Raw genomic sequence first — 57,671 nt, forward strand, 5'->3', positions numbered from 1 at the left:
AAAATAGAAAAAGAAAACTTAAAAGGTATAGTTTTAGCTGGTAGACCTTATCACCTTGACCCAGAAATTAACCATGGTATGCCAGAATTAATAAATTCACTTGATATGGCAGTACTTACAGAAGATAGTGTTTGTCATCTTGCACAAGTACAAAGACCTCTAAGAGTTGTTGACCAATGGGTATATCACTCTAGACTTTACAAAGCTGCTGAATTTACTAAAAAATACGATAACATAGAATTAGTTCAGCTAAACTCATTTGGATGCGGTCTTGATGCTGTAACAACAGAACAAGTTCAAGAAATACTAGCAGAAAAATCAAAAATATATACAGTAATAAAAATAGATGAAGGTAATAACTTAGGTGCAGCAAAAATAAGACTTCGTTCACTAAAAGCTGCTATGGCAGAAAGAGAAGCAAATAACATAAGTGTTAAAAATATAAAAGAAAATAAAATACATTACACTAAAAACGATAAATTTGATCCAAAACGTAAATTGCTAGTTCCTCAAATGTCTCCAATTCACTTCCAATTCATCCAAAAGGCTGTGAATTTAAGTGGTTGGAATGTAGAAATCCTTCAAGATACAAGTAGAGAGATTATCGAGGAAGGATTAAGATATGTAAATAATGATGCATGCTACCCTGCCATCATAGTTATAGGACAGTTAATAGGCGCTCTTAAATCAGGCAAATACGACTTAAACAACGTAGCTGTAGGTATAACTCAAACTGGTGGTGGTTGTAGAGCGACTAACTACATAGGTTTCTTACGTAAAGCTATGTATGAGGCAGGATTTAAAGATGTACCAGTTGTATCATTAAGTGCACAAGGCATAGAAGATAATGGTCTTAAAGAAAATATTTCACTACCACTACTAAATCGTGGCTTTATGGCTGTAGTTTATGGTGATTTATTTATGAAAGTATTATATAGAACTAGACCTTATGAAAAAGTCAAAGGAAGCGCAAATGCTTTATATGAAAAATGGGTTAAAATTTGTATGGATTCACTTGAAAGTGCTAAATTCTCTACTTTCAGTAAAAACATCAAAGCAATAATAAAAGATTTTGATAATCTAGAACTTCTAGATATCAAAAAACCTCGTGTTGGTCTTGTTGGAGAAATATTAGTAAAATTCCATCCAACTGCAAATAACAATATTGTCGACGTCCTTGAAAGAGAAGGGGCTGAGGCTGTAATGCCAGAGCTTGCTGGATTCTTCTTGTATTGTTCTCTAAACAATATATACAAAAAAGACCACAAACTAGAAGGTAGCGCTAAAGGTAAATTCTTTGCAAAATTCTTTATTGGTTTAGTTAGTTTCTACCAAAAAACTTACGTAAAAGAACTTAAAAAGAGCAAGAGATTTACTCCACCTGAAAGTATTTATGAATTAGCAGAAAAGACTAAAACATTAGTCTCTATCGGAAATCAAACTGGTGAAGGCTGGTTCTTACCAGGTGAAATGATAGAATTAATAGAAAGTGGTGTTGATAATATAGTTTGTATGCAACCATTTGGTTGTCTTCCTAACCACATAATTGGTAAGGGGCCTATAAAAGAATTAAAAGCTAGATATCCAAAAGCAAACATAATTCCAATAGACTACGACCCTTCTGCAAGTGAAGTTAACCAAATAAACAGAATAAAACTTATGCTATCAAGAGCATTTAAAAACTTAAAAGAAGAAGATAATACATCTAAAATATCTTCTAAAGCAAAAACTTTTACTGTTAATGATATTAAATCAAATAAAGAAAGTGAATCAAAAACACCAGAAAATAAAAAAGCTGTTAATATGTAAATAAAAGGCTGATTTCTACTTTAAATAGAAATCAGCCTTTTTTAATTCTAAGAAAATTATATATTATCTGGTTTTTGGATAATATATAATTTCCAACCTATTAACTAAAGCAACGGACGAAGTCGTTGGCGCCATGAGCAAAGCGAATTTTTTTTAATTAATCTATCTCTTTTAGATTCATATCTGTTGATTGTTTTAAAATCAAATGTTTTAAATATTGAATTGCACCTATTAACACTCCACCTAGAATAAAAAATAGTACATTAAAATTATAAATATTAACAGGAACATAGTTGTAAGTTCCTGTAATAGTTGTGGGTTCCATAATGATTGAATATATTGAACCTATCATCAATCCTAAAATTATATATATCATCTCAGAAGTATATTTTTGTAATAAATATTTAACTAGCTTTGTAAATGAGAATATTCCAATTATCAAACCGACTATAAATACTAATATAATAGGCATTTGGCTGAAATTCCCATTCAAGATATTGTGAATACTCTTCATAATAGGTAGATATAAACCAAATATCAAAAGCAAAGTCGATCCAGATATACCTGGAAGTACCATTGCAGATACAGCTATAATTGCTACTAACATAATATAAATCATTAAACCTATATCAAAATATTTAAAACTTATATTATAAGAATTTGATGATATAGGATTGAAATAAGTAATTAAAACTACTACTAATATTCCAATAACAGTAAATATAATATTGTGATACTTATCTACTATATTTTCTTTTTGACCTTTTATAATTACAGGAATGGAAAATACTATAAAACCTATAAATAATGAACTTATCTAGTATATATTATATTCAAAATTAGGTATTACCATATATATTCCTATACAAAATCCTATAATCCATCCCATACCTAATTTTACGAGAAATTTAAATCCATTTCTTCAATTTATCTTATCCCTTGAGACTAGGCTATTTAACGAACTTATAAATTTATCATATATTCCAAGAATAAATAATATTGTACCACCTGAAACACCTGGTACAGAATCCGCCAAAGCCATACACAAACCACCAAACATTAAATTCAACATTTTCATCTCTCCTTAAAACTGTATTTAGACTAAAAATCTATTAAAAAGACTTCACCTTCTCTACAATCTCGTGATACACACATATTTTATATGCTTGTACAACTAATATTTTCTTATTTTTATTTCTTTATCTTTATAATACAAAATAAAAATAACTATAAAAAAAATAAAATATTAATTATTTATTAACTGTTAATATTATGTTTGTTAATTATATGCAGAATCTATAACCTGCGCCCCATACTGTATCTATAAATTTTATATTTTTTGATTCATCTTCTATTTTTTCTCTAATTCTATTAACATGTACTGTCACTTAGCTTTTGATGTTCCTGTTTTGTCAAATTATCATATAAATTTTTATTATTTACTTCTATGGATAAGTTATATCCTAATTTACTTAATTCTTGATTTAAATTTGATAATTGATTGGATTCTAGTTCTTTTTGTGTTGTATTTTTATAGCTTGATTTAGGTATAGACAATATATCATCTTCGTATTGATATATTAAACTTTGTACTGAATATAAAGAGTTTTTATCCTTAACTAAAGTTTCTATAATTTCTTCTATAGTTTCGTGGTAATTATTACTTTTTATAGATATCCCCATTATAATTAATAGCGTTAATATTGGTATTACTACTATGACTATATTAGAAACTATTACTTTATTTTTTATCTTCATAAGTTATCCCTCGTTTTATCAAAATTTTTTCTTTACTCTATCAAAGTAACAAAACTTTATAAAATTTTTATTAAATATTTATTAAAAATAAATATTGCCTTTAGCTCTTTATTTTATCTTATAAATTAAATAATACTGCATATAAACTAATCGTAATAATTATAGTTAATATGCAGTATTATTATTTTAATGTAAGTTCTTTTATTCACTTTGTAGATCAGCATATAGTATGCTGTCTTCTCTATTTAAATATACATATACAGTATTTGTTTTTTCGTCATCATCAGATTTTAATAATACTTTTATAACATAATCATCTGTAGCTATATCTACTAATTCACCTTCATATTCAGAATATCTTCTATTTATTAAATTTCTAGCCTCAATTACATCTTCATCAAATAGCTCAACACTATGTAGTGTTACATATTGTGATTTAAAACTACCTTCAAAAGATAAGCTGATAAAATATATTTTTTTACACTCTGTGCACATAACTACTAATTTTTCCATTTTGTATATAGATGCTTTTGTAACTGCCTCTACTTCACTTACCTTTAATTCTATTTCGTTTACTTCTCTAAATAAAACTTTATATTTTTGTGCATCTGAGCATGGACATATTTTTTGTCCAAAATCATCTTGATATAGGTATTTGTTTACAGTAACCATAAGATTATCCCCCGTATTTATTTTATTAGTCAAAAAATAAAGGCTTTAAAGCCTTTATTTTTTGTATTATGTTTTATTCTAAATCTACATATACAAAATCAAATTTATTTTTCCATATAGACGTATTCTGTATATTTTCCGTTTTCTACTTCTCTTTCTTCTACTATTTTCGTAATAAAATCTTCGGATCTTATAGTAAATAATGCTTCATAAGAACCATAATTACGTTTAATATGTTCTCTTACCTGGCTATTCGTTTCAGATATTTCTCTTATATTTGAAACTGTACGCTTTTGGTCGCTTCCATTTTTTATGTATCTCATATCAAATCTATACATTCTACTACATTTTGAACAAACTGCTATTATATCGCTTGTAGAATCACAAATGTCTTCATTTTTACTTTCAGTCATCTGACTATGATTATATAGTACTCTGAATTTTTTACATTCAGAGCATTCACAAACCTTTTTATCTAACTCTGCTACTAAAATGTACTTTGGTGTGTATAACATATATCTTACCCCTTTCTCTATACCTATTATTATTTATTATATATTCCCTAAAATATATAAATTTATGTATATGCAGGTTATTTGAGTACACAAAAATTGTTCTTTTTTTAATGATTAGTCACCTTACACAAAATCCCCTATAACAACTTTGCGTCTAGTTAACCTCTTTATAATATTGTATCACCATATTATCTAAATTACAGATTTAATTTGAAAAATTTTCTAGCTAGAAAAAATAATACATTATACATTAAACGGATTAATTTGTTTTACTTCTGTTTATAAAATATATTTAAAATTATTTAATTATATTCTTTAATTCGTTTAATTCATCTATCCAGATACTTTGACATGCATCAGATGCCATTCTCCAGTCACCTCTTGGTGATAATGACACACTACCAACTTTTACTCCATCTGGCATACATGAACGTTTAAATTGTTGTGTCCAAAATCTATTGTAGAATATCTCCATATTTTTAAGCACATCAGCCTTATCTATAACTGGATTTTCAACACCCATTTTCTTTTCATGCATAGTTTTTGCATTTATATATAAATCAAATATTTTTCTTGGTCCAAATCCATGTCTTTGCATGTAGTAAAGTATAAAGTCATGTATTACATATGAACCAATTTTATCTTCTGTTTTTTGTTTTATTGTTCCATCTTCATTTGGAGGAAGTAACTCTGGACTAACAGGAGTATCACAAATATCTAATAAAGTTTCTCTTAGTTCATTGTGATGTTGTGCATATGATTCTAGGATTCCTCTTACTAAAGTTTTTGGTATAGACGCATTTACTCCATACATACTCATTTGGTCTCCATTATATGTGCACCAACCTAATGCTAATTCAGATAAATCGCCAGTTCCAACTACTAATCCGCCTATTTTATTTGATATATCCATAAGTATTTGAGTTCTCTCTCTCGCTTGAACATTTTCAAATGTTACATCTAAGTTAGATTTGTCATGGCCTATATCTTTGTAATGTTGTTCACATGCATCTTTTATATTTATCTCATATGATGTTACATTTAATAATTCCATTAATTTTTTTGCATTGTTTAATGTTCTATCAGTAGTTCCATAACAAGGCATTGTAATAGCGTGTATTCCTTTTGTATCAAGCCCATTTATGTTGAATGCTTCTGCTGCTACAATTAATGCTAACGTGCTGTCTAATCCACCAGAGATTCCTATAACAACATTTTTACAATTTATTTTTTTAAGTCTTCCAGCAAGACCAGCTGCTTGTAATTTTAATATTTCAGTAGCACGCTCATCTATATTGTGTGGAACAAATGGTAGTATTGATATTTCTCTATTTGAAACAAATTCATCTGTTACTGGTGCAAAAGTCTCTATACAAACACGTTCATATTTTTGTTTATTTACATTAGTCATATATGATGTCGTTTTTGTTCTATCATTTTCACAGTTTTCTATATCTATTTCACCATAAGTTATTTCTATATCTTCTAAAAACTTGCTCTCACCTACTATAACTCCACAATCTGCAATTAGACTATGACCTGAAAATACAGTATCTGTCGTACTTTCTCCTCTTGATGCAGATGCGTATACATATCCACAGTTTGATGTAGCTGATTGCATTTTTATTAAATCTTCTCTATACTTAGCTTTTCCTATAGTTTCATTACTTGCTGATAAATTTACAATTATATTTGCCCCATGTAAACAATGGTATTTTGAAGGTGGTATCGGTACCCAAACATCCTCACAAATTTCAGCAGAAACTATAGCCCCTGTGCGAGTATCTTCTACTAATAAATTTGGTGTAAACGGAACTGTTTTTCCACCTATCACAATTTGGTCATCTATTCTATTTACTGAGCTCGCAAAATATCTTCCTTCGTAAAACTCAGAATAATTAGGTATAAATGTTTTTGGTACTACACCTATTATTTCACCATTATGTATTGCGACTGCGCAGTTAAATAATTGGTTGTCTTTTCTAATCGGCATCCCTACAAATATAAGTGGACTATATTCTTTATTTGATAGTTTTGCAAATCTTATAAGTTCATCATAAGATCTTTTTATTAAAGTATATTGATTAAATAAATCATGGCATGTATATCCTGTAACGCTCAGTTCTGGGTATACTACTACTCTAGTTTGTCTTTTACCTGATTTATTTTGTTCTATAACATCATCAAGAAGTCTTAACATTTCATCTACATTAAATTTTGGATTTGCAATCTTTACTTCATTTGGAATAAGCGTTGCAACCTCAACAATCCCATGATTTAATAAATTATTCATAAACATGTCTCCAATCTATTCCATTTTTTATCTTTTAAATACCTATTTAGACATTTTCATATACATTATCAAGATATTTTATTTTATCACAAATCAATAATTTTTATAAAAAAATCTTTATTCGATGTAATTTATTTATAAGGGAATATAATTTCCTATGCGTTATAAAAAATCTTTTTAAAGAATTTATTTATATCTTCAAATAAAATGAGGAACAAATAATAGTACTCTATTATTGTTCCTCATTTTTAGGTGTATATTTAAAAATTTCTATATGGAATTTTTAATGCAAATTAATAAATTAAGGCATCTTCTTCGCCTTTTAATACTCGAAGTCCACCTTCTGCCAATGCTGACATTTCGTCTTCTCCAGGATAAGATAATACTTCTCCCAAAAATCCCACTCTTTCTTTTATCATATCTCTTACCTTAGCAGAATGAGCAATTCCTCCAGTTAATATTATCGCATCTATATCGCCTTTTAAAACTGTTGCATATGCTCCTATTTCCTTGCATATTTGGTAAATCATAGCTTCATATACAAGTTTTGCTTTTTCATCCCCATCATTTATTCTAGCTTCAACTTCTCTAATATCATTAGTCCCAAGATATGCAACTACTCCGCCTTGTCCTTTTATTCTTTTTGAAACTTGGTCTTTTGTCATTTCATCTCCATAACATGCTCTAAACAATGCTCCAACTGGAAGTCCACCACTTCTCTCTGGTGAAAAAGGTCCTTCACCATCTAGTCCATTCGTATTATCTATTACTTTACCTTTTTTATGGGCTCCTACAGTAATTCCACCACCCATATGTACAATTAAAAAATTACAGTCTTCGTATTTTTTACCTATATTTTCTGCCGCCCTTCTTCCTATTGCCTTTTGATTTAATGCGTGGAATATACTAATTCTAGGCATTTCTGGAACTCCTGATAATCTAGCAACTTCCTCCATTTCATCTACAACAACTGGGTCTACGATATATGAAGGCACATTAATTTCATCGCCAATTTGTCTAGCAATTATACCTCCAAGGTTTGATGCATGTTGTCCCGATACGCCTATTTTCAAGTCTTCAACCATTGCATCATTTACTATATAAGTTCCTCCTTTAATTGGTTTTAATAAACCACCTCTACCAACTACTGCATCTAAATCGCCTAAGTTTATGCCACCTTCTTTTAATACATTTTCGATTATATCTTTTCTAAAATCTAATTGATCTGCTATCTTTTCAAATTTATCAATTTCCTCAGATGAATGTCTAAGTGTTTTTTCAAATATTTCTTCTTTATCTTGATAAACAGCTATCTTAGTAGATGTTGAACCTGGATTTATCGCTAAAATTTTAAATAACTTTTCCATATTAATTCCCCCTAATTTTAAATACTAAACTTTCTCTAATTAGAGCTTTTGACAAAAAGTAATCTATACTTATCTATTTTTAACTAAATACAATTAATCTTTTTTAGAGGCTGCTAATACGCCTAATGCAATGGAATTTAATTTTGTTATATCGCTATCTGCTCTCGATGTTAAAACTATAGGTGCTTTAGCTCCAAGAACCAATCCCGCACTTTGGGCTTTTGCAAAGAAAGTCATAGATTTATAAAATATATTTCCTGCCTCAATATCCGGTACAAGCAGTATGTCCGCTTTTCCTGCTACAGGATGGTCTATTCCTTTATGTTTTGCCGCTTCTTCACTAATAGCGTTGTCGAGCGCAAACGGTCCACCTACTATACAATCTTTAATTTCTCCTTTTTTATTCATTTCTTCTAATTCTTTTGCATCAACTGTATCCGGCATCTTTGGATTAACTTTTTCTTTTGCACAAAGTACTGCAACCTTAGGTTCGTCTATATCTAATGCTCTTGCAAGTTTGACAGCATTTTGAATTATTTGTTTTTTTGTATTTAAATCTGGGTCAATATTCATAGCAGCATCTGTTATAAAGAATAATTTGTCATATCCTTCAACATGAAATACTCCTGTATGACTTAATACATTTCCTGTTCTAAGACCTATTTCTTTATTTAAAACAGCTTTTAATATAATGGATGTGTCTACTAGGCCTTTCATTACAATATCTGCGCTACCTTCAGAAACAAGTTGTACAGCTTTTAGACAAGCCTCACTTAAGTCACTTATGTCTATTAATTTATAATTTTCTAGGCTTATATTTAGGCTTTCTGCAATTTGCTTTGTTTTATCTATATCTCCTACCAAAATTGCATTTATTATACCTTCTTTTCTAGCATTTTCAACAGCTAACAAAACTTCTTTATCTTGGCAACACGCAACTGCTACTGTCTTTGCTCCTCTTTTTTTAGCCAAATTTATAACATCTTCTATTTTCATAAATCCACCCCTTTTACCTTGTGAGATTTTTTATATTCAGATTGTGATTTATTTTGACACGTAATTTAAGATTGTTCTTGGTTTAAAAATTTAATAGATTTATAGTTATTTTTGAAAATATATATTGAATTGATCTAGTTTTGAATTAAAAATCGTTTTCTTAATTTAATTATATAATTATTTTTATATGAATAGATAATATGTATTTTTTATCTTTAGATATAAGAAATTTTTATAACATATTCTTTTTATTTAATAATGTTATTTTACTTGAATAAGTAATGACTTTAACTTATATTGCTATTATTTTTTAATTAATTTGACAAAAAAATAAAGCCAGAAATCTATTCTGACCAAAAAATTTATAATTTAATCCCTCACATCATTATTTTCTGCAAACTCTTTATATATGTTTACAAATTCTTCTGCTATAGGAGATAAAGCTTCATCTTTTCTTTTAATGTAACCACAGTCTAAAGTAATTTTTTTAGATAATGGAATTAACACAGTGCCATCATCTAGCTCTATTTTTTTCTTTATAGGCGTTCCTCTTAAAGAGAAATACACACCATCTGTTTTATGCAAAAAATAAGAAAGCATCTCGTGGTCCTGTACAGTTATAAAATGATTGAAATTATCATAATCTAACTCATTACCAATCCACATGGATATGTAACTTCTGTCTACATACTCATTAGTTAACAATAAATATTTTTTTAAATTATCAATATCTACTTTTTCTTTTGTTTTGCATAATGGATGACCAGCTCTTACTTGTACACAGACATGTCCATCTGTAACTCTTATAAATTCCAAGTTTTTAGACATAAAAGTTCTATTATTAGTAAAACTTACAGGTCTAGTTATTTTTATTACTGCAATATCAGAAAGACCTGTTTCTACATCTCTAATAACATTTGAAAAACTATCTTGATTGATTATCAAGTTTAACATTTCATTTTTATGTCTATTATTTAACTCCAAGATAATATGTTTTATAAAAAATATATAATATGAAGAAATCCTAAAATTGACTTTTTCGTCCTTTGCTATGGTGTTCATATTTCTTATTAAGTCCATATTTCGCTCAATTTCTTCACCATATTGAAGCAACTCCATACCTTTAGCTGTCAACTCTACACCGGAATTACTTCTATCAAAAATTTTAAATCCCAATTCTTCTTCTAGCATCCTTATAGACATACTTAGATTTGGTTGACTCATGTATAGCTTTTTAGCAGCTTTTCCTATAGATCCTTGTTTAGCGATTTCTAAAATATAGCTTATTTGTTCTAATTTCAATATAATCACCTTTTCATTTAATTATATATTTATAAGAGAAAATCCTCTATAAAGGCCCATTTATAAATGTATTTGTATGTATGTATTTGTATATATGTTTAATATATTTTTTATAATTATATTTTAAGTATAACACATTTCTAACTAATTTTTATTGTTTTACATACAAAAAAGAATTGTCCAACAGCAATAAAGCTGTCAGACAATCCTTTTTGGGCCATATTATTTTTTATATTAAATTTTTTTAACTAACTGCATCCATGCCTTTTTGTAAGGCTTCTCTATTTATAGGTATAAATTTAGATTTTCTTTCTCCAAATACTTTCAAGAAAGCATGTAATACTGATTCTATATCAACTGCATTAGTTACCTTTAGACATGCACCTAACATTATCATATTTGCAACCTTAGGCATTCCCATTTCACCTGCTATATCATTAGCTGGTATATAAGTAACTTTTACATCATCTCTATCAACTTTTGTATCTATTAGAGAGCTATTAACTAATATATGTCCACCTGGTACAACATCTTTGACAAATTTCATAGAAGGTAGGTTCATTATTACTGCGCAAGTTGCATCATTTGCTATAACTGGGGAACCAACAGGTTCATCAGATACTGTTACTGCACAGTTTGCAGTACCACCACGCATTTCTGGTCCATAAGAAGGCAACCATGCAACTTCTTTTCCTTCTAGCATTCCTGCATATGTCAATAATTGTCCCATAGACATTACACCTTGACCACCAAATCCTGCACAAATTACTCTAGATGTTGCCATATTATTTCGCCTCCTTCGCTGCTTTTGCGGCTTCTATATCAATATCTTTTTTATTACCTGGGATATAGTATTTCATCATATTATCTCTTAACCATTGTAGTGCATCGTTTGGAGCTAGACCCCAGTTAGTTGGACAAGTAGATAAAACTTCAACTATACCAAATCCTAATCCTGCTTGTTGAACTTCAAAAGCTTTTCTTATTGCTTTTTTAGCATTTCTAACATTTTTAGGAGTATCTACTGTTACTCTTTCTACAAATACTGCACCTGTTAAAGTTGCAAGCATTTCACTAACTCTTATAGGGAATCCATTTCTTTCTGGATCTCTACCATCTTGAGCTGTTGTAGCTCTTTGACCTATTAATGTAGTTGGTGCCATTTGACCGCCAGTCATACCATATATACCGTTGTTAACGAATATAGTACTTATTTTTTCTCCTCTAGCAGCAGCATGAACAATTTCACACATACCGATTGAAGATAAATCACCATCACCTTGATAAGTAAATACAAACTTATCTGGATGAGTTCTCTTTATACCAGTAGCTACAGCTGGAGCTCTACCATGAGCAGCTTCATGTGTATCTACATTAAAATAATTATATGCTAATACTGAACATCCTACAGGAACTACACCTATAGCATCTCCTAATAATCCCATTTCTTCTAATACCTCTGCTACTAATCTATGGATTATACCATGTGTACATCCTGGACAGTAGTGAGTTATCGCATCAGTTAAACCGTTAGTTTTCTTAAATACTACAGCCATTATTTAGCACCTCCTAAAGCGACTTCTCCCATTATTTCTTTAGCTTTTTCAGCTATATCACTTGGCACTGGTATCATACCACCACTTCTTCCATAGAAGTGAACCGGTAATTTACATTCACATGCTAATCTAACATCATCTATCATTTGACCTAAACTCATTTCTACTACTAATAAGTTTTTAGCATTTGGTATTTTCTTGAATGCTTCATTTGGATATGGCCATAAAGTTTTCGGTCTAATTAATCCTACTTTGTATCCATCTTTTCTCATTGATTTTATAGTAGATTTAACTATTCTAGAAACTGTTCCATATGCTACAAATACTAATTCAGCATCTTCAGTTTTATATAATTCATATTGAGCTTCATTTTCTTCTATAGCTTTATATTTTCTTTCTAGATGTTGGTTATGTCTTTCTAGTTCTTCTGATTGTAAATAAAGAGAATTTATTACATTTGGTTTTCTCTTGTTTTGATGTCCACAAGCAGCCCAATCTTTTGGAGCCAAATCTCTAACTTTACGTTCTTTATCAAAATCAACAGGTTCCATCATTTGACCTATCATACCATCTGCAACTACCATAACAGGAGTTCTATATTGATCCGCTACGTCAAATGCTTCTATAATCATATCGACTGCTTCTTGAACTGATGATGGAGCAAATACAGGAGTTCTATAGTCTCCATTTCCACCACCTTTAGTACTCATATAATAGTCAGATTGAGAAGGTTGTATTGTTCCAAGACCTGGACCACCTCTCATTATATTTAAAACTACACAAGGTACTTCAGCACCTGCACAGTAAGTAATTCCTTCTTGTTTTAATGCTACCCCTGGAGAAGATGAGGATGTCATCGCTCTAACACCTGAACCTCCTGCTCCATATACCATATTTATAGCTGCTAATTCTGATTCAGCTTGAACAAAAGCCCCTCCTACTTTTGGAAGTTCTCTTGATAAATATTCTGGTAACTCACTTTGTGGAGTTATTGGATATCCAAAGAAGTAACGGCATCCAGCTTCTATAGCTGCTTTACCAAATGCTTCATTACCTTTCATAAGTATTTTAGCCATTATTAATTCCCCCCTAATTCGAAATAATTAATATCTTTCCACAGTTATAACAACATCTGGACACATAAGTGCACAACTTGCACATCCAACACATTTTTCTTCATCAATCACTTTTGCTGGATTATATCCTTTTTGATTTATATAATCTGTATCTATTGCTAATATTTCCTTTGGACATGCTTCAACACATAATCCACAACTTTTACAACGTTCTACATCAAAAGTCACTTTACCTTTAGCCATTTTATAGCCCCCCTTAACATTGTGTTTTATAAAACTCACACTACATCCATTCTTCTCTCAGATATAAATCTATTGGTAATATATCCCCTTCTAAGTTATCTGGTAGTGAATCTACTAGACTTCTTAAACATGAAACATATTTTATTGGGATATTAGTTAAATCTGAAACCTCTCTAGCTAATTTTTGACCTCTTAAAACATCTTCTACAGTAGTTTGTCTTATTAAATGTGTATTGTTTATTAAACCAGTTACTTTTAATTTTGAAGTTTCCTCCATAGATTTTATAAACTTTATGACATCCTCTGCAGTTTGAGTTTGCTCTCTATTTGCATTTACTACACAGAACATATCGTATTCACCTTCTACAAAATGTTCTGCAAATCTTCCTACAACTCTTGTCCCAACATTATCTCCGCCAACGTCTATCACATAATCTACATCCTTTTCATGTAAAGGTGTCATTACTTGTGCTGATACTGCTGGTAAATCTAATGTATCTGTTTCTATAGAACTATCAATTGGATTTATGCCCATAGCTCTAAGCTGTTCTTTCTTTTCTCTAGTTCTAAAATATACGTTTACTATATCCAAATCTGCAAATGCTATTTTTCCATCTACTATCTTTCTTAATTTTGTAACATAATTTATTGATACTTCACTTTTTCCACTGCCATAATGTCCAATAAATAGTCTTACTCTTTTATCATCTTTTATCATTTTTATCACCTATCTTTTAGATACTAATATAGCCTTTTGTTCTATGGCATTCATCAAATTGTTATGTATTTAATACAATAATTCTTATTCTTAAATCTTTTGTTAAATTTCACTATATATTTTTTAATTCTACTAAATAAATTTAAATAAAAACTAGAACAATTCTTATACTTAAATTATATATATAGTTTTTGAAAAACAGCTAATATGTAAATTTTATCCATAGGTATAAATATTTTTTATTACGTTTATTTTAAAAAGCAATTTTAGTTTTTCAATTTTTTTTATTAATAAAGTTTGTTTCATGTTCAAAAATAATTAATAAATTTTAAGTTTGTCCTTTATATCGCAAAAATATCTTATCTAAGTTATATTTTTTATATTTTTTTAATTTTATAGATGTTTATTTTTTTGAAACTGTTGAAATTACTAAACTTTATCCTTTTATCATTGTAGAATCTCTTTAATCATAAATATTTTTTATTCCATTCTATAAATTTTCCTTATTGCCTGATTATTCCAATTATTATGTATAATTATTATAAGTAATATATTATTTTTATTTTATGTAATGAAATCTTTATTCTTAATTAATAAATCAGTCTTACTTATAAAGCTTTATTTAAAAACTAATAGGGGGTGCTTTTTATGGCTGTAAAATTTGCAAAAAGATTAGATAATCTAGAAGGTTCTGCAATTCGTGAACTTTTAAAAATTACTCAAAGACCAGAAGTTATATCATTTGCTGGAGGTATGCCTGCTCCAGAATTATTCCCGGTTGAAGAAATGAAAAAAGTTTCTTTAGCAGTATTAGAAGAACAAGGTAAGGTTGCTCTTCAGTATACAACTACTGAAGGATATGCTCCACTTCGAGAAAAAATTGCACAAAGAATGAATACTAAATTAAAAACTAATGTTACTGCTGACGATATATTAATAACTAGTGGGTCTCAACAAGGTCTAGACTTTGCTGGTAAAGCATTTTTAGACAAGGGTGATGTTGTACTATGTGAAAGCCCTTCATATATGGGTGCTTTAAATGCTATGAAAGCATATGAACCAGAATTTATTGAAATACCTACTGATAATGACGGTATGATTATGGAAGAATTAGAAAAAGTTCTTGCTACTAACGACAAAGTTAAATTTATTTATGTTATTCCTGATTTCCAAAATCCATCAGGTAGAACTTGGCCAATGGAAAGAAGAAAAAAATTTATGGAAATCATCAATAAATATGAAATACCGGTTATAGAAGATGATCCTTATGGAGAATTGAGATTCGATGGGGAATATCTACCTGCTTTAAAGGCTTTAGATACTAAGGGCTTGGTTGTTTTCTTGGGTACATTCTCTAAGATATTCTGCCCAGGATATAGACTTGGTTGGACTTGTGCATCTCCTGAAATATTAAACAAATTCAACATTTGTAAACAAGGTGCTGACCTTCAAGCCTCTACAATATCTCAAATGGAAGTTAACAAATTTATGGATATGTATGATTTGGATGCCCATGTTGAACAAATCAAAGCATGCTACAAAAAACGTAGAGATGTTATGATGAAAGCCATGGAAGAAGAATTCCCAGACTGTGTTGAATTTACTCACCCTCAAGGAGGATTATTTACATGGGTTATACTACCAGAAGGAATCAATGCAGGAGAAATGGCTAAAAAATGTCTTGAAAAAGATGTAGCTTACGTTCCTGGTGAATCTTTCTACCCTAATGGCGGTGTTTATAATACTTGTAGATTAAATTATTCTAATATGCCTGAAGACAAGATAGTTGAAGGTATTAAGAGAATGGCTGAAGTTATCAAAGAAGAATTAGCTGAACACGCTAAATAAATTTACTTACCCAATAAAAATAGTGTAAAAATATATTTTAAATTTATTTAATTTATATTTTGATATACTCACTTTTCATTTAATTTTCTTAAGGGTTGGTGTATTTTATGCATCAATCCTTTTTCCATATTTTTATTCAAAATAGATATTACATATATCTTTTATGATATATTATTATTTTATAGTTACTCCTCCTCTTCTTTAACTTTATAATATTTCTTTATTACAAATACTGATATTTGGAATGTAACTATTCCTATCCATCCTATTCCTGTAGCAAGAGCTACTCCACCAATACCCATAAATTTGACTAATAAATAAGAAAGTATTACTCTTATGCTTATTTGTAATGTAGTTCCTATAACAGGTATATTTACATGCCCTGTTCCCCTATAAAATCCAACAAATATACTTCCGACCAAACTAATTATATAGAAAAATGATATAATTTTAAAATATTGTACTCCATAATTTAATACAGTCTTTCCCTCATCAAATGAAAAGAAATTAAGCAAAATATCTGAACGGAAGAATATAAATAAAATCAATCCTATACAAACTAATTGTATTAATACTAATGCATCTTTAAATCCTTCTAATACTCTCTTTTGATTTTTTGCTCCTGTATTTTGTGCAATAAATATTGAAGTTGCCTCAGAGCCACTATTTCCAAATGCTAAGATTACATCCTCAATTCTACCTGTTGCTGTATATGCAGAAATTGCATCAACACCGAGTGAATTAACTGCACCTTGGACAAGAAGTTTTCCTATATAAAGTGATGATTGATGTAATGCCGATACAAACGAATATTGGCAAGTCAATCTTATCAAACCTGAATTATACTTCATATCAATTTTTTTAACTTTTAAAAATGGAATCTTGTAAATTATATAAAAATAACACAATAATGCTGAAACAGCTTGAGATATTACAGTTGCCAAAGCCGCTCCCATTATTCCCATTGAAAATTGTTTTATTAACAGTAAATCTAGTATTACATTTAGAAAAATTGAAATTACTAAAAATATTAGTGACATTCTTGTATTTCCGACTGATCTTAAAATTGAGGATAAAAAATTATAAAGAAAAGTTGTTATAAGTCCTCCTAATATTACATTCATATACTGAGTTACATATCCTGTTAATTCTACTGGAGTTTGGATTATATTTAATATAATAGGCATAAATAAAATTCCCAAAATACTTATTATAATAGTTACAGCTATGCCTAAAATTGAAGATAAAAATATCTCATTTCTCATTTTATCGTAATTTTTTTCACCATATAATTGTGCCGTTATAATTGATACTCCTGTGCAACATCCTATTATTATAAATATAAATAAATTCATAACAGTGCCTGAAATCCCAATTGCTGCAAAAGCATCATGCCCCACATAAGTCCCAACAATTATGCTATCTATTGTATTATAAAATTGTTGAAATATACTTCCTATCAAAAGTGGTATAGAAAGATATATCAACTGTCTTTTTATATTCCCCTGTGTCAAATCATATGTTTGTTCCACTATTCTATCCCCTTTCTAACTTTTACTTTTTTTAATTGTAGCACTAAATTATACTTTTATATCATAAAAAAATGAGGTATAGTTTGTATCCATACCTCATTTTTATTATTCCCCTACATTTTCTACTTGTACGTTTGTATTATTTTCAAAACTATCGAAGGCAGCATAATTTAGTACTACTAATCCAATATTAAAAATTACAAACAGTAAAAGTACAATCCCAACAGTTTTCCAAATTCGATGTGAACGTCTATTTTTTATAGCCAATTGTTCATTAATCCTCATCAATTGATCTGCAACTTCATTTACATCTTGTTCTTTTTTTTCACCTATTTTTGCACCTAATAATTTGCTTACACTTACTTCAAAAATATCAGCGATTTTTATTAGCATATCTGCATCTGGAACTGATAACCCTTTTTCCCATTTCGAAATTGTTTGACGAACTACATTTAATCTTATTGCTAATTCCTCTTGAGATAACCCCTTACTTTTTCTAAGTTGTTTTAAATTTTCATTTAACATATAGAGCCTCCTAAATTTTTAATTTATACTTTTATCTTATAAAAACTCACCAATTTCATCAAGCAATGCAAGTTAACATTGCTGTGCAATGGCTAAATTTCAATCATAATCCCCCATAAATATATCTATATATTCTGTACATCTAAAACTGGAACACACAATCTTGATGGTGTTACTTTATATAAAAAGACAGTTGACGATAAAATCAACTGCCTTATAATATCAATATTCTATCTTTAAATATTTATTATCTAAATAACCCTCTTATAAATAATTGGTTCATCATATCCGAAAGTTCTCTTACCTCTAACTTCCATAGTTTCACTAACCTCTAAATACTCTTCTGAAAATCGTTCAAACAAAGTAAATTTCAAGACAGGTGAAAACATGCTTGTGCTGCCACCTTCCCATACTCCATCTTTTTCAATATATAATGCTGGGGTAAATTTTTCTGATACTCTTAACTCATTATAATCTATTTCTTTTAAATCTTTATAAGTAAATGTATTTTTATCATATCCATTTGGTACTTCATAAGAAGTTAATTTAATTCCATTTTCTTCTTGTGTAAATAAAAATAAGTGAGGTGAAGCATGTGTATTTCCATTTGATGTATAATAACTTTCTTCAACCATAAAAATTCCTTTAAAATCTTCTGGTAAATTTATAATTTTGTCATTACAAATCGTATTTACATGTTCAGCATAAGGAAAATCTATATTATCTAGTTTCATTTTGTCAAACTGCTCAGAGTTATTAAAGCTACCTGTCAATATGTTCATAAAATCTTTTAATTTGTTCATTTTGTTTTCCTCCATCTATTTCATTTAATTTAAAAATAATCTTTTTCATTAAATTCATCAATTCTTGTATGCTATTTTCATCAATATCAGATAAAACTTGTGTATCCCATGAATAAAAGAGTTTCTGGCTCTCTTGGACTATATTTTTACCACTTTCGGTTAAACTCAAAACATTAAATCGTCTATCATTATTATTCTTTCTCTGATTGATTAAATCTTTCTCTAATAATTTTGTTAAAATACGGTTTAATTGTCCTGCATCTATTTTAAGATATTCTACAATTTCTTTAGGAGAACACTCATTATTTTTGCCTATATAAATTAAAACAAATAATTGAGTATAAGTTACCCCAAATTTAGAAATTTTTTCAGTACAATATGATACAAAGTACTTTCTTATTATTGATATATAAACGGCAAATGATTCATTTTTCACATTACCACCTCTCAATATTTAACAATTTAGATTATATATAAATTAGTTGACTTTGTCAAATATTCAATCATTAGTAATAGTTATACTAATACTTTTACAAAATTATCAAGCACTATATTAAAATATTCTTTTAATACATCATCAATCTTATCTTCTCGAACTTTTTCTATTTTTATAACTTGACCGTCTTTATAAAAGATTAGTTCTCCATCAAAAAATCTTATATGCTCATCTTCTGTATAACGCGCAACTTTCATTGAATTTATAAATGGTGAATTTGGGTGTGATTCACAATAAAAAGAAGGCAATACAAAATCGATATCTAGTTGTGCTTCTAAAGAAAAGCTGTATATCTGTTTCCAATCTTTATTAGGCTTTCTTTGATATAAAATATATTCACCTTCTTGTTTTGGATTATCTTTAAATTTATAATCACATTTCCCATCATTTTGTACTTTCCCGACTTCAAGCTCTAAGCTTTTTCTAGATAATTCGCTAAGAACCCCAACATCAGAAATATATGATTTATCATCTTAAAGAAATAACAAAATAAAATATTAATTTTATAATATAGATAAATAATATATCTTAAAAATTATAATTTATCCCTTAGTGTATATTTGTTATTTCTTCAATCTCTAGTAATCAATGTTTACTCTTACAATAAGCAAAAAACACCTCTAATTACTCAACACAGATTTCTCCATATTTCATAATCATAGGTGTTATATTATCACATTTTAAATTCTAAAACGTTAAAATCCCTAACTCATAATAACTATTCAGTTATTTCCCAGTTATGGTAAACATTTTGAACGTCGTCATCTTCTTGAGAGGTTTATCCCTCAAAAACGTTGAAATTTAAATACTTTTTCAATTCTGTTTCCTGTTCTGTTGTAGGAACATATATCATCATTGCAAGGTCTTTTTTAACCTTACATATATTATATATATTATTATAGTTTAATTATATATGTTTCGCAAGTAGAAAATACTTGAGCAAATTAACCTTTTAAGGCTATTTCTTGCCTGTTGCCCGTATAATCTTCTTCGTTATAAGTTTCTAGCAATCCTATTACCCTCTGGTCTACTTTTCCACTATATCTGTGTGCCAACTTTCTAGCATAATTATTTCTTGATTTTATATAAGCCGTTCTGCATTCTTCTACACTATCAAAAAATTCAAACTCCCTTTTACCTTCTCCATATAGTATAGCTTGGTACTTTTTATACCTTTTATTATAGGTAACTCCAGTCGGAAACTTACCTTTATTTACTTGTAATTGGGTAATAAAGTTATTTAATTCGCTTGGTATAAATACACAATTCTCTTTTGAGTATATCTTATTTTCTATATTTAAAAAATCCTTATCTAGTTGGTAATTGTTTCCCTTATCATCTTTTAAATTAAATCCGTACATATTATTAATATCTTCTGCAAAGTTCTGAAAGTATATCCACCTTTCGCAAACCGAAACGTTCTTATATGTAGGCTTTTTTATATGGTAACTTGCACTATATACCCTTCCCAACATATTTGACCATAAATTATATTCTCTAGTGGGTTTCCTATTGATACTACACTTATACTTTCCTTTTTCATAAATGCCATGCCCTTTTACTAATCTCATATACTTACACCTCTTTTTTATATATCTATAAATAAAATTTTGTACCTGTAAAAATTCCTCAACAGAAAAAAAAAAAATAGGGTGGCATATAATCATATACCACCCTATAAGGAGAAAATTTTTTATGAAATTATAATTTATTAATCTTTAAAAATAGTTTCTGATACTTTATAGTACATTTTAGGCGAATATAGTTTTTGTTCTCCGTATTTAACTAAAAGCTCCATACGATTTTCGCCTATACAACTTAATGCTTTCTTACTAAGACCAATGCACACTTTTCCATGCTTTGGACTTGTTATTATACCCTCAATACATTCTTTTTCATTATCACTATTTAATATAAAAGCCTTTACTTCACAATCTGTTATATCTAAAGGTATGCCGTCCATATTAAGATTAAAGGCTAATACACCTGTTTTGAAATCATTCTTTTTAAACGTAGCTCTTGTATTAATATTTTTTGTTAAGGCTTTCATGTTTACATTTACTGTAAAGGTTCTAAGTAAATTTTCATTTATCATCTTTATCACCAAACCTTATTTAAACAATCTGCATAATTCTTTATTTTTAACCACATCTTTAAAGCCTTCTATCCTCTTATCTAATAGAGGACATTTACAAGCATTTCCGTTGCAATAAGTCCAATTAAAGTAATTACACAATTCCAAACTTTGCTTTACTAATTCAAAATCTTTTGTCTTTATACCACTTTGAATATTTGCTTTGCAGTAATCTTCTATTTCTATGTTATCTAAATCACCGTCTATTATTAGTTCTATTGGGTTCTTTATCTTTTGTTCTTGTCTTTCTTTTGCACTAATTATTTGTTTCATGTTCGCCCTTTTATGGACTTTTCTTTTTAAATATTTACTCATAGTATCACCCCTATATTTCTAATACTAAATGGTTTGCATAACTGTCATCAGTTCCGCATTCTTCTTCTATTTCTTGTTCTATTAGCATAATCATTTTAGTTTTTATGTCTAATGGAAACATTCCTAAATATGATTTTAAAGTTGATAGTAACTTCAATTTTACATCCATTCTTGGATTTGCTTTGACTTTTTCATCTACTACAATGATTAGTCCTTCTTTCTGTAAACCTCTATCACAATCTTTTATTTGATTATATAAAGTAACTATCATATCCATAATTTTTTTATCATAATTAGTTACTTCATAGTTCAGATTTTCTAAATCTTGTATCATAGCCGTTTTTAAATTTATGTTCATACCCACTACTCCTTTGCATTTTTATATTTTAAAAAGGGGGCAAAAAGCACCAAAAAAACACCCATTTTTAATAAGAAATGTAGGTGTTTCAACGGTTCTGCTTGTATTTTACTTTTTTTTATTTTAGGGCATCAAAATTGGATTTGTAATAAATAAATCCCCCAAAAGTCTCCCAAACCCCCCAAATTTTTTTTGCATTTTATAGGAGGGGGATTAATTTTAAATCTATTTTCAAAATTAAATTACATCATTAGGCTGCCAACTTATTTTAATTATTTTTTTATAAAATATTATATTATAATATCACTTAATCTATATTAATATCTAATGCTTTGCTATCATAGTAATCAATCAATACATTATCTTTATCAAAAGCATATATATTAAATGCTTTGCTATATGTATTATCCTTTACTATCTTATCTATATCACAACAACTATATTTGCTTAGATACAATTTCCCCTCATACCCTAAGCAATTATTATTACTTGCAAACTTAAAACAATCTTTACACTTACTTTTATTTAACATTATGTCACCTCTTTATTTATTGTCTATAATCATCTATCTATAATCTATACTATCGTTTACAATCTATCTAAATGCCATTATAGGTTTATTAAATAGCACTATCCAAAGTAACTATATCTATTTAATATTATTGTTTAATATAGTTACTTTACTATTGGATAACCTACTTTGATTATCTTTAAATAGTGCTATCTATTACTTAATACAATACCAAGCATTACTATTTATACTTAGCATATTAATCAAACCTATATTGCTCTATATCATCAATCATATAAAGCCACACTTATTATATGTGGCTCTATATTACATACATATATTTACTCTTTAATATCCGTATCATTATCCCTATTTAAATCAAGAGTATTAAATACTTCTATTACTCCGTCTGTATTAAGTTTTACATTACCTTGTGATAGTAATAAGAAGTCTTTATCTAAGAAAGGTTTCATATCTAGTAATGCCCTACCTTCATTTATAGTCATTAATCCGTTGTTAGTTGCACTACTTACCGTTTCCACTTGCTCTTTAAAACTAGCCTTTAATAATTCCGAAACATCAAATCTAAAATAATATCCCTCTGCTTTTTCTTCTTCTAATAATAGAGTTTTATTAATTGCTCCCTCTATTGCAGATAGAATAGGATTTAATGTAAACCTTAAAAACTCTTCACTTTGAATAACCGTTGCACTTGATAACATCCCTTTTGGTAAATTAAATATTTCTTCTGTTAATTCAGTATGTGTCTTTCTACTATCTAAAAGACCTAATTCGTTAGGAGATAAACTTAAACTTTTATATTTAAGACCTTCTTCAAGAATAACAGTTTTACCACTATTTCTTATTCCTCCGTACACATTTTCCCAACTTTGTCTAAGTCTTTCTGCCGTTGGCTCTGATAGTCTACCGTCTGTTTCTAGTATACCTAATGGTAATGCTCCATTTCCGATAACATTGTTTTGATACATTATTTCCGATAGCATAAGGCTTAATATATCTTGGTTTGTTGATAATATACCTTTACCCCTTAATCCGTCCTTACTTGAAAAAGGTACTATTAAAAAATCTTCAACTTCTAAATCTTCTACATATACCCCATTTAATGTATAGTTTACAGTTAAATCCCTTATAAATCCTTTTCTATCAATCATTTTATTAAGTTGTACTTGTCTTGGCTCTACCCTATGTAATCCTAAAATATCACCGTATTCTTTATCTTGAACACTATAACTTATCCCATGTAGTAGCATATCTTTAGCCATGTTCTTTTTTAAGTTACTAGAACATTCTATACTATTACATTCCTCATTTAATATTTTTTCTCTATAATCATCTCGTTGTCTTTCTATGTTTCCGTCATTATCTTCTTTATATAAATATATTGGTAAATTACTTATTGACCCTGTTATTAAATCTAAAGCATTTTTAACACTTGGTATTTCAGTAATATTATTTTCATCAACTGTTATACTGTTCCCTCTGCTTGTAAATAGCGAACCATAATTGCCTTCTACGGCAGATTCTATATTCTTTCTATTTTTATATCTATTGAATATTCCCATATAATCTCTCCTTTTACATCAAAAAGGTATGTAACATTTCGTTACACACCCTTTAAATATTAAGCTACATTTTCTGTGTTCTTTGATTTTTCTTTTGATACTGGTTTTTCCTTTGCTACTCTACCTTCGCCACCAGTATATACTTTTTGATACCAATTTTGTGCAACTGTTGTAGCAGTACCACTATCAGCAACTCTATAAACATCACCATTTGACATTTCTGCAACAGTAAACGATAAAGTCATAGTTTCTTCTGATATTTCACCTTCCATAGTATTTGCTTCTATTGTTGGTGGTGCAAATTTAACATTATATATCACATATAACATTTTTTCTTGAGTACCTAATTTTTTTCTCTCAAATAATAATGCTAATTGTGGCGCAGTATCACCAGAGTTAATAGTAGTTACTCCGTCTTGATAATCACATCCAAATAATGTTTTATATTCTTCTAGTTGTAACCCACTTAAAACAAGTTCACCAGAACCACCAGAGAATTGGTAGTCAACAAAGTCATTTACATCATCTGCATAGAATTTTGCTTCTGAATACTCTAACTCTGCCGAAACTGATTTAGCACCTGTTATTGGTACTGGTGTTCCAAATGTTCCGTTGTCATTGTATTTAGCAACATGGATTCCTTTTAGCCCAGCTAAACGTTTCTTCATATGTATTTTACCTCTTTCTTTTATCTATTTAAATATTTGAATATATTTCATCATCTTTATTACTAACTGTTTCGTTTAGGTCAGATATAATTTCTGAACAATTTAATATCATTTCATTAAATGCTTGTTCAACTTCTGTATCTAATACTTTTGTATCTGATTTTTTATTATGTTGAAGTAATGTTGATACATCACCGATTATATCTAAAGCTATATTTAATATATCTTTATCGTCCCATACACCACTTACACAGGCTCTCTCTTCTATGTTCGGTATTTCTACATCTTCAATAATATTTAATCCCCTTGCCGATATTGTGCTTTGTGGGTAGGCTGGGTTAGTTACAACAGAAACCTCATATAAAGTAAGGTCATTTACTTCCCTTTTATATGTTCCGTCCTTGTCTTTGCTCCATTTATCCTTATCTACCGTAAATCCAAAAGACATATTTCTTAATATACCGTCTTTGATTAAAGTATGATAATCTCTGCCGTAAGTTGTATCAGATATATCTGCCGTCATTAATAATCCTTTATCATCTTCTTTTAATGTTAATGAACCATTTCTTGTACTTGCTAGTATTTTATTTTCGTCATGTTCTGCTAAAAAGTGTATATCATTACCTTTTGCTAATGCTCTTGTAAATGCCCCTTTTGAGATAGTTTCTTTAAATTTTTTTCTATCCCCTAAAAGGTGTGATTCCTTTCCAGTTTCATTAACATAACCTTGTACTGTTAATTTGCCTTCTTGGTCATTATCAATAACATTAAAGCTATTCATTCTTAGTTCTATATTTTTCAATGCCTTTATCTCCTTTCATAAATAAAAAAGGGCATAAAAAAAGAGCCTTCTTTTATGCCCTATCTATCATTAACTATGCAGTTTTTAAAACTTTTATAGCTTGTTCATTTTTAATTTTAACATCTGCATATACATCTAATATCATAGTTACAGAACCTCTTAAAGCATTCTTAGTATCTGCATTTATATGTTTTAATTCCATATCTTTTTTGATTATTCCACCGAAAGCCTCTTCAACATTAACTAAATATGCTTGAACATCTTCAACTTCTGCCATATCATCAGATACACAAACTTCACAACCAAATAATCTATATTGTGGTTTTCCGTCTATTATATCTCTTGTTAGATAGAAGTTTCCTAAGTTATCTTTCTTTAATGATATTCTATTAAATTCTGTTCTTGACATAACCCATATTGCTTTGTCTTGTAGTGTTGGGTGCATAGCATTTAAAGTGTTCATGTAATCATCTATTGTAACTTCTTCGCCTAATGGATTAACTTCGCATTCCTCTGGAGCATTACATAACCCTTCAAATTCTTCTTGTTCAACTTCACCTAATATCATGGCTCTATCTAAAGTTTTAGCTAATCTTCTAACTAATATATTATTAGCATAATCAACTATATCAATTCCACTATCATTAACTAATTTTTGAGTTAATTGTACTACCGTTCCAGCTCTACGTTGTTCAAGTTTTACTTTTTCAAACTCAAAATCAGATATATCTAAATCTGAACCTTCTCCAAAGAACCCTGCTTGACCGACTTCTTTTTCTTTTAATATTTCTAAGTTGCCATTTACAGGTGTTAATTTGTTTACCCTACCAAATAACGGTGCTGTTTCATCTAGTTTTTCTACTATTTGCTCTGAAATAGATGTTGGTATAACCGCTCCACCATTTGATGTATTTAAATTTCTGCATTCTTTAGTCCTTATAAAGCCTTCTAGTGCTTTTCTTTGTTCTATGTTTTTATCCATATTGTTTACCTCAACCTTTCTAGTTTCTGCTTTAAAACTTTTTAATTGTATATCTATTGACCTTATTTGGTCATTCATTTCATCTATGGCTTTTTGTTCTTTATATGACCTTTGTTCCATAGACTTTTGCATTAAAACATTTTTTGTTTTTTCTAATTTTGCTCTTTGCTCTTTTAAATGTTTTTTATTCATATCTAATTCCTTTCTAGTATAAATAGTTTATTTTTATCAATATCTATATCAATCTTATTTAATATCAATTCAAGTTTCTGTATTGGTATTGTATTATTACCAAACCAACCATAAACAGTTCTTGTGCTAATCCCTAATTCATCAGATAAATTTCTTATACTCCCAAACTGGTATAAAACTAATTTTTTTAAATATTCCTTATTAATCATTCTTTCAAACCCCTTTACAAAAAATTAAAAAGTAAGCCAATCCATTACTTCGGAGGTAGGATTGGCTCATGAAGATAAAAAGCATTAAGAGTTACTATTCAAAAGAGGTTTATAATTCTTTTCAAAAGAGATTTATAATTCTTTTATTCACTCCTTTTTACTTTATCAATATATATTGTATTTCTGTGTACCCAGTTACAACTATTTTCTTGCATATTTTTTATTAATTTATTACATATTTTATGTATTTTTTGTTTTTTTAGGTTGTATAGTTTGCTTATATTTAATTTGTTATAGATATATATAAATGTTGATCTGTTTCTAAAACTATCTAAAGTTATCATAAACTAATAAACAATATAATTTATTTCCAACTTTAACAACCATAATTATTTTAAAATTTGCTATTTGTTGTTTAGTATAAATAGCATTTATATGAATAAATTATTATTTATCTCATAAATAACTTTTAAGAATTGCTTTGAACAATCCGTCTTTTTTTTATTGTTGTATTATTATTAACTCTTTCAAAACGTATACGTCTGACGTATAGCCAACTTTTAAAAGTGAAACGAGATTCTCGTTTGAGTTTTTTAAGTCTAATAAATTTATTAACGTTTGCGTATCATGCACACGTTTTTACTATAAAAACCCAAACTTACTAATAAATTGTTGGTAATCTCGTTGCCATCTTTTATGTTTATATAATCAATTTCTTCTTTGACATGACCACTATAATATATCGGTGAGATTACTCTCTCACTTTAAATCTTTTTATAGTGCTTTATAATCACCGTTCTTTAAATACATCATACGTATTTAGGTCATAAATACGTTTAAATCTATTAACGTATAGCCCCGTCTTCTGTTAAAAGCCACATTTCTTGAATGTTTCTCGACTTAGATGTGGTATAACTATTAGTTACATCACATACTGCGATTAATTTTTCATCATCATCTGCATCTTCAATCATCTTGCTTGGATTTTTATGTTCTATCCACTCTGCTACATCTTTTGCTAAATCAGTATCCATTATTTTTACAAGTTTTACACATCCTCTTTCAGATAATAGATAAATATTTTTAGATTTAGCTATTTGCATTTTAGTAAATCCTAAGTTTTCTAAATTGTAACCGTTACTGTCGGTTACTTTTTCTACTTTGCATTAAAACTTCATAAGACCATCTTCAGTTAAAAGCCATACTCCATTTCCACCATTTCTACCTTCAACGTAAACATTGTTTACTTTGACTTTTTCATCTTCATCTACCCTTGACACCATTTCATTTGGATTTTGAGTATATAATCCGTTATGGAGAATCTCCATCTCGAAATCTGAATTCCCTTTTAAATCTAAAATATCAACTCTATTTTCAAATTCATCAGTTGAAAATGTGGCACTATAACCATTAGTTAGTGTGCTTAATTGATGTATTTCTAATCCGTTATCCTTAGCAAGGATAACGAACTCTTCGTTTGATTTTAAATCTAAAATATCAATTCCAAATTCAAATTCATTAATATTTGTTTAGCATAACCCATTTTTGTCAACGTATCGGTATCAACGATACCTTTTAATTGTTGCTTGTCTGATAAGCACCTTTTAAATCTATATTCTCTTCAAAGTTGTAAACCTTAGTATAGGCTACTTTTAATTCCTAAACCCTTGGCAAGTGTTTAGGAAATCTATTCCAATCTCAAATTTATCCATAGCTTTATTATGATAATATCCTTAAAGATTATTTAGGATAGTACTCGTATTATTTGTATGACTGGTTATTTTCTCTTCTTTGACCTGATGTGCTTAATAAGCACTTTAGCTTTTCATCCCTTCGATTAAAAAAACAATTACCCCTATTATTAATAGGGGTAATATTTTTTTTCATTTTCAGTTAAAAATAGACTATTGGCTACTTCACCCTTGAAATAACTTGTTTAGGATGATTATTACTATATAAGTGTACGGTTGCATATCCTAAGGGTATATACATTATATATAACGTCTATTCCATCCAAATAAAATATTTGTTTTATTATAGGCTTATTTTATGGTGAATCTAAATCGTCGTACATTCTAGGTTTACGATAAATTTTTTTATCTTGTATTTTACTTGGAGTACATTCTAGGTTAACTCTAAAAAATATATCTCGAAGGTAAATTAAATTTCACCTTTTTAAACAATTCGGTTACTACCAGTAACGTTACAACCAGTAACCGTAAAAACACTATATATAAAGGTATAAAGTATAGGCAAAATTACTAGACACCCTTTAAAAAGCCGTCTATGGCTTTGCTTTTTACAAGTAATTATTAATAATCAATAAAAATTTATAAAAAGTACAAAATCAGTAATAATTCAGTTTTAGTTTGTAATTGAGGGGTTTGGGGTGTCCCCAACAGTCAGCTCCAGTTCAGTTTCAGTTTTTCTGGGCAAAAGTAAAAAGTACGAAGTGCTTTTTGCTTTTCCCAAACTTTGTTCTAATATAAGAGTTCTAATATAAATAGTTCTAATATACTGTTCTAATAAGTACCCCAGTTCCAACCCAAAATTTAAGGGGGTATACCCCGTTTCCAACCCACCGTTACCCCGTTTCCAACCCACCCGTTACCCCGTTTCCAACCCAAGATTACAGCCATTGAAATTACTTGGTTTCACGATACCCCACTTCAAGCCCATTTTATTGTTATTTTGTAAAAGGGCATAAAAAAAATAGGTGGCATTATTTCTGCCACCTATATGATTAGTTTATCTTTTTTTGTTTTTTTAATTCTGTTTTAGTACCATAAAATTCATATCTACCAACTAATTTTCCATCAACTGATTTTGTTTTTAAAACATAATCTATAATATCAAAACTATATAATGTTTTTAGTATAGTTCCTACTAAATCAAGTTGCTTTATAGTTATTTCACCTTTTCTATTTGTTATGCCACAGGCTTTTGCAATCGTACTTCTATTCATATATAATACATCTTTTCCATTTGCTTTTATGTTGTCTAAATTACCTTTGATAAAGCAAAATATTTTTAAGGCATCTCCACTTAATGTTTTTGAAAATGCTTTATATGTTTCCTTTGGCATTCTTGTAAATAGATATTTTTTAACTGGAACTATATAATAAACTTCGTCCCCACTATCTAGTGTAACTGATTTAAATACTTTCTTTTTAACTAAGTCATCAAAAGTAGACTTCATAGTTTTTCTTGACATTATTGTATTTTCATATCTACCACTTAATCTTAAATCTTGTTCAAGTTGGGCAAAGTTTAAATCATGTTTATATATAAAATGTTGACCGTCATTATTATGATTTGATACTAAACCTAAAAAAGCATAATATACTAAATATTCGTTTGCAGTAAGTCCTTTTATAAATTTTCCATCAGATATTACAAATATATCCCCTTCAAAATCTTTTATTTCAACATCTTGTACCGTACTTACTAATTCCATAATAATATTCTCCTTTTCATAACTAAAAAATTCATTGTTATTTCTATTTGTCATAGTTGCAACCTCCGTAACTTTGTATAATCATCTTTACATCTTATTAATAAAGATTTAAAAAGGTCTGTAAAAAGTCTGCAAAAAATAATTATTTTTTTTACTAATCAACATAAAACTTTATTAATATATTAGAAATAAAAAAAGCCGTTACATTAACGGCTTTAACTAAAATTCCATTCTTTTTTTAAACAGGTGAGGAGGTATCACCTGTTTTTTATTATTATATTAAATCTCTTTTTTTAAATTCTTTTACTATTGCAGTTGCTCCACGTGGTGTTACAAGTGTTACTGGCTTATATTGTCCTGTCTTTAATTGTTTATGTTTAACAATAAAATATCTTTTATCCATATACTTCTGATATGGTTGATTATGTTTATCTCCTGTTTTTTTAACACCCATAACAGTATATTCATCTGTCATTAACACTTTCCACTCTCTAAGTTGAGCCATAATCTTATTTCTGCCTATTCCAATATGCTTTGCAAATGTTCCAAAGTCCATATTTTTTCCTACATCTAAAAATTGTTTATATCCGTCTACAAGTGGTTTTTGTTTTTCTATAGTCTTGTTTGCTTGTTGTAAAAGTTGTTCTTTTTGCTCTATTGTTCTTTTTGTAATCATCAAAGCCTTTGCCAATATTAATTTTTCATCATCTTCTTGGCTCACTGGTATATATCCACCTGTTTGTCTTATTTGTGGTAAAACTTCGTCCATTACCCAACATTCAAAGTCTTGTGCTTGTGGTAATTTTGATTTTATTATTAATCTGTAAATGTCGCCTTCTGGTATAACTTTAAATTGTTGGCGACGACCTAACGAATCGTTACCCCACACCATTTTAGATTTTTTACAATGGTCGTTTGTTGCTTTACTTGGATTTGTATACCCTAATGTTTTAGCTATATCATTAGCCACTGCATAAGGTTTGCCGTCTATATTTAAACCTCTTACTTCTCCAAACATATCATTATTAAAAATTTGTAACTCTTTCATGTTTTTTCTCCTTTTCTTTTTTTTAAAAATATATCTTCCTCCTACAGAAAATACTTTTTATTTAAGTAAAGGATTCTTTATTACCCGCCCCTATAAAAAGGCAACCATAAAGTTAGCTGCCTAAACAATTTCTTCAATATCAAAATATCTTTGTGCTAGTTCTAAAACTCGTCTTTTCATTTTTTTACTACCTAACTTTTTACCTTTGTAAAGCTCCGTCATATAAACTTGTGATATATCAAGCCTTTTTGACATCCAAGACTTACTTACTCCGTAATCCTCGTATAAAATTTCTAAAACTTCTTTAATAGTCATTGTCATAGATTGTACCTCCACATTTATTTTTGTTTTTTATCATCTTATAACTATTTGTAGTTATATAAGGCTCAATACAACCTATTTTTATAAAAAAAATTATAAATTATTAAAACTTATTTAATGATATTAAAATATGCCCTATTTTGGGGTTATACGCTTTATTGGGTATGTTGTTGTATTTTTATATTAAGTGGCATTAATCCATTTTTGTGGTCGCAATTTCCTCTAACTAATATTTTTGAGGGCGAACATTATCGCTATCAAAATCTATATTGATGTTATCTATTTTCTTTTCCATTACTTGTTTGTTTATATATACCTTCTAACTAATATTTAACCAAACCAATTTTGGCTTGGTTTGTTGCACTAGATACTGGTAGTTCTACGTTATCCTCCACAATCTTCCATTGTTTAAAGTTTGTTAAATATTTTGAAGGGCGGATTTTTCCGTTGTTGTTATTTTTCTAAAATCTATAAATAGTGTTTTATCTTAATAATTGGTATGTTATTGTAACAATACTTTTTTTAGACTTTGTTTAATAGGTGTGCCGTTTTTTTAGTTGCTAATTTATAACTATGCTTTTTAGTATCAAACCTTTTTTGATATATCCTATCTATCTAGCAAATCTTTTATTATCACTATAAATTATTTTTATCCATATTGGGTAGGGGTTTCCATATTGCTTATTACTTACTCAATCTTTTCCATATAGATACTAATTAAGTTTTTTGTTCTTGGGTATTGGGTAGCTATTGGGTGGGTAGGTCTTGTTGGTTATCTATTTCTTATATCTATATATCTATATATATTATTAAAGTATATCAACTGTTTCCAAGCACTTGTATTTTTTTGTTGTACTTGTTGCAATTCCCTAGTTACAATGCTATATGCTTAGGGGATTCTAGGCTTTTGGAAACAGTTATACCTAACAACCAAAGACTAAAAAATAGTCAATGATTGATAGATATAAGCCGAAATACTTTATGCTCTTTTTCATCTGAGTATTTTGTATAACTCTGCTTTTGCTTACCTCTTACAAGGATATTCTTTTTACATTGGTACAAGCCCTCAACAACTCTATCGAGATAAAGAATACTACTATTTTATATCACTATAAAATACTTGATATTTCCTCCAGACCCTTCGTGGTGGTCATCACCTAGCATTACAAGTACAAACGGTGTAAAGCAGAAAATAGTCCTCCTTGTAACTGTTGATTTTATGCATCGGCTCAACTCACCCTATGATATATTTATAGTTGCTCTTTTGCTTTAACAACTACTTGTCCAATTACAGCAAAAATGCTATAATCATAGTACAAGATTTTCTTATGAACTTTTGAAATTTTGAAATTTTCTTATGAACTTTTGAAATTTTCTTATCAAATTTTTTAATGATGTTTTTAAGTGTCTTGTGTCAAAGAGGTGGTGCTAACACCTCTTTTTTATTTGCCTATTTTAATGTCATTAAAGGACTTGTAGTTGTTCCTAATTCAATGACTTCACTATCTCTTAATGATTGTAAATAGGTCTTTGTAATGCCTACGGTTTCATGCCCTAACAATCTTGATAATGTATAAATATCTAATCCATTTCTTAAATGTTTCTGTGAGTAATAATGTCTAATTGTATGTGGAGAACATCTTACATCTTCTCTAACCTTACATTCCTTACCACAAACCTTTACAACTCGTTCTATTGCCTCTATTGTCAATGGCTTACTTCTGAAAGATAAAAAATAATTACTGTATTTTATGGTCTTGTTTTGATAAAAACTAGCCTTCGCCCTTTCATACTTCATCATCTGTTTTTTCAAAACAGGAGATATTGGCAAGTATCTTTCCTTGTTGCCTTTGCCAACTATCTTTACACTATTTTTGAATATATTCATACTATCCATTTGACAAAGTTCGTTTGCCCTTACTCCTAAGTCTACCAAGCAATAAATAATGGTCTTGTTTCTTATGCTCATAAAATCTCTACCGTTGTAATACTTCAACATTCGTCTTATCTCTTCGTCAGTAAATGTTTCGATTATGGTTTTGCCTTCTTTTTGCCAAGAAACTTTATCCATTGGATTTGTGTCTATATATTCTTCGGTAGAGCAATATTTAAAAAATGCTCTAAGTGATTTATAAACACTATTTATATAGCTAACTTTGTTTCCTTTAGTTTTCATAAATGTTGCATAGTTTTTGATGTGCTTTGGTTCTATCTCTTCCACAGAATGTATGTCATACTTATTTTTTAAGTATGTAAATGCTTGATTAATATTGTTGTGATAGGTCTTTATAGTCCTTTCAGAAATGTTTCTTACTTCTAAATCAAATACAAACTCTTGTAATAACTCGTTTAATTCCATAAAAAAATACCTCCTTTCGTAGAAACTTATATATTCCTACGAAAACAGGTATTTCATCATTAGCACTTTAAAACTTAGTAATGTATTCCATTATTAAAGTGTTATTTTAGTATTTTTTGTTGTTTCAACCGTTTAAAAACGTTGCAATTACTGTATTTTCAAGATTACTCTGTAATCTCCCAGTTATGGTACACATTTTGAACGTCATCATCTTCTTCAAGTAAGTCTATTAATTTTTCCATAGATTTTACTTGACCTTCGTTATCTAAAACTGTAGTAGTTTGTGGTATTAATTTTATATCAGCAGATACGAATTCATATCCTTTTTCAACTAAAGCATCTCTAACTGCGTTGAAATCTTCTGGAGCTGTTACAACTTCGAATCCATCTTCTTCTGTTATTATATCGTCTGCTCCAGCTTCTAAAGCGTCGTCCATTAATTGTTCTTCGCTTACATTTTCAGCAGCTATTAATATTTGTCCTTTTCTATCGAACATGAAACCAACGCATCCAGTAGTTCCTAAGTTACCACCGTTTTTGTCGAAGTAATATCTTATGTTACCAGCAGTTCTGTTTTTGTTGTCAGTTAAAGTTTCAACTATAACAGCAACCCCACCTGGTCCATATCCTTCGTAAGTATTTGAGAAGTAATCTTCTCCACCGCCAGCTCCAGCACCTTTGTCTATTGCTCTTTTGATATTATCATTTGGCATATTGTCAGCTTTAGCTTTATCTATAGCTGTTTTTAAAGCTGCATTGTATTCTGGATCAGCTCCACCTTCTTTAGCTGCAACAGTTATAGCTCTTGCATGTTTAGTGAATACTGATGCTCTTTTAGCATCTTGTTTACCTTTTCTATTGATAATATTGCCTATACGACCCATAATTTCACTCCTTAATTTTAATTTCGTTCATTTATAGATTTATTCAAAATCTATTGCAAAGTAAATTTTAGCACAAAACTTCCATTTAGTAAATTAGAATCTTGGAGGTTTTGGTGCTGTGTTTCTTTTATGTTCACTGATTTTATGTAATCTATCTATGATGTCTAAGTCCTTTTGAGGAACTTCATCTCTTTTGCCTAATACAACCTTGTCTATCATGTTGTATGTTGTTCCCATTTCATTTTCGTCTGTTTGACCTTCCCATAAACCTGCTGATGGAGCTCTATTAATTACATCTTCGTGTACTCCTAGTGCCTTAGCCCATTCATAAACTTCTGCCTTTGTAAGGTTTGCTATTGGAACTAAGTCTACTCCTCCATCGCCGTATTTTGTGAAATATCCAGTATGTATTTCTGCTGCGTTGTCTGTTCCCACAACTAAATACCCTAGGTTGTTTGCAACTGTATAAACAGAACACATTCTTACTCTAGCTCTTAAGTTTGAATCTGATGCTCTAAGCCCATCTTCATTATATAAATTCTTTTCTTTAAGAGCTGAAGTTACAGAGTTTAATATCATTTCTTGTGGAGTTGTTAAATCTAAATCGATATAATCTATTCCACAACCGTTTATAACTTTAAGTGCATCTTCTCTGTCTTTTGGGTTACTGTTGATGCTCATAATTACCCCTATAGAGTTGTCTGGAAATGCTTTTTTTATAAGGTAACAAACTACAGCTGAGTCTATTCCACCAGAAACCCCAACAACTAATCCTTTGCATCCTGCTTCTTTAACTTTTTCCCTAAGCCAATCTACTGTTTTTTCTATTTTTTGATTTATTCCCATTTATTTTACCCCTTTCTTATAAAAATCTATACTTATAATACCATATTTATTTCAAAATTAATTTATTATTTTTACATCTATACATAGTTTTATCAAAATCACAAATAATAATACAAGGTGGTGAAGATATGAACAATCCATTTAGTATTAAAAATTCTATAATTGGAGCTTTTACTGGTTTTATTAATGGGCTATTCGGTTCCGGCGGTGGTACTCTTTTAGTCCCTATTTTAAACAACATTTTAAAAGTAGAAGAACACAAATCACATGCTACAGCCTTAGCTGTAATAATATTTTTAACAACGACAAGCTCCATAATATATATCTCCAAAGGAACATATGACATTGGCCTTACATGTAAAGCCGCCATAGGAAGTATAATAGGAGGTATCGTGGGAGCAAAATTATTGAGCAAAGTAACCGGTAAGTTTTTGAGAATTGCTTTCGGAATAGTTATGATAATATCTGCAATTAGAATGATTTTTTATTAATAGGAGGAATTTATGTTAATAGCAATAATAGGATTTTTTGCTGGAATAATCGGCGGAATGGGAATGGGTGGAGGAACAATACTAATCCCTGCTCTTATATTATTTGCAAGTATTGACCCTAAAATTGCCCAAAGTACCAACTTACTATCATCAATTCCTATGACAATAGCAGCACTATACATACATATTAAAAAGAAAAACGTCGACTTTGAATTAGTTCTTCCGATAGTATTATTCGGTATAGTTGGTGCTTTTTTTGGCTCTACATTAGCAGAATATCTATCATCTGATATCTTAAGAAAATGTTTTGGAGTATTTTTATTGATTATAGGAATCTTTGAAATTCAAAAAGGTTATATGCACAAAGACAAACAAAAAAAATAAAGCCTAAAACTATTAAACAATATAGTTTTAGGCTTTTTATGTTAATTTTTTTCTTCTAATCTACTTATCATAAAGAAGTCCTTTATTGCATTATCATAATCACCTGTTTGGCAATATGCATCCCCACGTTTTTCATAAGCTCTTATGTCAGATGGATTTCCTTCTATTGCAACAGAAAAATCGTCTATCGCTTCTTTATATTGCTGAAGTTTATAATAAGCCAAACCTCTATAATAATAATTTTTAAATTGGCTCTTATCAAGCTCAATTGCTTTATTAAAATCAAGTATTGCTTCGTTATATTCTTCTAAGTCTAAGTTTGCAGCTCCTCTTCCCATATAAACAATATAACTTTCGTAACCATGTTCTATAGAGCGAGTATAGTCATCTTTTGCCTTTTTGAAGTTTCCTGTTATAGAGTACTCTTTTCCTCTATTGCAGTAAGATTTTCCTACTTTATATCCCATTTTTATCGCTTTTGAAAAATCACGTATTACTTTTGTGTGATTTTCCATTTGACCATAAGCAAGTGCTCTGTTGTAATATGCTTCACCATTTTTAGGATTTAATATTATAACTCTGTCCAAGTCTTTTATGGCCTTGCGTAAATTATCTTGTTTTAAGTAAGCTACTGAACGATTAAAGTAGCTTTCTTCGTACTCTGGGTCTAGTTCTATGGATTTATTGTAGTATTCGATTGCGTTATTAATTTGGTTCATTTGACAATAACAATCCGCCATTCCCAAATAACCTTCTTTCATATGTGGAGCCAAAGTTACAAATGTCTTGTAGTCTAGTAGTGAGTTTTTATATTGTTTCATTAAATAATATAGTCCTGCTCTTTCGTAGACTATTCTCTCGTCGTATTTTTCAAGATTTATAGCATTTGTAAAATCTTTTAATGCTTCTTTATATCTGCCTAAATAAGCTAGAATTCTTCCTCTATTATAATAGGCACTAACATCATTTTCGTCTATTTCTAGTGCTTTTGTGTAGCTTTCCATAGCCTTATCGTATTCTTTTAAGTTACTATAAGATACGCCTAAGTTATAGTAAGCCACTTCATATCTTGGATCTATTTCCAATGATTTTTTATAATTTTTTATTGCTAGTTCATTATCCCCTAGTCTACTATAACAAACACCTTTACCCCTATATGCTTCTTTATAGTTTTTGTCTAGTTCTAATGTTTTTTCAAAATCTTTTATAGCTGAATAAAATTTATCGAATTTTATATAAAACTCGCCACGATAGTAATAACCATCTGCACTGTCTGAGTACTTTTCAATAATTTTATTTATATAAGCCATTTTTTCATTTATTTCAAATTCCATATTGGCGTGATTCAACATATCTTGTATGAAATTTTGTCTTTCTAAGTCCTTTTGTAATTTATTTAAAGTTTCTATAGTATTGTTCATATCCACATTTCCTGATTTAGATAATTTAAATAAATTAAATACCATGAAAATCATAAATCCATACATAAAGCAGAATATGATTATCTCTTCGTTTTTTGATAAATTCAAAATTGCTATAGCTAAGAATAAAATTCCTATTATAGCTAGAGAGATTCCTATTTGTCTTGTTATTTTGTTTTTTTCACTTTCCATTATGACGTCCCCCTCGATATATCTATTGTTAAATAAACCCTATCTAAAAAATAATTTCCCCTTCTTTTTCAGATAGATAAAACCCTTCACTTTCACCTATTTCTGCAGTTCCACTAGTTATATCTATCATTTTAGATTTTAGTAATTCTGCTTCTTCTTCTCTCGAGTAAACTATTATTTCTACTTTGTCAGTATATAAAGTGTCTTTTATTTTGTAACCCATATTCATTATTTCATTTTGAACTTTTCCTATTTGGTTATAGTCTATAGTTACACTTATTTCTTTGTATTTTACCTTTTGGATAATTTGAGCTGCTTCAATACCAACTTTTGCACCTTTTGTATATGCTCTAACAAGTCCGCCTGCTCCTAATTTTATTCCTCCGAAATATCTAGTTACAACAACTACTACATCTCTTAAGTCTTCTTTTTTTATGACTTCTAATGTTGGGATTCCTGCTGTTCCTTGTGGCTCTCCATCGTCACTATAACGTTGGATGTTCATAGTTTCACCAACAGTATATGCCCAAACATTATGAGTAGCATCTTTATGCTTCTTTTTTATTTCGTTTATGAATTCTACTGCTTCTTCTTCAGACTTTATAGGTTTTGCATATCCTATAAAAGTAGACTTTTCTACTATGTATTCATCTGTTCCAAAACTGTGTAATGTTTTATATGTCTTCATAGTGCCTCTCCCCCTGCCGTTAGATATTTCAAAGCCAAAATTGCTTCATTATATGCCCTGATGACATATTCTTTTTCGTTGATTTTTTTTCTGTCTATAAGTCGTTGCAAAATCTCGACTGTCTTATCATCTCCCACCTTTGCCAATGCTTTGGCACAATATTGTCTTGTCTGTGGATTTGGGTCATATAGCCCCTTTTCCAAGACTAACTTGCTCTTTGGAGAAGATATTTTTCTAATAGCTGAATAAGTTATTCTTCTTATGTCTGAATGTCTATGGTTTGTAAGAGGATGAAGTATTTTTAAAAATCTTTCATCTCTAAACTCTCCCGTTGCCCAAATTAAGACAATTAAATCATCTGCATTTTGTTCTCTAAGTATTCTTTTGTATAATTCTCTTTTGAAGTTTAATTCTTTTTCTTCATCTAGACTCAGCTCTTCTATAAATTCAAGTCTTGAGTCTTTGCCTAATTCTAAAAATTTATCCAATATATCTTTTGAAGATTCTACTTTTTGTTTGTTTGCAGATTTTATTTCTAATTTTGCTTTGATTAAATGATCATTTACATCTGCAATTGGTATATTTCTGATTTTGCTAATTTGGGACACTGTTTTTGATTCGTTATAAAGAAGATATGTAATAAAGTAGTCATCTAAGTTATCGATATTGCTCCAACTTATGTCCATTTTTATTCCTCAACTATATATTCTTTATATATATTATAATCTTCTTCATCTAAACTTACTTCAAGTTGTGTTCCATTTTCAACATATTCAAAGTAATCTACGTTGTATTTTTCTTTTATTTTACTGAATATATTACCTTTATCGTATGGAAGTAATAATTTAACTTGATAAGTGTCTTCCATTAAAGCATTTTCTATCATTTTTAGAAGGATATCCATATTGATACCTTTTTTAGCAGAAATATAAATTCTATCTTCTCTATTTCTTGGATAAATATCTAGCTCTAGTCTGTCTATTTTGTTGTAAACTATTATAGTTTTCTTATCATCTGCACCTAATTCTTTTAATACTGATTCAGTAGTTTGTTTTTGTAATTCAAAACTGCTGTTTGTAGCGTCGATTACATGTAGTATTAAGTCTGCATATTTAACTTCTTCTAGTGTCGCTTTGAATGCTTCTACTAAATCATGAGGTAGTTTACTTACAAATCCAACTGTATCTACTACTAGAAAATCTCTTTTATTTGGTAAAGTAGCTTTTCTTAAAGTTACATCAAGTGTTGCAAATAGCATATCTTTTACGAAAACTTCTTTTTCAGTTTCGTAATCTTTGTGTGTCTTTATTAATTCGTTCAATAAAGTCGATTTTCCTGCATTTGTATAACCAACAAGTGCAACAATTGGTATATTTGATTTTAGACGTTGAACTCTTTGAGTTTCTCTGTTTTGTTTTACTTCTCTAAGCTCTTTTCTTATGTCAGCAGCTCTATTTAAGATATGTCTTTTATCTATTTCAAGCTTTTGTTCACCAGGACCTCTAGTACCTATACCAGCACCAGTTCTACTCATTTGTCCACCCATTCCATAAAGTCTTGGTAATCTGTATTTTAATTGAGCAAGCTCAACTTGTAGTTTACCTTCTTTACTTAATGCTCTTTGTGCGAATATGTCTAATATTAAAGCTGTTCTGTCGATTACTTTTAGTCCAGTAACATCTTCTATGTTTCTCATATGTGCTCCTGATAATTCATCATTAAATACTATCATTGTAGCACCAAGCATTTGACAGTAATCTCTTATTTCTTCAACTTTACCTTTTCCTATGAAATAAGCAGCATCTCTCGCTGGTTTATTTTGAATTACAGATGCTAAAACTTCTGCTCCAGCAGCCTTTACTAATTCTTTAAGTTCTTCCATAGATTCATTTATATCAATATCGTCGATTTTTTTTACATTAGTTGTTATATTTAAGCCCACTAAAACGGCCTTTTCTTGTAGTTTTTCTTCCACAAAATCACCTCTTTATTTTACTTCTTGTCAATTCATTTATTTGCCAGTATTTTTGCCTTATTATATATTTTGACTTTTATAATAAATTTCATTCTTTTATATATGTCATTTTCTATTTTTACTGCAAATAACTCATTTTAGATAAATATTCTTAATAATTATATCATTAAACTATAAGTTTTTTATGGATTTTTTTGATAATAAGTATTTTATTAATATTATAATTTAAAATCAAAAAGAGGGTGAATAAATCTTTCACCCCCTCCACAAATTTATTAAATTTTTTATTTTAAATTTATAAGCTCTAGATATTTTTTACTATTTTTACTTCCGTTTTTCTCTGCTTTTTCTAATAATTTTATAGCTTTATCTATATCTTTTTTAATTATTTTACCTCTATATAGTTCAAATCCTAGTTTTTCTTGATATAGTGGATTTTCTTCTTTTGATTTTTGTTTATATATTTTAATTAATCTCTCTGCACATCTATTGTCATTATTATCAACCAACTTTTCATATTCTAAAACAGCTTTATCAATTTCACCTTCATCATAATATCTATTTCCAAGAATATAACTAGCCTCTAATTCCCCTTCTTCTGATAAAACTTGTAGTACTTTTGTACTAAATCCAGCGTAAATTGAAGATTTTGAGTTTTTCTTTCCGTCATTTTTACAAATTACATCTTCTATAACACTTCTCATCATATTTTCGATATTTCCTTAAAATTTTGAATCAATTACAATATTGCTAGAAGTCGATTTATTGTTGATAGTTTCTGGCGCTATTTGATCTAATTTATTGTCTATTTCATCTATCATTTTTTGTTGTCTTTCTAGTACAGAATCAATATGCTCCATTATACCTTCATATTGAGTGTCCATCTTTTTTAATAATTCACTTTCTATAAATGTATCGATTCTCTTATTAAAAGCCGTAATTTTTTTATCTAAGTCTCTAACGTTTTTTGATACTGTAGTAAAACTTATCATATTGCTATTTTTCATTACAGAGTGTATCTCATCTCCAAACTTTGCAATAGTTTTAATCAGTTCATCTAATTCGCTCAAATCTTTATCTATATTTTTTAACCCGCTTACCATCTGCACTACTTTGTTTTTATATGTATTTAACTCGTCCATCTTCTTTTTGGTTATATCGATTTGTTTTAAAGAATCAAGCTTGGTTATCGATTTATTAAATTCATTTATACTCCCCTCTAATCCATTTAACGTTATGCATATTTGCTCACTATTTTCATTAAACTTATCAATTGATTCTACTATACCCCTTGTGTTTAATTCGTTATTCGTCATATTATTCACCTATCTCCCATTCACCTTTGTATTTATATTTTCAAATAGTTTGTTTATATTCCCCATTTTCAGTTGAATATTAGATTTTAATTTTTCTGTTTTTATTATTTTATTTCGCAATATATCGTTTAGTTTATCAAACTGTTTGCCATATTCATCAAATAAATCGCTAAATTTTATTCCCTCTTTTTCTAAGCTATTATAAAACTCTCTCAACTGTTTTTCATAAGATAAATCTTCTATATACAAGTACATAATCGCAAATTTTGAAAACTGATATGATTTTTCATAATAGCTCTGTGCCAACTTATACTCACCTATTTCAAATAGCTTGTCTCCTTTTTCTTCGTATTTTCCATCCTCTTCAAACAAATCACACAACCTTGCTAAACTGTTTGAATTTGGCTCCACACTTCTAATAAAGTAGTTCTTCGCTACTGAATATCTCTCATCATAGAAAAACTTCATTCCTAATTTAAACAGCTCTATACTATCTCCTACTACTTCTCCTAAGTTTAAATCTTTAAACTGGGTTAAAGTTTTTATATATTTTATATCGTCGCCTAGTTTTGCTTTGATTTCTTTTAATACTTCTGTTTCTTTTTCTTCTATTAAGACTAAATTATAATTTGCTCTAGTTATAGAAACATAAAATCGATTAAAGTAATAACTGTAATGACCTTCTTTTAAAATTTCCTTTTTATAAACTTCTTCATAAATATCTGCATAGTCGGATAATATATTGTAAGCTATTATATTATCGAATTCCTTCCCTTTAAATTCAGATATTGTAAATGCATTTTTACAGTTGTACTTTTGTTTTAGATGTTGTTTTTTCTCATCATCAGATACTATAAGCGCAACTTTTGCAGATGCATCAAGCTCACTAAATATAATTTTTAAGTTGTCTTCTGTCGCTTCGACTTGCTCTATTATACCTGTTTTATTGTTTTTTGTTATTTCAAACTGTCTGTCTTCTTCTTTTCTTGCCGGAAGTTTATCATTTATTATTTCATTTACTATATTATTCATCTTCATTATATTTATAGAGTTTCTGAAATTCTCATTAAGTCGCTCAATTTCATAATGATATCCGTATAAATAAAATAATTTTGTAAGCCTTCCTATTTTGAAAAATGTTGGATTTATTATTTGGTTGGGGTCCCCTGCTAATAATATTTTTCTTGTTTTATTCTTTGCATAAATTTCTTGTTCTTTAGCTAATAAGAACAACATATATATTTGGACCTCTGTAAAATCTTGAACCTCATCAACTACGACATATTCATAGTTTATAGACTTTTCTTTTATTAAACTTTGTAATTCAAATGCTATATCATTTATGTCGTGGTAGTCATTTTCGCACAACCACTGGTTGTATTTTTCTGTTATAGAATATAAAATTTGCCTATCTTCTTCTACAAAAATTTTATAATCTTCTACTATTTGTTTACTATTGTTGATATAGTATTCAGAGTTTACTATATATGGCTCTTTCCTGTCCCAATCGACGTACATAGAACCTTTTAGTATTCCAAAAATTTCGCTATAAATAATATTTTTTTCATTTTCATATTTCTTAATAAACTTTATAATATTTCCGTCCCTAGATGTCTGCTGTAACCATTCTAAAAACTTTGTAAAACTCTTATTATAAGAATTTTGCGTTATAATTTTAGATCTATCTATTTTTTTGTTGTTATGCTTATAATTTATCTCTGTGCATATATCTACAAAAGTTCTTATATCTATATATTCGTTATATTCATAGTAATTTTCCATTACTTTTGATTTCACATATTCTTTTAAGTTGTTTGAAAATGTAATGTAGAGAATTTTTTTGTTTGAGTTCATATTTTTGATTTTTTCAACCATATCTGGTATTAAATTGATTGTAGATAGTGTTTTTCCACTACCAGCTATACCTGATAATATGAATGGTTCTGATTTTTGAATAAATGTATCTATATATTTGGCTTGTTCTTTTGTCAGTACTTCTTGATATATTATTTCATTATCGTTAAAATCAATAGCTCTAAATGTCATATTAGTTTCTTGGTTTCTTTTTACGTTATCCCTTATTTCCAACATATCTTTATATGTCATTTCTTTTTTTCTATTTAAATTTTTGAAGTTTTCATTATCAAAGAAGTGGCTATTTATCCTTTTAGATACTTTTAATGCTTCTTTTTCTTGATCGTTGTGCTTAGCTATTGAAAATAATATAATCCCCTTTTTGTCGTTTTTATTGCCTTTATATCTATCAAAGTCAAATTCATTCTTTTTAACATAATCTTTCATAAAACATGCTATTATTCTATCACTATCATTTATCTTGTTATTGAAATCAAATCCATAAATACTATTATCTTTTATCCCCTCATACTTTTTAAAACCTAGACTATTTAAATTTAACGACTTATTTGATGATTTCATGCATTTATCAATCTTTATAATTAATCTTTTTAAGTCACTTTCTAGGTTATTGTCTTTTATCTGTTTAAATATAGTCTGCTCTAGAAATACATTAATACCTAAGTCTTTGCTAAATGTTATTTCCTCATCTATGCTGCTTTGCAGAGTCAAGTCTAAATCTTTTGATTGTAGTTGATTTATACTGTTTTCTTCTATAACTATATTTATATCTTTTTCTAAATTTGTATCGTGTTCTAAATCTGCTACAATTTCTTCATTAGTAATTTCATTACTTAATACATTTTTTCTATCTAATTCATAACACTGTGCTAGATAAAACATTGCGTCTTCATTTCCCATTCGTGCCAAGTCATTATATAATTTAAACGCTTTTTCTTTATCTATATCTATCCCTATTCCATGTTCATAACAATATGCTAGTCTATAAATGCCATCTTCATAATCTATTTCTTTTAATTCCTCATATATTGAAAATGCCTTTTTATAATCTACATTAGTTCCAATTCCAAATTCATAACAATGGCCCATCAGATATTTTGCATCTTCATTTCCATTGCTCACAGCTTTTTTATATCGATTAAATGCTTTTTTATAATCTTGTTTTACACCTATTCCATATTCAAAACAAATTGCAGTCCTAAGCTGAGCTATATCATACCCTCCATTAGCACAAAACTTATAGTATTCAAATGCTTTTTTCTTGTCTTTATCTACTCCAATTCCATTTTCATAATATACTCCCAAGCAATATTGAATTGGATAATTATTTTTTTCATTTTCAAGTGACTTTACTATTTCAAATGCCTTTTGTTTATCTTCTTCTACTCCTATCCCATGTTCATAACAAAGCGCTAAACAAAATTTTGATTTTATAAATCCTTGTTCTGCTGATTTTTCAAACCATATAAAGGCTTGTTCCTCTTTTTCGTCTTCTTCCTCATCTAAATCTATATCTACCCCATCGATATACAAACATGCGAGGTTATACTGTGCCTCTTTCGAGCCATTTTGAGATGCTTTTTTGTACCAGCCAAATGCCTTGGATATACCCTCGAGCTTATCTCTTTCAAAGGTTAGATAATAATTTCCCATGTTGTACTGGGCATCTTCATCTCCTTCATCAGCTTCATTTCTCAACTGCTCATATGATAATTTCTTTATTTTTTCTTTTTCTATTATTCTATCATCTTCTTCTATTTCATCTCCTTCTTTATCCTTCCTCTTTAGTGTAAATTTCAACATATTGCTTTTAAATAATTCTTCAAACTTTTTCATTTTAATTTCCATTTTAGTAGTCACATTATAAAGCAACTCCATCGTAGAAACTTCCCTAAAATCCTTCATAAGTATTCTCCCAATAAATTTTTATATATTGATTCTATATTATAAGTATAATAAATTAAATTAAAATAGTATAATAAAATTATCTCATATTATAATCTTTGGAGGTATATATAAATTGAATTATAAATTTTTTAGTAATACTAAATGTGAATACTTTCCCTGTCATAAAACAAATGACCCAGAAAATTTCAACTGCTTATTCTGTTATTGCCCTTTATATGCTTTAAAAGATAAATGTGGTGGAAATTTTAGATATACAGAAAAAGGTATAAAGGATTGTACAAATTGTACTCTTCCCCACCAAAGGAAAAATTATGATTATATAATTGGAAAGTTTAAAGAAATTGTTGAAATTACAAAATTAGACTCTGAATAAGATATTATATATTTTTTAAAATTATGATGCATTATTTATAGCAAAAAAAATACGAGTTAGAATTGATTTACATCATCTAACTCGTATTTTTTCGTCTCGTTTTTATTTCAGTCTTATTTCAATATATCCATCATACCATTTATTCGACATTCTTTCAATATTATAATTTTTGTAATTTAATTTTTTATTTTAATATTGCCATGATTTAACTTTTTAACCTTATGATATATCAATTGTAAAATTACACTTGCACATACCATAATTCCCAAAATTGCAATACCCATATGCATAAAGAATGCTTCCGGCAATATATTTATAACAGGATCTAACACAGGGTTAAAAATCCAATAATTGTTACTAAACATTATCTTATGAAACATAATAAAACATGCATTGAAATTTATCGCAATTGGAATAGCCAATAAAACTGGCATTATCACAATTAAGATGGATGCATTTCTTAAAAATTTGAAGTCTTTCTTTCTAATTTGTAAAATACCTCCTACAACAGAGATAACTCCACAGATTATAGTAAGTATTTTTACATTTTGGAATATATCTCTCACTTCTTCAAAATGGATTTTACCATTTTGTGATGAAGGTAGAGATGGCAACTCAAATTCTTCTGCATTCCAGCTTAAGTTATAATCAATTAAATAATCGTAATTCTCTATTATATCTTCCCTTGATAGATTAATCATAGACTCTATGTTTAGTTTATCTATATCATTATAGTAGATGCTTTTTATATTCATAGTTATAATAACTGATGAACCAATCACAAATAAAGCTAAACATATAGATACAACTACATTTAATAACTTTCTCAATTGAAAGCCCCCCTCTAATTTAAGCATTAAACTATTTTTGTAGTGAAATCTTCTATATTCCAAACATCATCAACTACATCACTGTAGAATTCTGGCTCATGGCAAACTAAAAGAACTGTTCCTTTAAATTCTTTTATTGCTTTTTTAAGCTCATCTTTAGCTTCTACGTCTAAGTGGTTTGTAGGCTCGTCAAGAACTAAGAAGTTTATGTCTTTTAACATTAACTTACATAATCTAACTTTTGCTGCTTCTCCCCCACTTAAAACTCTAACTTGACTTGTTATATGTTCAGTAGTAAGACCACATTTAGCAAGAGCTTGTCTAACTTCGTAGTTTGTTAATACAGGGTATTCTTGCCATACATCATCTAATGCAGTATTGTAGTTATCCATTGAACTTTCTTGTTCGAAATATCCAACTTCTAAGTAATCACCTAATTCAACTTGACCATCAAATGGTTTTGTCATTCCAAGTAAAGTTCTTAGAAGTGTTGATTTACCTATACCATTCATCCCTTTAAGAGCTATTTTTTGTCCTCTTTCTAATTGGAAGTTTAATGGTTTAGTTAATGGTTCATTATATCCTAACACTAAATCTTTAGTTTCGAATATTATTCTCGCTGCTGCTCTAGCATTTCTAAAGTTGAATGTTGGTTTTAATTTTTCTTTTGGTCTTTCTAAGATTTCCATCTTATCAAGTATTTTTTGTCTTGAGTTTGCCATACCTCTAGTTGCAACTCTCGCTTTATTTCTAGCTACGAAATCTTCAAGTTTCTTTCTTTCTTCAACTTGTTTTTCATAAGCACTTTCTTCTTGTCTTTTCTTAATATCTCTAAGTCTTACAAATTCGTCGTAGTTACCTTTGTATCTTGTAAGCTCAGCATTTTCTATATGATAAATTACATTACATGTATTGTTTATAAAGTCTGTGTCGTGTGATACAAGAATAAAGCTGTTTTCATACTCTTGTAAATATCTTGTAAGCCATACTATATGCTCTTCATCTAAGTGGTTTGTAGGCTCGTCAAGGATTAATATTGTTGGACTTTCTAATAATAATTTAGTAAGAAGTACTTTTGTTCTTTGACCTCCACTTAAATCAGTTACGTCTCTATCAAGACCTATTTCCCCTAATCCTAAACCATTAGCAACCTCTTGGATTTTTGCATCTATTGTATAGAATCCACTGTTTTCTAATATAGTTTGTATTTCAGCAGTTTCCTCAAGAAGTTTATTCATTTGTTCTTCGTCTGCTTCACCCATTAGGTCATACATTTTTAACATTTCTTGTTCTAACTCGAACATGTTTTTGAACGCATCTCTTAATACGTCTCTTATAGTCATTCCTTTTTCTAAAACAGCATGTTGGTCTAAGTATCCAACTGTTGCTCTTGATGACCATTTTATATTACCTGCATCTGGCATTAATTTTTTTGTTATTATATTTAAGAAACTAGATTTTCCTTCTCCATTAGCACCTACAAGAGCTATATGTTCTCCCTTTTTAAGTCTAAAAGATACATTTTCTAGTATTGTTCTCGCTCCAAAACCATGACTAACATTTTCTACTACTAGCATTTATCCACCTCTTATAAATTTTATTTGTTTACATCTATACTATTATATTTGATTTTTGTAATTTTGCATATACGTATTTTTAAAATACAGAATTAGGATTCCTGCTGTTGTCTGTTGTGAGAATTCCAATGCTTTTTCGGCAATTAAGTAAAATCTAGTGCTTAAATTTTGAACGTGTTTATACATATGTTGGTTCTTTATCGCATTATAAGAATTAAATCGTATATACTCTTCTACAGAGTTAAATAAAATCGGTTCAGAGTATGTTCTAAATCGCTTTATTTTTAGATAATTGGCTTTTGCGTAATTTTCAAACTGCATGTGATTGTTTAGTAAGTCTCCTGTGGCGTGTTGCGGGACGGTTACATCTTGAACTAGATGGCAAGCTGTACCTAAATAAAACATGGATTGGTATATATCATCTTCATAAAAAAAATCTATAGCATAGTCGTAATATTTTATAGCTAGTGTTAGTGCATTATCGTCTACACCTGGTAGCCCCTTATTTGTAAAAGTATTAAAAAAATGACAATAGCATTTTAAATCTTGGTCTGCCCATACAACTCCTTGATTTATTGTTTTTTTGTATCTATAAAAAAATTCATAGACTTCATAGTATCCATTTAACCATAAGCTATTCATTGCATTTTCCTGTATAAATATATGAACTCTACAGTCTGGTTTTGAAAATTTGTTTTTAATCGGACTTATAATATTTAATGTCTTTTCTAAGACGCTATTATTCCTTCTTTCCCCCAATATATTTGTCATAATATCACCTTATTTTTTATTTTTAAAATAATTATCTAATCCATCTGCTACTGAAGTCATCATTTTTTCTTGATATTTTGGACTAGACATATTTTGATCTTCTGTATAGTTACTCATAAATCCCATTTCTAATAGTACTGCTGGGACTTGTGACCAGTTAAATCCTGTTAAGTCGCTACGTTCAAATATACCATTTACTTTGAAACCATTATTTTGCATATTTTCATTTATAAATTTTGCACAATTTGAGCTGTCTTCATAAATAGCTGATGTATATTCACCATATTTTGATGGAATTAAAATAGATGCTCCTGTAATTCCCGCATTGTCAGAACCGTCAGCATGTATCCTAACTACCATATCTACTTTCTTTTCATTTGCAAATATAGCTCTTTCTTTATTGCTTATATCCACATCATGACTTTCCCTTGTCATATAGACTTTATATCCTCTACTTTCTAATATATGTTTTAACTTTAAAGATGCCTCTAAATTTAATTCATATTCTGGCTTTTTAGTCGCTACACCAGCTGTTCCAGAAGATACTTTTGCTTTATATGAGCCTGAATTTGGTCCTACTTGTTCTGTCTCTGAATTTCCTTTTGCCTGATGACCTGGGTCTATACATATTATGTATTGTTCAGTTTTAGTGTTAGGATTTAGTTTTAAAGCTGAAAAATTTGAAACTAATTTTGTTAAATTTTTTGTTTCACTCGATGTAAAAATCATTATAAGTCCAATTATTAGTATAGTAGTAGTTAAAAATTTATATTTTTTCATACTATCCTCCTCAACATTTTTATTTTCATTTAAAGCTGTAGTCTTTCATATATATTTATATACATAAAATTTTTTAGAGGTGATAACTCTTGAAGAGAAAAAAAAGAAAATATAGTAGCAAAAGTAAACGCCCTGTTAGAGATTCTAATTCAACTTCGCAAAATAATACAAATTCGTCTAATTCGTGTAATAATAATTGTTCTGAAAATGATAACAATCAAAATTGTGATGATAATACAAACCAAAATAATGATGATAATCAAAATTCAAATTGTAATTCTGAAAGTGATTCAAGCTTTTCAACTGGAAAACAATCGAAGTTGTGTTATTTTTCATCGCTTGATTACATAGTTTTAGCTTCTACCTTAGCTATTGCATTAGGAGAAGAATTATCTGATGTAGATTTAAGTATACTTTCTACATTTCTTGCTGTTTTGTCTGACCAAATAGCATTAATAGCTAGTGTAAATGCTTGCTCTACGGATGGCGAGGATGCTATATTTGTTCCTCCTATTCCTGCTGTTCCGACAACTGCTGGTGGAAGATCTAGTTCAAAAAGATCCTCTTCATCTAATTCTAAAAAACATTCAAAAAAAATAGTAAAAAGAAAGGTTAAAAAGAAATAAAATCTATATAATTTAAATTTTATTTCTTTTTTATTTTTTGTTTTATTTCATTTCAACGTTTTTCTTTTATGCTTTGTTTATTTATGCAATCTACGGTTTTGTTGAATCTCATTTCCAAGCATTAAAAAATTACTTCTGCAAAATATAATATTAGGCACCAACCAAACTCAAGAAAGAAGGTGTTTATAACATTGCTAAATTTTAATAAAAAACTCAATTTAAAGTCATTAAAATTTAATAGTTTCTTTTTTGTTTGTTTTTTCTTCTTCTTACTATATTTTTTCATGAATAATGCAAATTATGCATATTCTTTGGAAAAAAATAATGATATGTATTTAATTCCAATCGGAAAAGTAATTCAAGTTGATGGCCAGCTAGAAAATCTAATTGTTCGCAATGAAGTTAATGGCTGTCCACTAAAAAGCGGTGATTTAATTTTGAGAGTAGAAGGTAATCCAATAAAAGATTTTAATCATTTATCAGATGTGTTTTATTCTTCTACTGGTAATCAAATTAGCGTTACTGTTAAAAGAGGAAATGTAATTAAAAATTTAATATGTTATAAAGAACCGTTAAAAAGAGTTAGTTTTAATAATGCAATATCAGGTTTTGCTACACTGACATATATAAATCCTGAAACTCATCAATTTGGTGCAGTGGGACATGCAATTAATGTCGGTGATGCAAAACAAATACCTATTAAATCAGGTACTATCTCTACAACAAGCAATTTAGAGATAGAAAAATCATCTCGTGGAAATGTTGGATATATAAATGCAAGTAAAAATTATTTAATTGGTGATTTTAAAGAAAATACGCAATATGGTATAAAAGGTAAAACTAGAAATATAGATTTTTCAAATCAAAGAAAATATAAGGTAGCTAATTTAGATGAAGTTCAACTTGGTAAAGCGCAAATAATATTACAAAATAAACAAAATCAATGTGTTAAGTATGATATTGAAATATTAAAAATTGAAAATCAATGTACTCCAGAACCTAAAACTTTTAAAATAAGAATTGTTGATGAAGATTTACTTAAGGAGACTGGAGGAATTGTGCAAGGTATGAGTGGTACTCCAATAATTCAAAATAATAAAATAATTGGTGCAGTATCTCATGCCTTAGAAAACAATCCTAAAATAGGATACGGCGTGTATATAAAATGGATGTTGTAAAGCATAATAAAAATAATCTCTAGATATCTAGAGATTATTTTTATTATGCTTTAATTAAGCTATATTTATACATATTTATTTTTATACAAGTAAAAAATATAATAAATATTTTAAAACTTTTCTCTGCAATATTTTATCATTTACATTATTATGAATTATATTGTTAAATCAACTATTTAAAGGATATAATTATACCATAGGATTTTATCTATTATTGAAACTTAATAAACTTTACATATTCTTACAAATTTTAATTAACTATAAAAAGGAAATAAAATATGTTATAATTATGCATTAAGTAAGGAGGTATATCATGAGCAGAGATAACAATAATGATGATAAGAATAAAATTAGAAGAAAAAAAGTTTCTTCATCTTCTAATAATGATGTAAATAACAGTGCATCGAAAAATAATTATAAAAAAGTTTCATCAAAACCTAAAAAACAGAGAAAAAGAAGTAAATTTAAAATTTTCGGAATGGTAATTTTATTTATGCTAGTCACTGGTGTTGCTGTTGGCTCAGCGTTAGTTTTCTCATCTTTAAGAGATACTGAAGTTATAACTAAAGCATTATTAGATGAAAAAACTAATAGTAAAACTATACTGAAATATTCAGATGGAAGTACTTTGGCAGAAGCCGAAACTGGAAATAAAAAGATTCCTCTTAAGAAGTTAAATAATGAAACCGTAAAAAACGCACTTGTATCTATAGAAGACTCTAGGTTCTATGAACATAATGGTGTCGATTTAAAAGGTCTAGCTAGATCAGCTGTTAAGACTATTCTTGGTCAAAAACAAGGTGGTAGTACAATACCTATGCAGGTCTCAAAATTACTTTTAACCTCTCAAGATAAAACTATGTCTCGTAAAATAAAAGATATCTACTATGCTTATGAAATGAGTAAAGTTGTAGATAAAGATGATGTCTTACTTACATATTTAAACAACATGTATGTAGGTAACAGTTTTTATGGAATCGAAGCAGCTGCACAAGGATGTTTTAATAAATCAGCAGAAAAACTTACTTTACCTGAAGCTGCAATGTTAGTTGGTGCTACCAACAATCCATATAAATATACACCATTTAATAAAGCTAAGTTAGACGGTACTGAACAAAGATCTGATTTAGAAAACAAATTAATATTCATTAATCATACTGAAAATGATGGATATGACGATCCTACTGAAGTAGAGCTTAATATGGTTGACAAACTATACTCTTGGGGATTGATTACTGACTATGATACATATAGCCAATTAAAGCAAGGTACTATGATTGTTAGAAAAGCTGTACTTAATCCAAATGCTGTTGGAAGAGCAAAAACAGTTCTTAGTAAAATGAAAGAATTCGGTTATATATCTCAAAGTGAGTATGATCAAGCATGTATAGATGTCGCTAATGTGCAAATTCACATACCTAAAACTATGCAAACAGTAGTTTCAACAGTCGAAGATTATGTATATTATGAAGTTATAAACGCATTAAAAGATCAAGGTTATACTCAGGAAGAAGCTAATAAATTATATTATAATGGTGGTCTTCAAATTCAAACTACTATAGATTCTAGTATGCAAGCAGAACTAGAAGCACAATATAATAATAGTTCTAATTTCCCAGCAAACTCAATTACAGATTCAAACGGTATAACACAACCACAATCTGCTATGGTTATAATTGATTATCATAATGGACAAATTAAATCACTAATCGGTGGTAGAAATATAAAAGGTAAGAGAACTTTAAACAGGGCTACTAACCCAGTTCAACCAGGTTCTACAATAAAACCTCTTTCTATATATACTGCGGCAATTGATACTTTACAAATGACTCAATCAACAGTATTTAGCGATGCAAGAGGCGGATATAAATTTAAAAAGAATCAAATATGGAATCCATCTACAACTACTGCAGGTGCTGGAAATATGAGTTTACGTCTAGGTCTTGCAAAATCATCTAATACAGTTGCAGTAAAAACTGCTGAAAACTTAGGTGATACTTATGAAGATTCTATAGATGTAATGATGGATTATCTTAAAAACTTCGGAATAACAACTGTTGTAGATAGTAAAACTAATAGTTCTAGTACAACAGATAGAACATTCCCATCTTTAGCATTAGGTGGTATGGCTTATGGTATTTCTCCTCTTGAAATGTCAGCAGCTTATGGTGCTTTAGCTAATGGCGGTGTTTATATAGAACCTACTGTATTTACTACAGTTAGTACTTATAACGGAGAATTGATCGTAAAATCTTCTCCAGAAGAACACAGAGTTGTCGATGAAGAAGTTGCTTACGTTATGACAGATATGCTTAAAGCTGTTGTAAAAGAAGGTACTGGTACAGAAGCTTCTATAGGTGAAATGCCTGTGGCTGGTAAAACTGGTACTACTAATAAAAAATATGCTGTATGGTTCGTTGGATATACTCCATATTACGTATGCTCTACTTATATCGGAGATGATGTTGGTAGAAAAGACGCTGATGAAAACAGTATAGCTCTTCGTCCAGTAGAAGAATCAAGTTCAGCAGCAGCAAAATTATGGGCAAGTGTTATGAAGCCTATACATGAAAATTTAGAAGTAATAGATTTTGAAAAACCATCAGGAATAACATTCTATAAAATAAACTTAAATGATGGTGGAATTTCTAACTCTGGTTCAAATGCTGCATTCGTAAACGGAACTTCACCAACTAGAACAAGTACTCATCGTTCTACTGTTCCAAATAACAATGCAACAACAGACGAAGATACTAATGATTCACCAAGTGCTGGTGACGGAGGAAATCCTCCTGACAACAACGGTGGAAATGGTGGTACTACTACTCCTGATAATGGTGGTAACACTACACCTGACAACGGAGGTACAACTCCTGATAATGGCGGTAATACTACTCCTGATAATGGTGATAATGCCACAGAATAATCTAAGACTTTTAGATTAGAACAGTAAAATACTATATCATAAAATATTTAAAATATAGAGATTTTCAAAACATATACTAATTATATTTATCAATAGATATAAATATAATTAGTATATAATTAAAAATAAAATAAAATGCCATGGAAAATATCATTCCATGGCATTTTTTATTATAGACTTAGTATATTAATCCTGTTTACATACTCAATGATGCAAATAATTTTGATAATTAAATCAAGGTTTTGCCTTTGGTGTAAAAATTACAGCCATTACATATCCAAAAAATATCGCTGATGCTATTCCTCCTGCTGCAGCTATTGTTCCTCCAGTCAATATACCTAAAAATCCATCTTTCTTAATACCTTCTATAACTCCATTTGCTAATAAATATCCAAAACCTATGATAGGAACCATCGCTCCCTCCGCAGCAAAATCTACTATTTTATCATAGATACCTAAAAATGTAAGCGCCGCTCCAGTAGTAACATATGTCACCATAACATAAGGTGTTTGCATTTTAAAATAATCCATTAAAATTTGAGCTATTAGGCATATCGTTCCACCGACTAAAAATACTTTTACATACTCTAGAATCATATTTTTCACATCCTCTAATTTTTATAAATCTAAAATCTATTCACTTTCTATTATTACTGCATGTGCAATACATGGAATAGTTTGTTTTTGAAGTGTACTTGTTGGTGATAATAATGCACCCGTCGAAACTAACATTACTTTTTTAAATTCTTTATTTACTAATTTAGGATATATGTATGATGCAAATACAGTTCCCGAACATCCACATCCACTTCCTCCACAGTGAACGTCTTGTTCTTCTAAATCAAAAATTTCAAGCCCACAATCTGTATAAACATCGAATATATCTACACCTTTTTGTCTTAATAAATCACAGGTTATTTTTTTACCTAATGTTCCTAAGTCACCTGTCGCAATTAAATCAAATGATTTTGGATCATCTTTTGTATCTTCAAAATATGAGTAAATTGTGTCGACAGCTGCTGGAGCCATAGCCGCTCCCATATTATTTCCGTCATCGATTCCTTTATCTACTACTTTTCCTATTGTTATATATTTTACTTTTGGTCCTTCTCCACTGTTTGAAATAAGGGCACTTCCCGCTCCTGTAACTGTCCATTGAGCCGTCATAGGTTTTTGATTTCCAAGTTCTAGCGGAAATCTAAACTGTCTCTCTGCTGTACAATAATGGCTAGATGTTCCGCAAAGTGCATAATCAGCGAAACCTCCATCAACTACAATGGAGCTAAGACACATTCCAAGTGCCATAGTAGAGCAAGCCCCATATATACCGCAAAATGGGATTTGTAATTCTCTAGCTGCAAATGATGCTGGGAATATTTGATTAATTAAATCTCCACCAAATAAAAAGTGAATATCACTTAACTGCTTTTCTGCTTTTTGTACTGCTGTTTCTAATGCCGTTTGAATCATTTTACTTTCAGCTAGTTCCCATGTTTTTTCTCCATATAAATCATCTTGTAATATAACATCAAACTTATCTTTTAGAGGTCCTTTGCCTTCTTTTGGTCCAACTATAGATGCTGTAGAAATAATAGTTGGACTATTTTCCATTTTCATAGTTCTATTACCTATTCGCTTATTTCTCATTAAATTTACTCCTTACTTAAATATTATTTGTATTATGTAGTAAATAAATCCAAATAAAATAGATGAACCTATACCATATACTAAAACTGGCCCTGCAATTTTGAATAAATTAGCCCCAACCCCCATCACATATCCTTCTCTTTTAAATTCCATAGCTGGTGATACTATAGAGTTTGCAAATCCTGTGATGGGTATTATAGAACCTGCTCCTGCTCTTCTTCCAATCAAATCATAAACTCCTATTCCTGTTAAGAATGAACCTATAAAAATCAATGTTATCGAAGTCCATGTAGCTGCTGTTTTTTTGTCTAATCCGGCTAAATGCATATACGAATCATTTATCGCTTGACCTATAATACATATGATTCCTCCTACTATAAATGCCATGATATAGTTTTTGATGTAGGTTGGTTTTGGACTTATCTCATCTACATAATCTTTATAGTTTTGGTCATTATTTTGTGTATTGTTTTGATTTGGCATACAATCAATCCTTTCCTAACCATATATAGTTAATTTATATATTATTGTTTGA

At 29.1% G+C, this 57,671-nt stretch carries 58 protein-coding genes and 2 pseudogenes (1 of these 60 cut by a window edge); 8 read left to right on the top strand and 52 right to left on the bottom strand.

Going from position 1 to position 57,671, the window contains the following annotated elements:
- A protein-coding gene (locus ABCM86_RS02040; RefSeq protein ID WP_343003369.1) for an acyl-CoA dehydratase activase-related protein crosses the window boundary here: on the top strand, positions 1-1,809 show its 3' portion. It extends 2,568 nt beyond the left edge of the window; 1,809 of the gene's 4,377 nt are visible here — the last part of the coding sequence; its start codon lies off the left edge, out of view; the stop codon is at positions 1,807-1,809.
- 157 nt (positions 1,810-1,966) lie between these two features.
- Here ABCM86_RS02040 and ABCM86_RS02045 read toward each other — a convergent pair whose 3' ends face one another.
- From ABCM86_RS02045 to ABCM86_RS02115, 15 genes and pseudogenes are all read right to left on the bottom strand, one after another.
- The gene (locus ABCM86_RS02045; protein WP_343003429.1) at positions 1,967-2,626 is read right to left on the bottom strand and encodes a DUF368 domain-containing protein; all 660 of its coding nucleotides are present in this window, start codon (positions 2,624-2,626) and stop codon (positions 1,967-1,969) included.
- A 105-nt stretch (positions 2,627-2,731) separates the two neighbouring features.
- Entirely contained in the window at positions 2,732-2,881 is a 150-nt protein-coding gene (locus ABCM86_RS02050) for a DUF368 domain-containing protein (protein WP_343003370.1), read from the bottom strand.
- A gap of 211 nt (positions 2,882-3,092) precedes the next feature.
- A pseudogene (locus ABCM86_RS02055) lies at positions 3,093-3,203 on the bottom strand (helix-turn-helix domain-containing protein); the annotation flags it as partial.
- A complete protein-coding gene (locus tag ABCM86_RS02060; RefSeq protein WP_343003432.1) occupies positions 3,181-3,567 on the bottom strand; it encodes a hypothetical protein in 387 nt (128 codons plus the stop codon). The gene ABCM86_RS02060 and the pseudogene ABCM86_RS02055, both read right to left, overlap by 23 nt.
- Positions 3,568-3,768: 201 nt before the next feature.
- Positions 3,769-4,239: a hypothetical protein gene (locus ABCM86_RS02065; RefSeq protein WP_295733273.1), complete on the bottom strand. Its 471-nt coding sequence runs from the start codon at positions 4,237-4,239 to the stop codon at positions 3,769-3,771.
- A 104-nt stretch (positions 4,240-4,343) separates the two neighbouring features.
- Positions 4,344-4,754, bottom strand: coding sequence for a hypothetical protein (locus tag ABCM86_RS02070; protein ID WP_295778531.1), 411 nt, complete (start codon positions 4,752-4,754; stop codon positions 4,344-4,346).
- Positions 4,755-5,052: 298 nt separating this feature from the next.
- Complete coding sequence (locus ABCM86_RS02075; RefSeq protein WP_295733271.1) at positions 5,053-7,047, bottom strand: NAD(+) synthase; 1,995 nt, start codon at positions 7,045-7,047, stop codon at positions 5,053-5,055.
- 293 nt (positions 7,048-7,340) lie between these two features.
- Entirely contained in the window at positions 7,341-8,414 is a 1,074-nt protein-coding gene (buk, locus tag ABCM86_RS02080; protein WP_295733269.1) for a butyrate kinase, read from the bottom strand.
- Between the two features lie 93 nt (positions 8,415-8,507).
- A complete protein-coding gene (locus tag ABCM86_RS02085) occupies positions 8,508-9,410 on the bottom strand; it encodes a phosphate butyryltransferase (RefSeq protein ID WP_295733267.1) in 903 nt (300 codons plus the stop codon).
- A gap of 369 nt (positions 9,411-9,779) precedes the next feature.
- The gene (locus ABCM86_RS02090; protein ID WP_343003371.1) at positions 9,780-10,712 is read right to left on the bottom strand and encodes a LysR family transcriptional regulator; all 933 of its coding nucleotides are present in this window, start codon (positions 10,710-10,712) and stop codon (positions 9,780-9,782) included.
- Positions 10,713-10,956: 244 nt separating this feature from the next.
- Positions 10,957-11,496: a 2-oxoacid:acceptor oxidoreductase family protein gene (locus ABCM86_RS02095; protein ID WP_195931681.1), complete on the bottom strand. Its 540-nt coding sequence runs from the start codon at positions 11,494-11,496 to the stop codon at positions 10,957-10,959.
- Between the two features lies 1 nt (position 11,497).
- Positions 11,498-12,268, bottom strand: coding sequence for a thiamine pyrophosphate-dependent enzyme (locus ABCM86_RS02100; protein WP_195931682.1), 771 nt, complete (start codon positions 12,266-12,268; stop codon positions 11,498-11,500).
- Positions 12,268-13,347 carry a 3-methyl-2-oxobutanoate dehydrogenase subunit VorB gene (locus ABCM86_RS02105; RefSeq protein WP_343003430.1) on the bottom strand — a complete coding sequence of 360 codons (1,080 nt, stop codon included), beginning with the start codon at positions 13,345-13,347 and terminating at the stop codon, positions 12,268-12,270. The genes ABCM86_RS02100 and ABCM86_RS02105 overlap by 1 nt, the downstream gene beginning before the upstream one ends.
- 24 nt (positions 13,348-13,371) lie before the next feature.
- Positions 13,372-13,587, bottom strand: a complete 216-nt coding sequence (locus tag ABCM86_RS02110; protein ID WP_295733262.1) for a 4Fe-4S binding protein — start codon at positions 13,585-13,587, stop codon at positions 13,372-13,374.
- A gap of 40 nt (positions 13,588-13,627) precedes the next feature.
- Positions 13,628-14,305 (bottom strand): ATP-binding protein, encoded by a 678-nt coding sequence (locus tag ABCM86_RS02115; RefSeq protein WP_295733260.1) that lies wholly within the window; start codon positions 14,303-14,305, stop codon positions 13,628-13,630.
- Between the two features lie 648 nt (positions 14,306-14,953).
- Between ABCM86_RS02115 and ABCM86_RS02120 the strand changes: the two genes are divergently transcribed.
- Positions 14,954-16,153, top strand: coding sequence for a PLP-dependent aminotransferase family protein (locus tag ABCM86_RS02120; RefSeq protein ID WP_343003372.1), 1,200 nt, complete (start codon positions 14,954-14,956; stop codon positions 16,151-16,153).
- A 185-nt stretch (positions 16,154-16,338) separates the two neighbouring features.
- On the opposite strand, the gene ABCM86_RS02125 is transcribed toward ABCM86_RS02120, so the two are convergent.
- The 23 genes and pseudogenes from ABCM86_RS02125 to nadE form a co-directional block, all read right to left on the bottom strand.
- Positions 16,339-17,685 carry an MATE family efflux transporter gene (locus tag ABCM86_RS02125; protein ID WP_295763088.1) on the bottom strand — a complete coding sequence of 449 codons (1,347 nt, stop codon included), beginning with the start codon at positions 17,683-17,685 and terminating at the stop codon, positions 16,339-16,341.
- A gap of 105 nt (positions 17,686-17,790) precedes the next feature.
- The gene (locus ABCM86_RS02130) at positions 17,791-18,210 is read right to left on the bottom strand and encodes a helix-turn-helix domain-containing protein (protein WP_343003373.1); all 420 of its coding nucleotides are present in this window, start codon (positions 18,208-18,210) and stop codon (positions 17,791-17,793) included.
- 251 nt (positions 18,211-18,461) lie between these two features.
- Positions 18,462-19,013 (bottom strand): hypothetical protein, encoded by a 552-nt coding sequence (locus ABCM86_RS02135; protein ID WP_007286297.1) that lies wholly within the window; start codon positions 19,011-19,013, stop codon positions 18,462-18,464.
- Entirely contained in the window at positions 18,973-19,449 is a 477-nt protein-coding gene (gene bilQ, locus ABCM86_RS02140) for a bilirubin utilization transcriptional regulator BilQ (RefSeq protein WP_343003374.1), read from the bottom strand. Before bilQ ends, ABCM86_RS02135 begins: the two co-directional genes overlap by 41 nt.
- Positions 19,450-19,529: 80 nt before the next feature.
- Positions 19,530-19,970, bottom strand: a pseudogene (locus ABCM86_RS02145) (arylamine N-acetyltransferase); the annotation flags it as partial.
- A gap of 483 nt (positions 19,971-20,453) precedes the next feature.
- Positions 20,454-21,080 carry a hypothetical protein gene (locus ABCM86_RS02150; RefSeq protein ID WP_343003376.1) on the bottom strand — a complete coding sequence of 209 codons (627 nt, stop codon included), beginning with the start codon at positions 21,078-21,080 and terminating at the stop codon, positions 20,454-20,456.
- A gap of 140 nt (positions 21,081-21,220) precedes the next feature.
- Positions 21,221-21,604, bottom strand: coding sequence for a BppU family phage baseplate upper protein (locus ABCM86_RS02155; RefSeq protein WP_343003377.1), 384 nt, complete (start codon positions 21,602-21,604; stop codon positions 21,221-21,223).
- Between the two features lie 15 nt (positions 21,605-21,619).
- Complete coding sequence (locus ABCM86_RS02160) at positions 21,620-21,958, bottom strand: hypothetical protein (protein ID WP_343003379.1); 339 nt, start codon at positions 21,956-21,958, stop codon at positions 21,620-21,622.
- A 10-nt stretch (positions 21,959-21,968) separates the two neighbouring features.
- The gene (locus ABCM86_RS02165) at positions 21,969-22,316 is read right to left on the bottom strand and encodes a P27 family phage terminase small subunit (protein WP_343003380.1); all 348 of its coding nucleotides are present in this window, start codon (positions 22,314-22,316) and stop codon (positions 21,969-21,971) included.
- Positions 22,317-22,623: 307 nt separating this feature from the next.
- Entirely contained in the window at positions 22,624-22,848 is a 225-nt protein-coding gene (locus ABCM86_RS02170) for a hypothetical protein (protein ID WP_343003381.1), read from the bottom strand.
- Positions 22,849-23,168: 320 nt separating this feature from the next.
- Positions 23,169-24,410, bottom strand: a complete 1,242-nt coding sequence (locus tag ABCM86_RS02175) for a phage portal protein (protein ID WP_343003382.1) — start codon at positions 24,408-24,410, stop codon at positions 23,169-23,171.
- Between the two features lie 59 nt (positions 24,411-24,469).
- Entirely contained in the window at positions 24,470-25,078 is a 609-nt protein-coding gene (locus ABCM86_RS02180) for a major tail protein (protein WP_343003384.1), read from the bottom strand.
- A 28-nt stretch (positions 25,079-25,106) separates the two neighbouring features.
- On the bottom strand, positions 25,107-25,880 hold the full coding sequence (locus tag ABCM86_RS02185) for an HK97 family phage prohead protease (RefSeq protein ID WP_343003385.1): 774 nt from the start codon (positions 25,878-25,880) through the stop codon (positions 25,107-25,109).
- Between the two features lie 73 nt (positions 25,881-25,953).
- Complete coding sequence (locus ABCM86_RS02190; RefSeq protein ID WP_343003386.1) at positions 25,954-27,054, bottom strand: phage major capsid protein; 1,101 nt, start codon at positions 27,052-27,054, stop codon at positions 25,954-25,956.
- Positions 27,055-27,056: 2 nt separating this feature from the next.
- Positions 27,057-27,263, bottom strand: a complete 207-nt coding sequence (locus ABCM86_RS02195; protein ID WP_343003387.1) for a helix-turn-helix domain-containing protein — start codon at positions 27,261-27,263, stop codon at positions 27,057-27,059.
- 845 nt (positions 27,264-28,108) lie between these two features.
- Complete coding sequence (locus tag ABCM86_RS02200) at positions 28,109-28,366, bottom strand: hypothetical protein (RefSeq protein ID WP_343003388.1); 258 nt, start codon at positions 28,364-28,366, stop codon at positions 28,109-28,111.
- A 63-nt stretch (positions 28,367-28,429) separates the two neighbouring features.
- A complete protein-coding gene (locus tag ABCM86_RS02205; RefSeq protein WP_343003389.1) occupies positions 28,430-28,591 on the bottom strand; it encodes a hypothetical protein in 162 nt (53 codons plus the stop codon).
- A 1,415-nt stretch (positions 28,592-30,006) separates the two neighbouring features.
- Positions 30,007-30,774 (bottom strand): hypothetical protein, encoded by a 768-nt coding sequence (locus ABCM86_RS02210; RefSeq protein WP_343003390.1) that lies wholly within the window; start codon positions 30,772-30,774, stop codon positions 30,007-30,009.
- A 220-nt stretch (positions 30,775-30,994) separates the two neighbouring features.
- A complete protein-coding gene (locus ABCM86_RS02215) occupies positions 30,995-31,768 on the bottom strand; it encodes a BRO family protein (protein ID WP_343003391.1) in 774 nt (257 codons plus the stop codon).
- 120 nt (positions 31,769-31,888) lie between these two features.
- Positions 31,889-32,089 (bottom strand): hypothetical protein, encoded by a 201-nt coding sequence (locus ABCM86_RS02220; protein ID WP_343003392.1) that lies wholly within the window; start codon positions 32,087-32,089, stop codon positions 31,889-31,891.
- A gap of 1,450 nt (positions 32,090-33,539) precedes the next feature.
- Positions 33,540-34,448, bottom strand: coding sequence for a tyrosine-type recombinase/integrase (locus ABCM86_RS02225; protein ID WP_343003393.1), 909 nt, complete (start codon positions 34,446-34,448; stop codon positions 33,540-33,542).
- 164 nt (positions 34,449-34,612) lie between these two features.
- Complete coding sequence (locus ABCM86_RS02230) at positions 34,613-35,332, bottom strand: YebC/PmpR family DNA-binding transcriptional regulator (protein ID WP_022071231.1); 720 nt, start codon at positions 35,330-35,332, stop codon at positions 34,613-34,615.
- Positions 35,333-35,425: 93 nt separating this feature from the next.
- A complete protein-coding gene (gene nadE, locus ABCM86_RS02235) occupies positions 35,426-36,178 on the bottom strand; it encodes an NAD(+) synthase (RefSeq protein WP_295763046.1) in 753 nt (250 codons plus the stop codon).
- A gap of 56 nt (positions 36,179-36,234) precedes the next feature.
- Here nadE and ABCM86_RS02240 point away from each other — a divergent pair, with 56 nt between their 5' ends.
- Together ABCM86_RS02240 and ABCM86_RS02245 are read left to right on the top strand one after the other, a co-directional pair.
- A complete protein-coding gene (locus ABCM86_RS02240) occupies positions 36,235-36,669 on the top strand; it encodes a sulfite exporter TauE/SafE family protein (RefSeq protein WP_343003431.1) in 435 nt (144 codons plus the stop codon).
- A gap of 12 nt (positions 36,670-36,681) precedes the next feature.
- Entirely contained in the window at positions 36,682-37,053 is a 372-nt protein-coding gene (locus ABCM86_RS02245; protein ID WP_195929931.1) for a sulfite exporter TauE/SafE family protein, read from the top strand.
- Between the two features lie 41 nt (positions 37,054-37,094).
- On the opposite strand, the gene ABCM86_RS02250 is transcribed toward ABCM86_RS02245, so the two are convergent.
- From ABCM86_RS02250 to ABCM86_RS02280, 7 genes are all read right to left on the bottom strand, one after another.
- Positions 37,095-38,666: a tetratricopeptide repeat protein gene (locus ABCM86_RS02250; RefSeq protein ID WP_343003395.1), complete on the bottom strand. Its 1,572-nt coding sequence runs from the start codon at positions 38,664-38,666 to the stop codon at positions 37,095-37,097.
- Between the two features lie 43 nt (positions 38,667-38,709).
- The gene (locus ABCM86_RS02255) at positions 38,710-39,354 is read right to left on the bottom strand and encodes a YigZ family protein (RefSeq protein ID WP_343003397.1); all 645 of its coding nucleotides are present in this window, start codon (positions 39,352-39,354) and stop codon (positions 38,710-38,712) included.
- Entirely contained in the window at positions 39,351-40,040 is a 690-nt protein-coding gene (locus ABCM86_RS02260; protein WP_195929934.1) for a helix-turn-helix domain-containing protein, read from the bottom strand. The genes ABCM86_RS02255 and ABCM86_RS02260 overlap by 4 nt, the downstream gene beginning before the upstream one ends.
- Before the next feature lie 2 nt (positions 40,041-40,042).
- Positions 40,043-41,329, bottom strand: coding sequence for a GTPase HflX (hflX, locus tag ABCM86_RS02265; protein WP_195929935.1), 1,287 nt, complete (start codon positions 41,327-41,329; stop codon positions 40,043-40,045).
- A 284-nt stretch (positions 41,330-41,613) separates the two neighbouring features.
- Entirely contained in the window at positions 41,614-42,036 is a 423-nt protein-coding gene (locus ABCM86_RS02270; protein WP_343003398.1) for a hypothetical protein, read from the bottom strand.
- Between the two features lie 15 nt (positions 42,037-42,051).
- Positions 42,052-42,645 carry a hypothetical protein gene (locus tag ABCM86_RS02275; RefSeq protein WP_343003399.1) on the bottom strand — a complete coding sequence of 198 codons (594 nt, stop codon included), beginning with the start codon at positions 42,643-42,645 and terminating at the stop codon, positions 42,052-42,054.
- A gap of 9 nt (positions 42,646-42,654) precedes the next feature.
- Positions 42,655-46,425: an AAA family ATPase gene (locus ABCM86_RS02280; protein WP_343003400.1), complete on the bottom strand. Its 3,771-nt coding sequence runs from the start codon at positions 46,423-46,425 to the stop codon at positions 42,655-42,657.
- A 115-nt stretch (positions 46,426-46,540) separates the two neighbouring features.
- Here ABCM86_RS02280 and ABCM86_RS02285 point away from each other — a divergent pair, with 115 nt between their 5' ends.
- Entirely contained in the window at positions 46,541-46,801 is a 261-nt protein-coding gene (locus tag ABCM86_RS02285) for a cysteine-rich small domain-containing protein (RefSeq protein ID WP_195931023.1), read from the top strand.
- 176 nt (positions 46,802-46,977) lie between these two features.
- Here ABCM86_RS02285 and ABCM86_RS02290 read toward each other — a convergent pair whose 3' ends face one another.
- From ABCM86_RS02290 to ABCM86_RS02305, 4 genes are read right to left on the bottom strand one after another with little or no spacing between them, the layout of a single operon-like run.
- A complete protein-coding gene (locus tag ABCM86_RS02290; protein WP_195931022.1) occupies positions 46,978-47,631 on the bottom strand; it encodes a TIGR01906 family membrane protein in 654 nt (217 codons plus the stop codon).
- A gap of 26 nt (positions 47,632-47,657) precedes the next feature.
- Positions 47,658-49,208 (bottom strand): ABC-F family ATP-binding cassette domain-containing protein, encoded by a 1,551-nt coding sequence (locus ABCM86_RS02295; protein WP_195931021.1) that lies wholly within the window; start codon positions 49,206-49,208, stop codon positions 47,658-47,660.
- Between the two features lie 42 nt (positions 49,209-49,250).
- Positions 49,251-49,979, bottom strand: coding sequence for a zinc dependent phospholipase C family protein (locus ABCM86_RS02300; RefSeq protein ID WP_343003401.1), 729 nt, complete (start codon positions 49,977-49,979; stop codon positions 49,251-49,253).
- Between the two features lie 9 nt (positions 49,980-49,988).
- Positions 49,989-50,759 carry an N-acetylmuramoyl-L-alanine amidase gene (locus ABCM86_RS02305; protein ID WP_343003402.1) on the bottom strand — a complete coding sequence of 257 codons (771 nt, stop codon included), beginning with the start codon at positions 50,757-50,759 and terminating at the stop codon, positions 49,989-49,991.
- A gap of 89 nt (positions 50,760-50,848) precedes the next feature.
- On the opposite strand from ABCM86_RS02305, the gene ABCM86_RS02310 reads away from it, so the two are divergent.
- The 3 genes from ABCM86_RS02310 to ABCM86_RS02320 all read left to right on the top strand — a co-directional run bounded on the left by ABCM86_RS02310 (position 50,849) and on the right by ABCM86_RS02320 (position 55,489).
- Positions 50,849-51,385 (top strand): hypothetical protein, encoded by a 537-nt coding sequence (locus tag ABCM86_RS02310; protein WP_343003403.1) that lies wholly within the window; start codon positions 50,849-50,851, stop codon positions 51,383-51,385.
- A gap of 329 nt (positions 51,386-51,714) precedes the next feature.
- Entirely contained in the window at positions 51,715-52,563 is an 849-nt protein-coding gene (locus tag ABCM86_RS02315; protein WP_243269599.1) for a SpoIVB peptidase S55 domain-containing protein, read from the top strand.
- A gap of 313 nt (positions 52,564-52,876) precedes the next feature.
- Positions 52,877-55,489 (top strand): transglycosylase domain-containing protein, encoded by a 2,613-nt coding sequence (locus ABCM86_RS02320; protein ID WP_295576104.1) that lies wholly within the window; start codon positions 52,877-52,879, stop codon positions 55,487-55,489.
- A gap of 234 nt (positions 55,490-55,723) precedes the next feature.
- Here the strand turns inward: ABCM86_RS02320 and ABCM86_RS02325 are convergent, their stop codons facing one another.
- From ABCM86_RS02325 to spoVAC, 3 genes are read right to left on the bottom strand one after another with little or no spacing between them, the layout of a single operon-like run.
- On the bottom strand, positions 55,724-56,086 hold the full coding sequence (locus ABCM86_RS02325; RefSeq protein WP_195931483.1) for a SpoVA/SpoVAEb family sporulation membrane protein: 363 nt from the start codon (positions 56,084-56,086) through the stop codon (positions 55,724-55,726).
- A gap of 36 nt (positions 56,087-56,122) precedes the next feature.
- Positions 56,123-57,136, bottom strand: coding sequence for a stage V sporulation protein AD (gene spoVAD, locus ABCM86_RS02330; RefSeq protein WP_195931484.1), 1,014 nt, complete (start codon positions 57,134-57,136; stop codon positions 56,123-56,125).
- 12 nt (positions 57,137-57,148) lie between these two features.
- Positions 57,149-57,619 (bottom strand): stage V sporulation protein AC, encoded by a 471-nt coding sequence (spoVAC, locus tag ABCM86_RS02335; protein ID WP_195931485.1) that lies wholly within the window; start codon positions 57,617-57,619, stop codon positions 57,149-57,151.
- Positions 57,620-57,671: the final 52 nt, after the last annotated feature.

This window comes from Clostridium sp. 2218st1_F5_2218SCRN_220325 (assembly GCF_039062665.1).
Taxonomy (GTDB): domain Bacteria; phylum Bacillota; class Clostridia; order Peptostreptococcales; family Peptostreptococcaceae; genus Intestinibacter.

What these genes read in the sequence shown, in the direction of transcription:
- ABCM86_RS02050 (WP_343003370.1), bottom strand. Translation starts at nt 2,881, where the DNA reads ATGTTGAATTTAATGTTTGGTGGTTTGTGTATGGCTTTGGCGGATTCT.
- ABCM86_RS02060 (WP_343003432.1), bottom strand. Translation starts at nt 3,567, where the DNA reads ATGAAGATAAAAAATAAAGTAATAGTTTCTAATATAGTCATAGTAGTA.
- ABCM86_RS02065 (WP_295733273.1), bottom strand. Translation starts at nt 4,239, where the DNA reads ATGGTTACTGTAAACAAATACCTATATCAAGATGATTTTGGACAAAAA.
- ABCM86_RS02070 (WP_295778531.1), bottom strand. Translation starts at nt 4,754, where the DNA reads ATGTTATACACACCAAAGTACATTTTAGTAGCAGAGTTAGATAAAAAG.
- ABCM86_RS02075 (WP_295733271.1), bottom strand. Translation starts at nt 7,047, where the DNA reads ATGAATAATTTATTAAATCATGGGATTGTTGAGGTTGCAACGCTTATT.
- buk (WP_295733269.1), bottom strand. Translation starts at nt 8,414, where the DNA reads ATGGAAAAGTTATTTAAAATTTTAGCGATAAATCCAGGTTCAACATCT.
- ABCM86_RS02085 (WP_295733267.1), bottom strand. Translation starts at nt 9,410, where the DNA reads ATGAAAATAGAAGATGTTATAAATTTGGCTAAAAAAAGAGGAGCAAAG.
- ABCM86_RS02095 (WP_195931681.1), bottom strand. Translation starts at nt 11,496, where the DNA reads ATGGCAACATCTAGAGTAATTTGTGCAGGATTTGGTGGTCAAGGTGTA.
- ABCM86_RS02100 (WP_195931682.1), bottom strand. Translation starts at nt 12,268, where the DNA reads ATGGCTGTAGTATTTAAGAAAACTAACGGTTTAACTGATGCGATAACT.
- ABCM86_RS02110 (WP_295733262.1), bottom strand. Translation starts at nt 13,587, where the DNA reads ATGGCTAAAGGTAAAGTGACTTTTGATGTAGAACGTTGTAAAAGTTGT.
- ABCM86_RS02115 (WP_295733260.1), bottom strand. Translation starts at nt 14,305, where the DNA reads ATGATAAAAGATGATAAAAGAGTAAGACTATTTATTGGACATTATGGC.
- ABCM86_RS02120 (WP_343003372.1), top strand. Translation starts at nt 14,954, where the DNA reads ATGGCTGTAAAATTTGCAAAAAGATTAGATAATCTAGAAGGTTCTGCA.
- ABCM86_RS02130 (WP_343003373.1), bottom strand. Translation starts at nt 18,210, where the DNA reads ATGTTAAATGAAAATTTAAAACAACTTAGAAAAAGTAAGGGGTTATCT.
- ABCM86_RS02135 (WP_007286297.1), bottom strand. Translation starts at nt 19,013, where the DNA reads ATGAACAAATTAAAAGATTTTATGAACATATTGACAGGTAGCTTTAAT.
- ABCM86_RS02150 (WP_343003376.1), bottom strand. Translation starts at nt 21,080, where the DNA reads ATGAGATTAGTAAAAGGGCATGGCATTTATGAAAAAGGAAAGTATAAG.
- ABCM86_RS02155 (WP_343003377.1), bottom strand. Translation starts at nt 21,604, where the DNA reads ATGATAAATGAAAATTTACTTAGAACCTTTACAGTAAATGTAAACATG.
- ABCM86_RS02160 (WP_343003379.1), bottom strand. Translation starts at nt 21,958, where the DNA reads ATGAGTAAATATTTAAAAAGAAAAGTCCATAAAAGGGCGAACATGAAA.
- ABCM86_RS02165 (WP_343003380.1), bottom strand. Translation starts at nt 22,316, where the DNA reads ATGAACATAAATTTAAAAACGGCTATGATACAAGATTTAGAAAATCTG.
- ABCM86_RS02170 (WP_343003381.1), bottom strand. Translation starts at nt 22,848, where the DNA reads ATGTTAAATAAAAGTAAGTGTAAAGATTGTTTTAAGTTTGCAAGTAAT.
- ABCM86_RS02175 (WP_343003382.1), bottom strand. Translation starts at nt 24,410, where the DNA reads ATGGGAATATTCAATAGATATAAAAATAGAAAGAATATAGAATCTGCC.
- ABCM86_RS02180 (WP_343003384.1), bottom strand. Translation starts at nt 25,078, where the DNA reads ATGAAGAAACGTTTAGCTGGGCTAAAAGGAATCCATGTTGCTAAATAC.
- ABCM86_RS02190 (WP_343003386.1), bottom strand. Translation starts at nt 27,054, where the DNA reads ATGAATAAAAAACATTTAAAAGAGCAAAGAGCAAAATTAGAAAAAACA.
- ABCM86_RS02195 (WP_343003387.1), bottom strand. Translation starts at nt 27,263, where the DNA reads ATGATTAATAAGGAATATTTAAAAAAATTAGTTTTATACCAGTTTGGG.
- ABCM86_RS02200 (WP_343003388.1), bottom strand. Translation starts at nt 28,366, where the DNA reads ATGCAAATAGCTAAATCTAAAAATATTTATCTATTATCTGAAAGAGGA.
- ABCM86_RS02205 (WP_343003389.1), bottom strand. Translation starts at nt 28,591, where the DNA reads ATGGAGATTCTCCATAACGGATTATATACTCAAAATCCAAATGAAATG.
- ABCM86_RS02210 (WP_343003390.1), bottom strand. Translation starts at nt 30,774, where the DNA reads ATGACAAATAGAAATAACAATGAATTTTTTAGTTATGAAAAGGAGAAT.
- ABCM86_RS02215 (WP_343003391.1), bottom strand. Translation starts at nt 31,768, where the DNA reads ATGAAAGAGTTACAAATTTTTAATAATGATATGTTTGGAGAAGTAAGA.
- ABCM86_RS02220 (WP_343003392.1), bottom strand. Translation starts at nt 32,089, where the DNA reads ATGACAATGACTATTAAAGAAGTTTTAGAAATTTTATACGAGGATTAC.
- ABCM86_RS02225 (WP_343003393.1), bottom strand. Translation starts at nt 34,448, where the DNA reads ATGGAATTAAACGAGTTATTACAAGAGTTTGTATTTGATTTAGAAGTA.
- ABCM86_RS02230 (WP_022071231.1), bottom strand. Translation starts at nt 35,332, where the DNA reads ATGGGTCGTATAGGCAATATTATCAATAGAAAAGGTAAACAAGATGCT.
- nadE (WP_295763046.1), bottom strand. Translation starts at nt 36,178, where the DNA reads ATGGGAATAAATCAAAAAATAGAAAAAACAGTAGATTGGCTTAGGGAA.
- ABCM86_RS02245 (WP_195929931.1), top strand. Translation starts at nt 36,682, where the DNA reads ATGTTAATAGCAATAATAGGATTTTTTGCTGGAATAATCGGCGGAATG.
- ABCM86_RS02250 (WP_343003395.1), bottom strand. Translation starts at nt 38,666, where the DNA reads ATGGAAAGTGAAAAAAACAAAATAACAAGACAAATAGGAATCTCTCTA.
- ABCM86_RS02255 (WP_343003397.1), bottom strand. Translation starts at nt 39,354, where the DNA reads ATGAAGACATATAAAACATTACACAGTTTTGGAACAGATGAATACATA.
- ABCM86_RS02260 (WP_195929934.1), bottom strand. Translation starts at nt 40,040, where the DNA reads ATGGACATAAGTTGGAGCAATATCGATAACTTAGATGACTACTTTATT.
- ABCM86_RS02270 (WP_343003398.1), bottom strand. Translation starts at nt 42,036, where the DNA reads ATGATGAGAAGTGTTATAGAAGATGTAATTTGTAAAAATGACGGAAAG.
- ABCM86_RS02275 (WP_343003399.1), bottom strand. Translation starts at nt 42,645, where the DNA reads ATGACGAATAACGAATTAAACACAAGGGGTATAGTAGAATCAATTGAT.
- ABCM86_RS02280 (WP_343003400.1), bottom strand. Translation starts at nt 46,425, where the DNA reads ATGAAGGATTTTAGGGAAGTTTCTACGATGGAGTTGCTTTATAATGTG.
- ABCM86_RS02295 (WP_195931021.1), bottom strand. Translation starts at nt 49,208, where the DNA reads ATGCTAGTAGTAGAAAATGTTAGTCATGGTTTTGGAGCGAGAACAATA.
- ABCM86_RS02300 (WP_343003401.1), bottom strand. Translation starts at nt 49,979, where the DNA reads ATGACAAATATATTGGGGGAAAGAAGGAATAATAGCGTCTTAGAAAAG.
- ABCM86_RS02305 (WP_343003402.1), bottom strand. Translation starts at nt 50,759, where the DNA reads ATGAAAAAATATAAATTTTTAACTACTACTATACTAATAATTGGACTT.
- ABCM86_RS02315 (WP_243269599.1), top strand. Translation starts at nt 51,715, where the DNA reads ATGTATTTAATTCCAATCGGAAAAGTAATTCAAGTTGATGGCCAGCTA.
- ABCM86_RS02320 (WP_295576104.1), top strand. Translation starts at nt 52,877, where the DNA reads ATGAGCAGAGATAACAATAATGATGATAAGAATAAAATTAGAAGAAAA.
- ABCM86_RS02325 (WP_195931483.1), bottom strand. Translation starts at nt 56,086, where the DNA reads ATGATTCTAGAGTATGTAAAAGTATTTTTAGTCGGTGGAACGATATGC.
- spoVAD (WP_195931484.1), bottom strand. Translation starts at nt 57,136, where the DNA reads ATGAGAAATAAGCGAATAGGTAATAGAACTATGAAAATGGAAAATAGT.
- spoVAC (WP_195931485.1), bottom strand. Translation starts at nt 57,619, where the DNA reads ATGCCAAATCAAAACAATACACAAAATAATGACCAAAACTATAAAGAT.